41 protein-coding genes (2 of these 41 cut by a window edge) are annotated in these 57671 nt (G+C 49.0%); 28 read left to right on the plus strand and 13 right to left on the minus strand.

The genetic code is table 11. The features are described 5' to 3' along the window. From DS731_RS05025 to DS731_RS05070, 10 genes are all read left to right on the plus strand, one after another. Positions 1-1158, plus strand: partial view of a type I secretion system permease/ATPase gene (locus DS731_RS05025; RefSeq protein WP_232373481.1) — the 3' portion only. 1008 nt of this gene lie to the left of the window's left edge; 1158 of the gene's 2166 nt are visible here — the last part of the coding sequence; the start codon falls outside the window, past its left edge; it ends in the stop codon at positions 1156-1158. Between the two features lie 9 nt (positions 1159-1167). Then, the gene (locus tag DS731_RS05030; RefSeq protein WP_119500296.1) at positions 1168-2499 is read left to right on the plus strand and encodes an HlyD family type I secretion periplasmic adaptor subunit; all 1332 of its coding nucleotides are present in this window, start codon (positions 1168-1170) and stop codon (positions 2497-2499) included. 2 nt (positions 2500-2501) lie between these two features. After that, positions 2502-3092, plus strand: coding sequence for a response regulator transcription factor (locus tag DS731_RS05035; protein WP_119500297.1), 591 nt, complete (start codon positions 2502-2504; stop codon positions 3090-3092). Positions 3093-3119: 27 nt separating this feature from the next. Continuing rightward, the gene (locus tag DS731_RS05040) at positions 3120-4781 is read left to right on the plus strand and encodes a sensor histidine kinase (protein ID WP_119500298.1); all 1662 of its coding nucleotides are present in this window, start codon (positions 3120-3122) and stop codon (positions 4779-4781) included. A gap of 3 nt (positions 4782-4784) precedes the next feature. Next, entirely contained in the window at positions 4785-6332 is a 1548-nt protein-coding gene (locus tag DS731_RS05045) for a response regulator (RefSeq protein ID WP_119500299.1), read from the plus strand. Between the two features lie 12 nt (positions 6333-6344). Further along, positions 6345-7589, plus strand: a complete 1245-nt coding sequence (locus DS731_RS05050; RefSeq protein ID WP_119500300.1) for a sensor histidine kinase — start codon at positions 6345-6347, stop codon at positions 7587-7589. Between the two features lie 11 nt (positions 7590-7600). Continuing rightward, positions 7601-9535, plus strand: coding sequence for a bifunctional diguanylate cyclase/phosphodiesterase (locus DS731_RS05055; protein WP_119500301.1), 1935 nt, complete (start codon positions 7601-7603; stop codon positions 9533-9535). A gap of 55 nt (positions 9536-9590) precedes the next feature. Next, complete coding sequence (locus DS731_RS05060) at positions 9591-10319, plus strand: transglutaminase-like cysteine peptidase (RefSeq protein ID WP_232373482.1); 729 nt, start codon at positions 9591-9593, stop codon at positions 10317-10319. Positions 10320-10432: 113 nt separating this feature from the next. Continuing rightward, positions 10433-11656: an exonuclease subunit SbcD gene (gene sbcD, locus DS731_RS05065; RefSeq protein WP_119500302.1), complete on the plus strand. Its 1224-nt coding sequence runs from the start codon at positions 10433-10435 to the stop codon at positions 11654-11656. Next, on the plus strand, positions 11653-15345 hold the full coding sequence (locus tag DS731_RS05070; RefSeq protein ID WP_119500303.1) for an AAA family ATPase: 3693 nt from the start codon (positions 11653-11655) through the stop codon (positions 15343-15345). The genes sbcD and DS731_RS05070 overlap by 4 nt, the downstream gene beginning before the upstream one ends. A 22-nt stretch (positions 15346-15367) precedes the next feature. Here DS731_RS05070 and DS731_RS05075 read toward each other — a convergent pair whose 3' ends face one another. Beyond that, positions 15368-16429, minus strand: coding sequence for an ROK family protein (locus DS731_RS05075; RefSeq protein WP_161599100.1), 1062 nt, complete (start codon positions 16427-16429; stop codon positions 15368-15370). Positions 16430-17401: 972 nt separating this feature from the next. Here DS731_RS05075 and DS731_RS05080 point away from each other — a divergent pair. From DS731_RS05080 to DS731_RS05100, 5 genes are all read left to right on the plus strand, one after another. Continuing rightward, positions 17402-20416: a TonB-dependent receptor gene (locus DS731_RS05080; RefSeq protein ID WP_232373483.1), complete on the plus strand. Its 3015-nt coding sequence runs from the start codon at positions 17402-17404 to the stop codon at positions 20414-20416. Positions 20417-20589: 173 nt separating this feature from the next. Further along, positions 20590-21309 (plus strand): SapC family protein, encoded by a 720-nt coding sequence (locus tag DS731_RS05085; protein WP_119500306.1) that lies wholly within the window; start codon positions 20590-20592, stop codon positions 21307-21309. Positions 21310-21384: 75 nt separating this feature from the next. Continuing rightward, a complete protein-coding gene (locus DS731_RS05090; protein ID WP_119500307.1) occupies positions 21385-22419 on the plus strand; it encodes a cupin-like domain-containing protein in 1035 nt (344 codons plus the stop codon). A gap of 9 nt (positions 22420-22428) precedes the next feature. After that, positions 22429-23925 carry a tryptophan halogenase family protein gene (locus DS731_RS05095; protein ID WP_119500308.1) on the plus strand — a complete coding sequence of 499 codons (1497 nt, stop codon included), beginning with the start codon at positions 22429-22431 and terminating at the stop codon, positions 23923-23925. A gap of 18 nt (positions 23926-23943) precedes the next feature. Further along, positions 23944-25506 (plus strand): tryptophan halogenase family protein, encoded by a 1563-nt coding sequence (locus DS731_RS05100; RefSeq protein WP_119500309.1) that lies wholly within the window; start codon positions 23944-23946, stop codon positions 25504-25506. Here the strand turns inward: DS731_RS05100 and DS731_RS05105 are convergent. Genes DS731_RS05105 through zntR form a run of 3 tightly spaced genes read right to left on the minus strand, consistent with a single transcriptional unit; the run spans position 25496 to position 27557 of the window. Beyond that, on the minus strand, positions 25496-25855 hold the full coding sequence (locus tag DS731_RS05105; RefSeq protein ID WP_119500310.1) for a DUF3703 domain-containing protein: 360 nt from the start codon (positions 25853-25855) through the stop codon (positions 25496-25498). The two genes, DS731_RS05100 and DS731_RS05105, sit on opposite strands and share 11 nt — an antisense overlap. 23 nt (positions 25856-25878) lie before the next feature. Further along, positions 25879-27135, minus strand: a complete 1257-nt coding sequence (locus tag DS731_RS05110) for an SO_0444 family Cu/Zn efflux transporter (protein ID WP_119500311.1) — start codon at positions 27133-27135, stop codon at positions 25879-25881. Then, positions 27132-27557, minus strand: a complete 426-nt coding sequence (gene zntR, locus DS731_RS05115) for a Zn(2+)-responsive transcriptional regulator (RefSeq protein ID WP_202980706.1) — start codon at positions 27555-27557, stop codon at positions 27132-27134. The genes DS731_RS05110 and zntR overlap by 4 nt, the downstream gene beginning before the upstream one ends. A 278-nt stretch (positions 27558-27835) precedes the next feature. On the opposite strand from zntR, the gene DS731_RS05120 reads away from it, so the two are divergent. The 3 genes from DS731_RS05120 to DS731_RS05130 are packed head-to-tail and all read left to right on the plus strand — an operon-like array spanning position 27836 to position 30173. After that, positions 27836-28132 (plus strand): PepSY domain-containing protein, encoded by a 297-nt coding sequence (locus tag DS731_RS05120; RefSeq protein ID WP_119500312.1) that lies wholly within the window; start codon positions 27836-27838, stop codon positions 28130-28132. A 42-nt stretch (positions 28133-28174) separates the two neighbouring features. Then, positions 28175-28855, plus strand: coding sequence for a response regulator transcription factor (locus tag DS731_RS05125; protein WP_119503310.1), 681 nt, complete (start codon positions 28175-28177; stop codon positions 28853-28855). After that, a complete protein-coding gene (locus tag DS731_RS05130; protein ID WP_161599101.1) occupies positions 28833-30173 on the plus strand; it encodes a sensor histidine kinase in 1341 nt (446 codons plus the stop codon). Before DS731_RS05125 ends, DS731_RS05130 begins: the two co-directional genes overlap by 23 nt. Before the next feature lie 19 nt (positions 30174-30192). Here the strand turns inward: DS731_RS05130 and DS731_RS05135 are convergent, their stop codons facing one another. Both DS731_RS05135 and DS731_RS05140 read right to left on the minus strand, forming a co-directional pair. Beyond that, positions 30193-31050 carry a patatin-like phospholipase family protein gene (locus DS731_RS05135; RefSeq protein WP_119500314.1) on the minus strand — a complete coding sequence of 286 codons (858 nt, stop codon included), beginning with the start codon at positions 31048-31050 and terminating at the stop codon, positions 30193-30195. Between the two features lie 101 nt (positions 31051-31151). Further along, positions 31152-32744: an ABC-F family ATPase gene (locus DS731_RS05140; protein ID WP_119503311.1), complete on the minus strand. Its 1593-nt coding sequence runs from the start codon at positions 32742-32744 to the stop codon at positions 31152-31154. 385 nt (positions 32745-33129) lie between these two features. Here DS731_RS05140 and DS731_RS05145 point away from each other — a divergent pair, with 385 nt between their 5' ends. Continuing rightward, positions 33130-35796 (plus strand): glycoside hydrolase family 16 protein, encoded by a 2667-nt coding sequence (locus tag DS731_RS05145; RefSeq protein WP_119500315.1) that lies wholly within the window; start codon positions 33130-33132, stop codon positions 35794-35796. A gap of 63 nt (positions 35797-35859) precedes the next feature. Beyond that, a complete protein-coding gene (locus DS731_RS05150) occupies positions 35860-38802 on the plus strand; it encodes a TonB-dependent receptor (protein WP_119500316.1) in 2943 nt (980 codons plus the stop codon). A gap of 75 nt (positions 38803-38877) precedes the next feature. Here the strand turns inward: DS731_RS05150 and DS731_RS05155 are convergent, their stop codons facing one another. Beyond that, positions 38878-39384 carry a M48 metallopeptidase family protein gene (locus DS731_RS05155; RefSeq protein WP_119503312.1) on the minus strand — a complete coding sequence of 169 codons (507 nt, stop codon included), beginning with the start codon at positions 39382-39384 and terminating at the stop codon, positions 38878-38880. Positions 39385-39569: 185 nt separating this feature from the next. On the opposite strand from DS731_RS05155, the gene DS731_RS05160 reads away from it, so the two are divergent. After that, on the plus strand, positions 39570-41939 hold the full coding sequence (locus DS731_RS05160; protein ID WP_181013651.1) for a fatty acid cis/trans isomerase: 2370 nt from the start codon (positions 39570-39572) through the stop codon (positions 41937-41939). A 16-nt stretch (positions 41940-41955) separates the two neighbouring features. Here the strand turns inward: DS731_RS05160 and DS731_RS05165 are convergent, their stop codons facing one another. From DS731_RS05165 to DS731_RS22210, 3 genes are read right to left on the minus strand one after another with little or no spacing between them, the layout of a single operon-like run. Next, a complete protein-coding gene (locus DS731_RS05165) occupies positions 41956-42363 on the minus strand; it encodes a diacylglycerol kinase (RefSeq protein ID WP_119500318.1) in 408 nt (135 codons plus the stop codon). Then, entirely contained in the window at positions 42354-43322 is a 969-nt protein-coding gene (locus tag DS731_RS22205; RefSeq protein WP_232373484.1) for a phosphoethanolamine transferase, read from the minus strand. The genes DS731_RS05165 and DS731_RS22205 overlap by 10 nt, the downstream gene beginning before the upstream one ends. Beyond that, positions 43304-43861 (minus strand): phosphoethanolamine transferase domain-containing protein, encoded by a 558-nt coding sequence (locus DS731_RS22210; RefSeq protein ID WP_232373485.1) that lies wholly within the window; start codon positions 43859-43861, stop codon positions 43304-43306. Before DS731_RS22210 ends, DS731_RS22205 begins: the two co-directional genes overlap by 19 nt. A 290-nt stretch (positions 43862-44151) precedes the next feature. Here DS731_RS22210 and DS731_RS05175 point away from each other — a divergent pair, with 290 nt between their 5' ends. Together DS731_RS05175 and DS731_RS05180 are read left to right on the plus strand one after the other, a co-directional pair. Next, on the plus strand, positions 44152-44829 hold the full coding sequence (locus DS731_RS05175) for a response regulator transcription factor (protein ID WP_119500319.1): 678 nt from the start codon (positions 44152-44154) through the stop codon (positions 44827-44829). After that, positions 44826-46241, plus strand: a complete 1416-nt coding sequence (locus DS731_RS05180) for a sensor histidine kinase (RefSeq protein ID WP_119500320.1) — start codon at positions 44826-44828, stop codon at positions 46239-46241. The genes DS731_RS05175 and DS731_RS05180 overlap by 4 nt, the downstream gene beginning before the upstream one ends. A gap of 87 nt (positions 46242-46328) precedes the next feature. On the opposite strand, the gene DS731_RS05185 is transcribed toward DS731_RS05180, so the two are convergent. Beyond that, the gene (locus DS731_RS05185; RefSeq protein WP_119500321.1) at positions 46329-48833 is read right to left on the minus strand and encodes a glycoside hydrolase family 3 protein; all 2505 of its coding nucleotides are present in this window, start codon (positions 48831-48833) and stop codon (positions 46329-46331) included. A gap of 151 nt (positions 48834-48984) precedes the next feature. Between DS731_RS05185 and DS731_RS05190 the strand changes: the two genes are divergently transcribed. The 3 genes from DS731_RS05190 to DS731_RS05200 are packed head-to-tail and all read left to right on the plus strand — an operon-like array spanning position 48985 to position 52917. After that, positions 48985-50316, plus strand: coding sequence for a GH1 family beta-glucosidase (locus DS731_RS05190; RefSeq protein ID WP_119500322.1), 1332 nt, complete (start codon positions 48985-48987; stop codon positions 50314-50316). 41 nt (positions 50317-50357) lie between these two features. Beyond that, complete coding sequence (locus tag DS731_RS05195) at positions 50358-51368, plus strand: LacI family DNA-binding transcriptional regulator (protein WP_119500323.1); 1011 nt, start codon at positions 50358-50360, stop codon at positions 51366-51368. Continuing rightward, positions 51361-52917 carry a sugar porter family MFS transporter gene (locus DS731_RS05200; protein ID WP_119500324.1) on the plus strand — a complete coding sequence of 519 codons (1557 nt, stop codon included), beginning with the start codon at positions 51361-51363 and terminating at the stop codon, positions 52915-52917. Before DS731_RS05195 ends, DS731_RS05200 begins: the two co-directional genes overlap by 8 nt. Positions 52918-53524: 607 nt before the next feature. Here DS731_RS05200 and DS731_RS05205 read toward each other — a convergent pair. Continuing rightward, positions 53525-53863, minus strand: coding sequence for a helix-turn-helix transcriptional regulator (locus DS731_RS05205; RefSeq protein WP_119500325.1), 339 nt, complete (start codon positions 53861-53863; stop codon positions 53525-53527). Between the two features lie 257 nt (positions 53864-54120). Between DS731_RS05205 and DS731_RS05210 the strand changes: the two genes are divergently transcribed. Both DS731_RS05210 and DS731_RS05215 read left to right on the plus strand, forming a co-directional pair. Continuing rightward, positions 54121-55794, plus strand: coding sequence for an RHS repeat domain-containing protein (locus tag DS731_RS05210; protein WP_150154237.1), 1674 nt, complete (start codon positions 54121-54123; stop codon positions 55792-55794). 19 nt (positions 55795-55813) lie between these two features. Further along, positions 55814-56287, plus strand: coding sequence for a hypothetical protein (locus DS731_RS05215; protein ID WP_119500327.1), 474 nt, complete (start codon positions 55814-55816; stop codon positions 56285-56287). A 432-nt stretch (positions 56288-56719) separates the two neighbouring features. Here DS731_RS05215 and DS731_RS05220 read toward each other — a convergent pair whose 3' ends face one another. Then, positions 56720-57671: the 3' end of a TonB-dependent receptor domain-containing protein gene (locus DS731_RS05220; protein ID WP_119500328.1), read on the minus strand. Its footprint extends 1820 nt past the window's final position; 952 of the gene's 2772 nt are visible here — the last part of the coding sequence; the start codon falls outside the window, past its right edge; the stop codon is at positions 56720-56722.

Genomic DNA, 57671 nt, shown 5'->3' on the forward strand with positions numbered 1-57671 from the left:
CTTGCCAGCAGTGCAAGTGAAGCTGGCTCAGCCAGAAACGGGCTGGTGACTGAATCAGTCAACATGTTCGATGACGTTAAGTTTTTTAATGCCGGTCATCATGTGCAGCATGAATGGGAACAGCATTCCATTTATCTGGCAAAACTTAATGCCAAATTACGTATCGCAGGAACATCGGTTAGCAGTGCTGCTCTATGGATCCAGCAGACTGTGGGCGTGTCTATGATTGTCGTCGGTGTCTTTCTGATCGTGGACGGTGAACTTACCCAGGGTGGACTGATTGCGGCGTATTTGTTGTCGTCCCGGGCCATGGGACCGCTGTCACAGGCTGCCAGTTTGCTGTCGCAATACCATCATGCCAAAACTGCCTATGAAACCCTGTCTGATCTGATGGCCAAAGAAGACGAGTCAAAAGCCGAACAAAAGTGGACGCAGCATACCCGTATCAATGGCAGGTTACACTTCGATAAAGTGTCATTTGCTTATCCTGAGCAGCCATCACATGTGATTAGCAGAATGTCCCTGACCATTGAGGCAGGAGAGCGGGTAGCTATTCTTGGCAATAATGGTTCCGGCAAAACTACCCTGCATAAATTATTGCTGCATGCCTATGCGCCGACCAGTGGCCTTATCACTCTGGATAATATTGATTTACAGCAATACGAGCCGAGCACGCTGCGTAATCAGATTGGTTATGTTCCTCAGGATATCAACCTGTTTACCGGCAGCCTGCGTGACAATATTACGGTGTTTCAGGAAGACTACGACGAAGACTTTATCTGGGAAATACTCAATGCCTGTGGTTTAACCGACTTTGTTAACCATCATCCCGACGGCCTGAATCTCAGTGTGGGAGAAGGCGGAAAATTACTGTCCGGAGGCAAACGTCAGTCTGTCGCTCTGGCACGGGCACTTATCCGTCGTCCGTCACTATTTTTGATGGATGAACCGACTTCGGCCATGGATGCCACTGCCGAACAACGTATAAAGGAACTGCTGGACAGAGAAACGAAAGGGAAAACCTTAATTCTGAATACCCACCGGCACTCTCTTCTCTCACTGGTCGACCGCATTATTGTTATCGATCAGGGGCACATCATTGTTGACGGTCCCCGTCAGGAAGTCATTAAACGTCTCGCTGCTGCGGTTAAAGGCTAAGGATTCATTATGCTTATGTCATGGGCCCGCGAATGGCTGGCACCACCTCCGGAAAATGACTGGGTTTTGGAAGCCGAGTGGGCGCGTATTCAGCAGCGGCCACTGCGAGCCAAAGCGCTGCTTTATGTGGTTGTACTCACAATCACGGCATTAATTGTGTGGGCATGTTTTGCTCCCATCGCAGAAGTAGCGAGGGGTGAAGGCAAGGTTGTGCCATCCAGCCAGCTACAAATTTTGCAGTCCTATGACGGCGGTATTGTTCAGGACATTCAGGTAAGGGAAGGGCAGAAAGTCAACGCTGGTGACATTATTCTGAAAGTGGATCCTACCCGTTACTTGTCTTCACTGCAGGAAAACAATTCAAAAAGAAACGCTGTGGCCGCAAAAGTTCACAGGCTGACTGCACAGACACGGGCGCAGCCATTGAGTTTCCCGGAAGAGCTCAAACAGGCCGCGCCTGAAATTGTGGCCAATGAAACCGCATTATATTTTTCCAGTGTGAAAGAGCTTGAAGAAACCTTGTCGAGGTTTGAAAGCCGGATTGCCCAGCGCCGGCAGGATTTGCAATCTTACCGCGCCGAATTGCAGCAATATCAGGACACTTTGTCTATTGCTCAGCGGGAGCTTACCGTCACCCGTCCGCTGATGGCTTCGGGCGCTGTTTCTGAAATCGATATTCTGCGGCTGGAAAAGCAGGTTATTGAAAATCAGGGGGCCATTCAACGCACACGGGCTGCAATAACCCGCAGTCAGGCAACCATTGATGAAGAGCAGAACAATCTGAAAGAAGCCAGCCTGAAAATGCAGAACCGGTGGAATGAAGAGCTCAATGAAGCGGTTGCCACCATGCAATCCTTGCAGGAGTCTCAAACCGGCCTGGAGGATGTGGTGAAACAATCTGAAATCCGCGCGCCGGTCGCCGGTACCGTTCAGCGACTGCTGGTAAATACTGTGGGTGGTGTGGTGACGCCGGGCAGTGCCGTTGTGGAAATTATTCCTGCCGATGACCGGTTAATCGTTGAAGCAAAAATCCCGCCCAAAGATATCGCGTTTCTGAAATTAGGACAGCCCGCCATTTTAAAATTCAGTGCTTATGATTTTGCTATTTACGGCGGTATGGAAGCCAGCGTTGAGCACATCAGTGCTGATACCGTGACTGACGATCAGGACCGAACTTACTACCTCGTCAGGCTTTCCACCGAAGACAAAAACGCCCTCAATATGGATATCCTGCCGGGCATGATGGTGCAGGTAGATATCATCACCGGTAATCGTACCGTCATGCAGTACCTGCTAAACCCGCTTATCAGGGCCTCTTCATCAGCATTAGGAGAACGTTAGGAATGAAATTTTTCGTGTTAGGAGAGTCGCTTAAGGAGTATGCACCGCTATCTGATGCAATAGCGTGGCACGAAGTTTCATTTTCCCTTGCTGCTGACGGGGGAATCTGCTGGGTCGACACCCGTGAAACTGACTGGTTACGCTTTGTGCGGGAAAGCAGTGTGCTGGGTGTGCATCCTGTGGTGATAAGTCACGCACCCGACATTAAAGAAATGCAGAGAAGCTTGGTCGTCGGCGGACGGGGCTATTGCAACGGAACCGAATTGATACGCCATTGCAATGAAATTGCCAGTGCTGTCATGGCCGGCGGCATGTGGATCCCCGGCGGACTCGTCACGGCGATGGTTCACCGCCTCAGTGAACATCCGGATTATGAGTTTAAAGAAGCGCAGACCGAAGTGCTCACCGAACGGGAAAAGGAAGTTTTGCGGCTTTTACTGGACGGTGATTCTAATCAGGATATGGCGGATAAGCTAAATATTACTGTCAGAACGGTAAAAGAGCACATGTCGTCTATTCTTAAGAAATACAGAGTGAAAGACAGGGTGGCCTTGCTGCTTAAGATTGGCCAATTCAAACGAACTGCCCTTTAACAGCGCTGAGAATCCGGAGAGGTAGGGGTGAATTTAATTCTTCAAAAAAACGTGCTCACTTTTTTGAGTGTGCTTTTCAGTATTCTTTGCACCTTTGGCGGTTACAAGGTGTACATGCAACTGTCAGAGCAGGAGCGCGCGGCATCTTTCGATGGACCGGTTAAAGAGTTCAATGAACATTTTAATGAGAATCTGGAGGACATGGAGTATACCCTGCATTCTGTGAATCAGCTGTTTGACTCTTCCTCAAATGTAGATGAAATTGAATTTGACTCTTTCAGCGGTCTGATTCTGGAATACAACCTGTCCATCGCAGGTATCGGCGTTTTCAATTTTGACTCCCGTGAAATGGGAGCTAAAACCACGTTGCCGGAGCCTCAGTACTGGCTGGCATCTGATTCATATCCCCAATTTACCAAACGGGAAGTAACGCTGGCGATGAAGCGGAACGTTGATTTACGGGAAGCGTCAAAACTGGACAATTTCGCCTCCGACCTTTTCAGTGTTAATGATAGTCAGCAGCAATACGTATTACTTACCCGCATTATGCCAGAACACAATTTATTGCTGGCTATGGTGATTGATCTACACCGCGCTGCCAAGCTTTCTATAAGTAATAGGATTGTCAGTAATTTCATTGTTTACCGCGAGGGAGAAAACAGAAAAGAGCTGGCTTTTTCTGATGTGAAATATTCTGCGACGCTGGCAAAACCTTTTAACGGCGAAATCTTCCTGTTTAACCGTGTCTGGCCCATGGTGATTTATCCGCCGGCAAATTTATTCAACCAATATTACGTAGCTATCCCTGTCATAGCGTTCCTGTTCAGTTTGATGGTGCTGTATCTGGTTTACTTTGCGTTCAAATTACACAAGCTCAGTGATGACCGGCAACTGGCCCTGCAGGACTTGAAGTTCGCCCAGAGTAAGATGGTTGAGGCCGAGAAAATTGGTGCGATGGGGGGACTGGTTGCCGGTATCGCCCATGAAGTGAATACGCCCCTGGGAATCAGTATTACCAGTTGTTCCCACGTGAACGATTTGATGCGGGATCTAAAAGAAGATTTCGATCGCGGTGAACTGGATCAGGAGAAGTTTGAAGATTTTCTGTCCTCCGGCAAGGAAATGCTGGGTATGGCGCTGGAAAATATGGGCCGGGCATCTAAGCTGATTGCATCATTTAAGAAAATTGACGTCATTAATGCAGACGATTCCACCAAAACAGAGCTGGTTGACGTGGCCGAAATCGTTGAAAACTTTGTTGAGCATTATCAGCAAAATGCCATGTCAACGAAGATTAAATTTGATGTGGAAATTGGCAAGCGGGCACAAATTCATACCTACCCTACTGTTATTACTCAGGTGCTCGCCAGCCTTGCATCGAACTCAGAGGTTCATGCGTTTGCGAAGAAGAATGAAGACTGTGTTATTTCAATCCGGGTGTCTTCCTTCGGTAACTCCGTATTACTGAAGTTTGCAGATAACGGTAGCGGCGTGAAAAAGAAAAATCTCGCACAAATTTTCGACCCCTTTTATACCACTAACCGTGGTGCCGGTAATGCCGGTCTCGGCTTAAGCGTGGTGTACAACCTGGTGAAAAGTAAGCTGAAAGGTGAACTGAACCATGGTGCAGTACCCGGAGGTGGTCTGTGGATATCACTACGAATTAAAGACTTAGAAGAGAAGGAGTAAACTATGGGGAATCCATTATTTGCCAAGCAGAAAGCTGCACCAGCTGAGTCTGTGGATGACGCGACAGAGCAGAAAGATACCTCACCGTTGAAAGTGTTGATTATCGATGATGAAACCGAAGTTCACCGGGTAACCGACCTGACGTTAAAGCGTTTCCGTTTTGACGGCAAGAAAATTCAGTTTTTGCATGCGTATTCCGGAAAAGAAGCGAAGGAGATTTTCGAAAAAGAGACCGACATCGCGCTGGCCCTTGTGGACGTAGTTATGGAAACGGATCATGCCGGCCTTGATGTGGTGCATTATGTGCGTAAAGAGCTGAACAACACAGCCTGCCGGCTGGTATTACGCACCGGTCAGCCCGGTCAGGCACCTGAGCATGAAGTCATTGAGCGCTATGATATTAATGACTACAAAGAAAAAACGGAATTAACCAGCCAGAAGCTGAAAACCCTGATGTACACAGGGCTGCGCTCATACCGCGATATCTCTACCATTGAGAGCCACCGGAAAGGTCTGCGTCAGGTCATTGAAAGTACCACTAAAATGTTGCAGACCCATGCGCTGAACGAGTTCGCCTCAGCGGTGCTGAAGGAAATCATGAACCTGCTGCAACTGGACTCCAGTGCCATTTATTGCTCTACCTTCCCGCAAAGCGCCGAAGCCACTAAAGGCCGCACGGTATTGGCAGCTACCGGAAGTTTGGCTGACATTAAGGAAAGTCACCAACCTGAAGTGCCTGACGAAGTGGAAAGTTGCTTTAAAGAGGTTTTGGCATCTAAACAGTCTCAGCATTTCCCTTCTGGTTACGTGTTCTATAACTGCACCGACCTGGGTTATGAAAATCTGCTGTTTATCGACACCAAAGGTACGCTTTCTGATGCACAGAAAGAGTTTCTGGAAATTTACTGCATAAACGTATCACTGGTTTACGAAAACCTGATGATTACAGAAGAAATTTCAGAGACACAAAAAGACATTATCCACATGTTGGGGAATGCTGTTGAATTGCGCACCAAGGAAGTTGGAGCGCATGTTAAACGTGTGGCGGAAATCAGCTACAAACTCGCGGTTATGGCAGGTTTGAGTGATGATGAAGCTGAGAATATCCGCCGTTTTGCACCGGTTCACAATCTGGGCAAGGTCGCCATACCCGATTCTATTTTACATAAGCCCGGAGAACTCACCCCGGAGGAGTGGGACATCATGAAGTCTCACCCCAAAGTCGGTGCGGATATGCTGAGCCTTTCTAACAAACCCATGATTAAGAATGCGGCGAAGATTTGCTATGCACATCACGAGCAGTGGAACGGTGGCGGTTACCCTGAGGGCCTTAAGGGTGAAGACATCCCTGTAGCTGCGAGGATCACAGCGCTGGCTGATGCCTTTGATTCCATGGGCTCAAAACGCAGCTATAAAGAGGCGTGGCCGAAAGAAAACATTATTTCAGAGATAGAAGCACAAAAAGGTGAACAGTTTGATCCCCAACTGGCGGAAATCTTACTGGCCAATTTTGATGACTTCTGGGCTCTGCGTGCCCGCTATCCGGATTAAAAGGAGAGTATCGTGTCCAAATCTGTAACCGAATCGATGGCGGCGTTACTCAGCCCTGATTTGCTGCGGGCACTCCCGGTACAGTCTCAGTTTCCGCTGCTGGATCAGGCCGTTTATATTGGTGCTGATTGTTATCATGTATCAAGCTGGCATGTGAGTGACGAGGCAAGTATTGCCGTGGACTGCATGGGGTGTATTCCCGGCCGTCAACTGGAAAACAGCGTGTTAAGTTCCCTGCTGGCCTGTAAGGGGAAAAATCGCTGGGCAGAACGCAGTGTCGTTGATGCCAGTTTCTCTGACTGGATGGCACAGGCAGGCATGGCGGACAAAGTTTGCTCTGTGTATGTGATTGCCGATGAACAGCATGTGGGGGGATTCATTGTTTTGGTAACGCAAACGCCGGTAGATGAAAACGATGCAGGTCTGACTAAATTGCTGGACGAATTCACACCGCTACTCATAGAAAGTGAGTATCTGAAGGAAAAGAAGGAAGCGGCCATCGAAATGGAGAAACTGTGCAACTTAGGTGGCATGGTCGCAACGGTGGCTCACGAGGTAAATAACCCTCTCGGTGTAGCGATCACATCTTTGTCGCACCTTAAAGAAAGTGTTGATGATCTTGATAAAAGTTTCAAAGACGGAACCCTGACAGAAGAGTATTTCTCAGACTTTATAGACGACAGTAACGAAGTAAGCGATTTGCTCTCGTTCAACTTAGGGCGTGCTGCCAAACTCATCCGTGACTTTAAAACCAATGCGGTAAACCAAAGCGCTGATGTGCTGATGGCGTTCCCGCTGAAGGGCACCATCGAAAGTGTGCTGAGCAGCGTAAAACCGCAGTTGAAAGCGAAGCAAATTGAAATTGTGCTGGATTGTCAGGTGCCCGACACCTTTATTATGAAGGGATTTCCGGGAGCCCTGTCTCAGGTGCTGACAAACTTACTGTTCAATGCGTCTATTCACGCTTTCGATAAATCCATTACGTCTCCTAAAATTCAAATCAGGGCAGAATCAGCGGATGGCAAGGCAACGATTACCTTTAATGATAATGGTAAAGGGATCCCTGAAGAGTTTCGTGAAGTGATGTTTGAGCCCTATTTTACCACCCGCCGTGAAGAAGGTGGCAGCGGTTTAGGCCTACATATCGTGAAGAACCTGACAGAAAACAAGATGCAGGGACAACTGACACTGCAAAGTGAAGTGGGCAAGGGGACTGAGTTTGTTATGGTCCTTCCCGTTGAGATAGATGCTGAATAGAGTAGTTGTGAATGACCCTGAATAAGCAGCTGTGGATTGCCATTCTCACCATTATTGCCATTAACAGTGTGGTGAGCTTTCTGGTGCTATTTTTCTCTACGCAGAAAAATACTGAGGAACAGTTGTATCTGAAGAACATTGATGATGCGAATTCACTGGCACTGGTGCTGACGCAGGCGGAGAAATCACCGGCCGGCATTCGCCTCATGTTGTCTGCAAAATTCGATTCAGGGCATTATTCACTCATCCGGCTTGAAGGCACGGACGGGAATGTTATCGACGAGATCTACTTTGAGGGGGAAGCGTCAACCGCGCCGGACTGGTTTCAGTCCATGGCGGAACTGACCGTGCCGCCCGGCATTTCCCAGGTGAGTGACGGTTGGGATCAGTTTGGTACCCTTTATGTTGAAAGTCAGACTGCCTTTGCCATGGATACATTGTGGTCGAAGTTTAAAAGCTTTGTGATGAGTATCGTGATCCTCACTGTAGGGATCGGGATAATCGGCTCCCTCATTTTACGTGTCATCCTGAAACCGTTGGGGACTATTGTCGACCAGGCCAACAGTTTTTCAGAGAGGAAATTTATAAAAATTGCGCTGCCCTGGACCGCCGACTTTGCCCGGGTGGTAAATGCCATGAACTCGCTGGCCGACCGCTTTAAAGCAAACCTCGTAGAGAACAACCGCCGGCTTGAACTTGCCAGGGAACGGGAGCAGCATGACCCGGTGACGAATATTCCTAATATCAATGCCTTCTTTACACTACTGGAATCTCAACTGAGATTTCGTGATAAAGATGGTCAGAACGTGCTGCTCATGCACAGCCTGATGAAAGACAAAGGCGATATTCAGGCGTTTGCGCCGGAGATATTTAATCAGTTCGTAAAAGAGTTTGCTGACAGGCTGGACGGCTTCTACCGTGAACACAGTGAGCTTTACACCGACTTCCGCATGGCCCGAATCAATGAAACAGATATTTGTGTATTGCTGACAGAGTGCCGTGATCTGGAAGGGATTCAGGAAGTGTTTATGGAAGACAATCCGCTGGAGCACAGTCCGGATTTTGCCGATCTGAATATTCACTGCGTCACCGCCGGCGTTTACATACGGGCCGATGAAGCGAGTTACGAACTGCTCGACCGGGTCGACGGATTACTGGAAGAAGTGCAGGAAAGTGAAACCGTGTTCGGTTTTAATCTGCAGCCTTTACCGGAAACGCACTATCGCTGTGACAGTAAAGAAAAATGGCAAAAAGATTTCGATATCGCCAGTCAGTCTGCCGAACTGATGACGGTGAGCGTTCATACCCATAGCGGTAAGACCATGCATTATCAGGCTTTCATGCTGTACAAAGACGGCGATGAAATGCGAGGATTCGGACGTTTTACTGAAGCGGCCCGCCGCTTTGGTACGGTAGATAAAATCGATCTTCTGGCTCTGAAGAAAGCGCTGGCATGGCTGAAAGATAATCCCGAAAAATGCTGCGCGGTGCTGCTTTATCAGGAAACAATCCTGGATACGTTTAACAGATCACAACTGGAAGATTTATTAAAAGCGAATCAGGATGTGATCACCCGGTTATCGCTGGAGTTGCGGGAGCACACAGCTGCAAACCATCCTAAATCCTTCCGTCAGTTCTGTGAGCTGGCTGATTATTTCAAAGTGGATACCGGGCTCAAAAGAGTGGGAGAAAGCTTTTCGAAGGTGGCCGATGTGCATGAATTTGGCCTTAAATACCTGAAGATTGACAGTACTTACGTGTATGACGTGGTGAACAACCGCTCAAATCAGGTCTACCTGAATGGTCTTGCCGATCTTGCCCACTCCCTGGGAATGGCGGTGATTGCCGATGGCGTAGTATCTGAAAAAGACGAGGAAGTTCTGCTGTCTATCGGTTTCGACGGTGTGGCGCGGCTAAACATTGACGATCAGGTTGCAGTAAAGTGACAAACTCGCCGTACGTGGTACAGTACATGCTCAGTCTTTATCAGGGTAAGTAGTTGTGCTCCTGTTGAAACAGCCATTCTTTCAGGGTAACCCCATATCATTCAGTCAGCGTCGGCTGTGCATTATGGTGATTGCCTGTTTCCTGCTGACAAACGCATTTGTTACCCGCGCATTTGTCGATATTAACTTTGGCAAATTCTGGCAGGCCGTCGCCAGACATGGCGGTAAAGTCGATGCGGGCCGTCAGGCGGGTCTGGAAGGCATGTTCAATGAAGCGCAGAATCTGCCGGAGTCGAAGCAGCTTCTTCTGGTTAATGCTTACTTTCGCGATAACGTAACCTACAAAACCGATGATATCGTCTGGAAGCAAAGCGATTACTGGGCATCACCGGCAGAGTTTCTGGCTAAAGAACTGGGCGATTGTGAAGATTACGCTATCGCTAAATATATCTTCCTGCTCAAACTGGGGGTCGCCGAAGAAAAGCTGCGTCTTATCTATGTAAAAGCTAAAGTGGGGGGGCGCCGCAGCACTGTGACACAGGCGCACATGGTTCTGGGTTATTATGAAACTCCCACCAGTCAGCCTATGATCCTCGACAGTTTAATTTCAGAAGTGCTGCCCGCACGGCAGCGAACAGATCTCATTCCGGTGTTCAGTTTTAACAGTATGGGGATCTGGTCTCCGGGCCAGAAAAAATCATCCGGTTCTCCCTCGGCCAGATTATCCCGGTGGCGTAACGTGCTGGACAAAATCAGCTCTGAAGGCATCACGGTAACATCCTGATCCCGCTTTAGCCTGTACGAATCATCGCCGGTGCCGCGGCGGATTGTTGACTCGCCGCGCCGGTGTGGTCAACATAAGGCATGACGTGTCTCTGACTTTATATTGTTGTTCTTATGAAAATCCTCCATTCCTCAGACTGGCATCTCGGTCAGAGCTTTTTTACCCAAAACCGTAAAGACGAACACCAACAGTTTCTCGACTGGCTTTTGCAGGTTGTGGAAGTGCAACAAATCGATGCCATCATCGTTGCCGGCGATGTGTTTGATACCGGTACGCCACCCAGTTATGCCAGAGAAATGTATAACCGGTTTGTGGTGGCCTTGCAGGCTCACCGCTGTACCCTGATTGTGCTGGGCGGAAACCATGACTCTGTGTCAGTGCTGAATGAAACACGGGGGCTGCTGTCTTGTCTGAATACCCATGTTATTGCCTCGGTGCTGGAAAACCCCGCGGATCAGGTGGTAGAACTTAAAGATAAAAACGGCGAAACCGGCGCATTTGTTTGTGCGATCCCGTTCATTCGCCCCAGAGACGTGCTGGTCAGTGCTGCGGGTCAGTCCACAGATGAGAAGAAACAGCACCTGGGTGATGCAATCAAAGCCCACTACCGGAGTGTGTACGATGTCGCGGCTGAGCGCCGCGAAGCTTCAGGAAAAGCCGTTCCTGTTATTGCTACAGGCCATCTTACTGCGCTTGGCGTGTCTGCCTCGTCCAGTGTGCGGGATATCTACATCGGTACGCTGGAAGGCTTCGCCGCCGATGGTTTTCCGCCGGCAGATTATATTGCGCTGGGACACATTCACCGGCCACAGAAAGTGGCTAAATCAGAGCATATCCGCTACAGCGGCTCTCCTGTTGCTCTCAGTTTTGATGAGCTGGGTACACAAAAGCAGGTGGTGCTGGTGAGTTTTGAGGGCAGCACAACCCCTGTTATCGAAGTCCTTCCTGTACCGGTTTTCCAGCCTATGGCAGTTATCCGTGGCGATCTGGATACCATTGAGCAGTCACTGAAAGCGTTCACTGATACGGCAGCAACCACCTGGCTGTGTATCGAAGTCACCACGCAGGGGTATTTGTCTGATTTGCACCAGCGTATTCAGGCAATGACAGAAGATAAGCCGGTAGAGGTGCTGCAACTCAGGCGGGTTCATGAAAGGGCTGCAGCGTCGTTGACGGCAGAATATGAACAGGATTTGTCAGAACTGTCGCCGGAAGAGGTCTTTGAGCGGCGCTTGCTGTTAATGGATGACGCCACAGAGGCAGAGGTGAAAGCAGAGTTGCGTACACAGTTTCGTGAAGTAGTATCGGGCCTTGATGCCGGGGAAGCAGCACAATGAAAATTTTGACCCTGCGGCTTAAAAACCTCAATGCGCTCAAAGGTGAGTGGAAGCTGGATTTCACCGGCGCCCCGTTTACGGATAACGGCCTCTTTGCCATCACCGGTGCTACCGGAGCAGGCAAAACCACCTTACTGGATGCAATCTGTCTGGCGCTTTATCATCAGACGCCCAGGCTTGGGCAACTGTCTGCGTCATCCAATGAAATCATGACCCGTGGTACCGGTGACTGTCTGGCTGAAGTTGAGTTTTCTGTTAAGGGCACGGCCTACCGTGCTTTCTGGAGTATGCGGCGGGCACGGGGTAACGCAGACGGAAACCTGCAACCGGCGGAAGTGGAACTGGCCGAAGTAAAAAGCGGGAAGGTACTGGCAACACAAATCCGTCCGAAAGCGGAGGAGATAGAGCGGATCACCGGTTTAAACTTTGCCCGTTTTACTAAATCCATGATGTTGTCGCAGGGGGACTTTGCAGCCTTCCTGAATGCGCAGGAAAACGAAAGAGCGGAGCTGCTTGAAGAGCTGACCGGCACCGAAATCTACGGTGAGATTTCCCGCCGCGTTCATGAAAAATATAAAGAAGCTGAACAGGAACTGGCATTGCTGCGGGGAAACCGCAATAACATTTCTGTGCTGAGTGAAGAAGAAAGAGCATCGCTGGTTTTGGCACTGGCGCAGGCCGACAATACGCTGAAGGAAGCCCGCGAAGCGTGTGAACACTGGCAGAGCGGGCTGAACTGGCAGGCCGGTTTTGCACAGCGCTTGTCACAGAAGCAGCAGGCAGAAGCTGCGCTGGCTAAAGCAAAAGATGATCTCACTGCATTTGCACCGGAGGCAGAAAAACTGCGGCAGGGTGAACTGGCAGAGCAAATTAAACCTGAATATGAGCAACTGCGTGCGGCAGAATCTGAAGTGCAGACATTGCAGCAGCGCAATGAACTGCTGAAAGAGCAGCAACAGCAAAGTGCACAGCACGCAGAAAGCAGCCTTAAAGAGAAAGACCAGTGCACCGCAGCCCTGGAAATCGCGGAGCAGGAAGGAAGTGCCCGCATTGCACTTATTCATAACCGCGTGATCCCGCTGGATAACAATATTGCCAGGCTGACTCAGGAAAAGCGTGAACTTGAATCCGCGCTGGAGCAGCAAAAAGCAATCACTGACAAACTTGCCGCAGATATTGCAGGATATGAGCAGGCGGTAGTAAGCATGCATGAGCAACTGACTGCGCATAAAAACTACCTGGACGCACATCGGGCCGACAGTGTTTTGCTGACGAAGCTGTCAGGCTGGCGCGGACAAATCAATCAGCTTGGCGGGCTCACCGCCATTGTGGCGACTTCAGAAGAACAAGCCGTAAAGGCCCGTGAGCAGGTTGACGGGCAGACACATCAGGTTGCACAGGCGGAAAAAGCCCGCAATGAGGCTATCAATCTTTATAACGACAAGCAGTCTGCTGTGACAAAACAACAGCAGATAGTTAATTCGCTGGCCGCTGAACAAAGCGGGCAGCAGATCGAACAGGAGTTACTGGCCATAGAACAGTGCTGGGCGCCGCTTAACCGGGCGATGTCGTTACAACAGCAATACCTGAAGTTATGCGGGAAACAATCTGAGCACAAAGCTGAACAGGCGAGGCTGCAAAGTGACTACGATGAAGCGGTAAAGCAATGTGGCCTCATGCGCGAAGAATTTGTTGCCCTCAGGCAGTCTTTAAAGGATGTCACGTTACTGCTGAAACAAGAGGAGCAACTGGCAGAGTTCCGGATGCAACTGACTGACGGCGAGGCGTGTCCGCTATGCGGCTCATTGTCTCATCCTGCCTCCGGGGAGGTCGCACTGGACGTGTCTGCTACTTTAACCCGCAAGCATGAACTGGAAGCACGCCTTAAAGAGGCGGAGAGTCGTGGCATTGCGCAAAACGAGCTTTGCGAGAGATTAAGGCTCGGACTGGAACAGAACACGCAGGCGCTGGAAAAAGCTATACAAGATTCAGATGACATTGCCGCACAGTGGGAAACCATATCACAGGAAGCCGGTGTTTCAGTTTCTCTGAATGATGAAACCGGACTGACTCAATATGAGCAGCAGCAAAAAAATCGGGGGGCAGTGCTGCGGGAACAGCGAAGCAGAGCAAATCTTGAGAAGGAAAAGCTTGCTGCACTCACCACAGAACTCAACGAGCTGCAACGGCAGGTAAGTCATGGTGAAAATCAGGTAGCACTCGCCGCTGAACGGTTGGCCCAATATCAGAAGCAGGCTGGTGACACACAAAGTGCACTTAAAAGCGCACAACAACAATGTGCTGCGCTGCACAATGCCATAGCGAAAGAAACCGCTGACGCCGGACATCCGTTACCGTCATCGGGTTTTGAAGCCTGGCTGGAAAGTCTGGAGGAGAAAGCGCAGCAATGGGCAGATACCAAAGAGCAGGTGACTGCCCTTGAGCAGCAGGCATCTCAGCAGGCGGTGTATCGTGAAAATGCACAGCAAAACTGGCAGGCAGCAAAAGCGCAGGCCGGTAAGCTGAGTACTGCATTTAACGCTTTATGTGACACCCTTACTCAGCATCAAACCGAACGCCATGCTCTGGCCGGTACAACTCCGTCGCAAACAGCCATCACGGAAGCGGAACAGCGCATCGCGCAGGCAAAGCAGGTAGCACAGCAGGCACAGGAGCGGGCAACGGCCGCAAAGGAGCGCCATACCGGCATCACATCTTCATTAAACGCTGCTGTTGAAGCGCTGGGAGCCGCGCAGCAAAAGACGGAAGAGTTATCTGAACGCTGGCAAATGCAGCGCAACCGGGCCGGTTTTGACAGCGATACAGATTTTCAAAATGCGTTACTTACACCCGGAGTACGTGATCAGCTCAGCCGTGAGAAGCAAACCCTGGAAGCTGCAACTCAACGTCATTCGGCGTTATTTGAAAGCGCCTGTACCCAGTACAACAGCTGGCTCAATGATGAACAGGCAGCACTGTGGCAACAGGCTGACGGCGATGAGTTGCAGAGTAAATATCAGCAGGCCAATGAAGAACGGGATCGCATTCTCACCCGACGGGGAGAACTGGCTGCCAGATGTCAGGCTGATGATGAGCAGCGTGAGAAATTGCACAGTTTGTCAGAAGGTATAGCGGAAAAAGAACAGGCGTTTGAGATCACATCTGCCCTGCACGGACTAATCGGTTCCGCCACCGGTGATAAATTCCGTAAATTTGCACAAGGCCTGACGCTGGATAATCTCATTGTACTGGCGAACCGTCAGTTACAACGTCTGCATGGCCGCTACAGGTTGCAGCGAAAGCAGGCGGACGGTCTGGCTATTCTGGTAGTGGATACCTGGCAGGGCGATATCGCCAGAGACACCCGGACTTTATCCGGTGGCGAGAGCTTTCTGGTCAGTTTGTCGCTGGCACTGGCGCTGTCTGATCTTGTCAGTCATAAAACCAGCATTGATTCGCTGTTTCTGGACGAAGGGTTTGGTACGCTGGATGCTCAAACACTTGATATTGCACTGGATGCGCTGGATAACTTAAACGCCTCCGGCAAAATGATTGGCGTGATCAGCCATATCGAAGCGATGAAAGAACGGATCCCGGTACAGATCAGGGTGAATAAGCGAAGTGGCCTCGGGATCAGCGAGCTGGATAAAAGCTTCCGCTTCTCCCCTGAAGCGCCTCTTGCCGGATAGTAAAATCCGGTCTGAGACTGTGCTATTCAGGATGCTGTATCAGCCCCAGTGAAGCCAGTGCCAGTTCATGGGCGCCGGCTGATGCACCGCAGAGCGGGGCGGTATCCGGCATTGCGCTGGCAATGACCCTGGTCGGCATCAGTGTTCTTTGTGGAATTGTGTCTTTCAGTGTTTTCATAAAGGCATCGTGACGGGAAAGCGGACCACCAATCACTATGAGATCCGGATTAACCAGAATACCCGCGTTAGAAATCACGTGGATAATTTTATCCATAGCCGGATGATCGTACAAAGAACGGTTTTCCAGTAAGGCCTTACCCAGCTGGTTCTCTACCACGTAATCCTGGAGGTTCTTCGAACCGTCCACTTTAAAATAGCCTACTTCGCCGGCAATACCTGAACTACCGCGGATAAGGTGCCCGTTGATATAAATGCCGGCACCGATCCCCCGGCCAAAATAAAAGAACATGAAGTTCTTCTCGCCAATAGCATTACCCTGCGAACGTTCCGCCATGGTTGCCCAGTTCACGTCGTTATCAATGGTAATGGGGCAATGGAACATACTGGCAAACAGGGAGGGAAAATTAATATCGTGGGCGAGGGGGAAAGGGGCACCGTGCAGAGGCAATACCTGGCCCGTTTCTGAATTCACCGGGTCGGCAATAGAAATGCCGATGGCGAGGACTGCGCTTTTCGTTCGTGCCACCATGTCTTCAGCCATGGTGGTCAGCTTCTGGAAAAAGGCTTCGCTGCTGTCTATGCGTGTGGACGGCACGTGTGCGGCTTCTACATCGTAGTCGGGGATGGCGTGGCCATTAAGCGCGGCTAATTTGAACTGTTCTTCTGCAACAATATTTTCAGCCAGGTCGGTCAGGCGCATCTGAATGTGCTGACTGTCCAGGGCAACAGACAAGGTAACACCCCGGTTAGCATTAATCTCATAAAGAATACCTGCACGGCCCTGTTTATTCTGGGTTTTCTTTTTCGTTTCATTGACCAGAGACTGGCCCTGCAAACGTCCTGCAGCCTCTGAAATAGTGGGGCGGGAAATGCCAGTAAGCTGAGAGATGGCTGCTCTGCTCATGGGGCCATTTTCGCGAAGACAGCGAAAAAACTGTCTGTCTGTGTCCAGTGCCAGGCCTTGCTGTTGGAGACGCTGACTCGATTGCTTGTGTACGGGCATAGTATTTTTGTTATGGAACAGCTCGCGCTGTTTTATCCTGTTGTTGAATAATTGTTAACGGTAAAGGGACTTAAAAAGTCGTTTTCGTGACACACATTGTTAAAACCAGATCGCTGTTAAAGAGTCTTCTGCACTAAAAAAGTTCAGGGTTTACCGTTGTTTGTTTTTTGTTCTTTTTTGCAATAATTCGGGCTTTACGGAACTTTCTGGTTTCTTTACATTTGTGTGACAGCAAAGTCAGTTTTATTATTGTTTTTTGCTTTGCACCATTCCCTTTTCAGGGGCCTCTATCATCTTCAGGTTATATTCTCTATAACTAATGCTTATATTTTTCCTTTATTTTTCATAGCGAATTTTCAGCCTTTCCAAACAGTGACTTATCATAAAAATTTAATATGACCAATCCTTGCACTCCGGACAGTTGTCACCTTTACTTAACCTGTATTTGTAAATAAAAAGTGCCTGACAGGCCATTTATTCTAATCAGATACAGATAGTAAAATCTGCATTTACCCGCTCATTTAAGACTAAAGAATACTTCAATTTCAAGAAAAAGGTTAATTTTGTTAGGCAGCCTAACAAAATACTTGCAATTGCTTCACAAGGCGGGATATAACTACACCGTTACAATTCGTTAACGTTAAATGGCGACTTGTAACGCGTTACATTGTGAGAATGGGATCACAACGTAACGGTTTGCACAGCGAGTGCGTGATGGGGTTGAGTGAACTGATTGACCAGTGTTTTATGCGCGGTAGTCATCCTCCTCATAAGGGACACGCACTTTAATTCACGTGTGAAAACTCAACTGGAAACCAAACTATGTTTAATAAAACAAAGCTATCTTGCGCAGTGTCAGGGGCACTCTGCGTAATGGTCGCATCACCTGTATTTGCTCAGGACGCACCAGAACAAGTAGAACAGATTGAAGTACGCGGTGTTCGCGGAAGTTTGTCTCAATCTATGAACGTAAAACGTCAGTCTACCGGTGTTGTTGACGCCATCTCTGCTGAAGACATGGGTAAATTCCCGGACACCAACCTGGCAGAATCTCTGCAGCGTATCACTGGTGTTTCTATCAACCGTGTAAACGGTGAAGGTTCAGAAGTTACCGTTCGTGGTTTCGGTGGTAACTTCAACCTGATCACATTAAACGGCCGTCAGATGCCTGCTGCTAACGTAGCATCTATCACCGGTAACCCGCTTGACCAGGGTGCTTCCGGTACAACCCGTTCTTTTGACTTCTCTAACCTGGCATCTGAAGGTGTAAGTGGCATTGAAGTTTATAAGACTGGCCGTGCAGCCGTACCATCAGGTGGTATCGGTGCAACAATTAACATCAATACGTTAAAGCCACTGTCTCAAGGTGAAAACCGTGCCTCTATCGGCGCGAAAGCCATGAAAGACTACAGCGGTGACGGTGTGACACCAGAATTAAGTGGTGTTGCGAACTGGTCAAACGATGACAACACATTTGGTGTAGCTGTGTTCGGTTCTTATCAGGAGCGTGACTCCGGTAGCCGCCACATGAGTGTTGAGAACTACCAGCTGTACAACTGGGATTCAACGTCTCCGGGTACTTTCGGTCTGGTAGACGGCGCTAACGTGACTAACGCACCTGCGGAAGGTCAGTTGGTTGCCATGCCTTCTAACTTAGGTTTAGGTTTGAACGAAGATAACCGTGAACGTCTGAACGGTATGGTTACTTTACAGTTCGCACCTTCAGAGACCTTAACGCTGACTGCTGACGCAACTTATGCCAGCAACGAAATTAACTCTACCTCTGTTGTTGACGGCATCTGGTTTGCCCGTCAGTTCACAGATATGGAATTCGATGGAAACCCGGTTGTTGCCACGCCAATTCGTTTCACTGAAGACATCGATGGTGGTAAAGACTTCTTCTTCCAGAACCTGGTGATGGCCGCTAAAGATGAACTGACATCTTTCGGTTTCAACGCTGACTGGTGGGCAAACGATTCACTGAACCTGCGTTTCGACGCTAACATGGCGAATGCAAAATCTGGCGGTAACGGTCCTTATGGTAAAAACGTAATCCGTTTCAACGTTGCTGGTGCAACTGCCGGCTGGCAAACCATGGACTTCGGTCTGGATATGCCTCAGGCAAGCATTGTTGTTGACGATTCTGTTAAAGGTAACAACAACGGTATTTTCGACCTGGCCGATGTTGGTCCTCAGGTTACCCGTGCCATTTCTTCTGATCAGGAATCTGACGTTAAGCAGTTCCGTTTCGACGGTACCTGGGACGAAGGTTCTGACGTAAAAGTTGACTTCGGTATCGGCTACATGGCGACCGAAATGAATCAGCTTCGTTATGAAACTGAAGCGCAGCTTGGTGGCTGGGGTGTTGCTGATGTAGGTAATATTCCTGAAGGTCTGCTGGAAGTGACTTGTACAGCATGTGCATTTGAAGATCACAACATGAGTGGTGTTGCCGGTGCGGACTCAATTGCTCAGCCTGCAGGTTCAACCACTATTCCTCTGGGTAGCGTATCTTTCCGCGGCAACGCAGTAGACCTGCTGAACGCTGTTGCGCCGGCTTATGGCTTCACCCCGGGTGATCTGCCTTCTGTTGGTGCTCAGAACAACACCGTTAAAGAAGATATCCTGTCTCTGTACGCGATGGCGACAATGGATGGCGAAATCGGTGGTTTCGAAGCTAACTTAGTGGTTGGTGCCCGTTATGAGAAGACAGACGTTGAGTCTATCTCTCTGCAATCTGTACCAGAGCAAATCATCTGGTTGTCAGATAACGACTTCACAATCAGCTATGGCGATCAGACTGAAGCGCTGTCTCAGGATCACTCTTATGAAGCGTTCCTGCCTAACATCGACTTCTCGGTTAACCTGACTGACGATTTGAAAGCCCGTGCTTCTTACAGCATGACGCTGGCTCGCCCTGCGTATAACCAGATGTACACTGCTACCAGCATTGGTGCGCCTGGTCGTCCTACTTACTTAGGCGGTGTGGCATCAGGTAGCCGCGGTAACGCTGCGCTGGATCCACTGGAGTCCAACAACTTCGACCTGTCACTTGAATACTACTATGGTGATTCAAGCATGGTGTCAGTAGGTTACTACCGTAAAGACGTAGACAACTTCGTTGGTACACAGCAGGTTTCTCAAACTCTGTTCGGTCTGCTTGATGCGACTTCAGGTGCAGCCGGTACTGTTTCAGGTGAAGCTATTGCAGAGCTTGAAGCACGTGGTATCGAAGTAACAGAACGTAACTTCTTCACCATGTCTGCGTTGCTTGCAAACCCTGACGTGTTCCCTGGTGGCGCTGATGAGTTCGAAGAAGGTCAGGCATTTGCTGATGACGTATTCGCTAACAACAATGTTGAGCCAATGGCAGGCGACCCTGAAATGGCCTTCGAAGTTACTCAGCCTGTAAACAACCAGAGTGCACGTATCTCCGGTTACGAGTTTGCATGGCAGCACTTCTTCGGTGACAGCGGTTTCGGTTACCAGGCTAACTTCACCATCGTTGACGGTGATATCGGTTACGATGTAGGTGCAGATCCGGCAATCGACCAGTTCGCACTGGAAGGCTTAAGTGACTCAGCTAACTTAGTACTGATTTACGAAAAAGACGGCCTGTCTACCCGTGTTGCTTACAACTGGCGTGATTCCTTCCTGGCGGAAGTAAACCGTGGCGTATCTTCTGTTCGTAACCCATTGTTCATCGATGAGTACAAGCAGGTAGACGTTAACGTAAGTTACGACTTCAGCGAAGACCTGACAGTAAGCATGGACGTAATCAACCTGTTCGAAGAAGGTTCACGTCAATACGGCCGTAGCTACAACAACACGTTCTTCATCCAGGAACTGGACAGACGTATTGTACTGAGTGCCCGCTACAGCTTCTGATAGCTGTCAGCATCCGGTCACAATCCTCCCGGATTGTGACCTTTGATTCTCAGGCCGGTGTGCCCTCGCATGCCGGCCTTAATCCTTACAAACATGACATTGCGCCTGACGGGGTAGCGCGATAACATCCTGCGTATACCTTTCGCTCAACCCGCAGTAACGGGGACCAATCTATGTCTAAACCAGCTGTTCTGAATAACGTCGATCATAAGGATCTGAAAGTTAATACCCGTCCGGGGGCTTTTTCCGGCCATCAGGTAAACCGTACCCGCGTATTCGCGTCTGAAATCAGTGAGCTGCACAAAGAGTTTCCGCTGGTATTTTATAAAGATGCCGACAGTGGCGAGTTGCAGATCCACAGTATTCTGGGGCTCAGCAAGGACGAAAACCTGTTCCTGAGTGAAGACGGATGGACAACCCGTTATATTCCTGCCGTGCTGGGGCGCGGCCCATTCAGTATTGCCTATCGCGAATCTGATGATGCTGCACCGGAGCCATTTATTTGTATTGATATGGACGATCCCCGAGTTGGCGAAGAAGGTGAAGTGGTCTTCCTGCCAATGGGTGGCGAATCCGGTTATCTGAATTATGTAAAAAAGGCATTGCAGACTATTGAAGCCGGTGCCCAATACAACAAAACTCTGTTCACGCTGGTGGAAGAGATGGATCTTCTGGAGCCGGTGAACATCGAGATTAAGCTCAGCAATGTAGAGCAGGTGAATTTCTCCAACTACTATTCTGTCAATCAGGAAAAGCTTTCTCAGCTTGACGGTGACAGTCTGGCAAAGTTAAGTCAGTACGGTATGCTTGGGCCGCTTTACTTTATTTTATCTTCACTGGGTAATTTTCAGCGTTTAATTGATCTGAAGAACGCAAAATCTGCGCTGATTTAGGTACAGTGCTGGTCCGGATTGTCAGTACCGGCTGGTACTGACATTTAAGCCGCTTTTTATTAACGGACAAAAACCATGGTTACACCTTCCCGACAAACCGTAACAGTGTGGGAAGGCATCACACCAGATGCCATCCCGTTTGATGATCTCTTCGCTCTTAACCAGCCGGTTATTCTTAAGGGGCTGGTAAACGACTGGCCAATGGTTAAAGCAGGGCGGACATCCTCCCTGGATACCATGCAGATGCTGGAAGATAACTACAGCAACAAACCCATGCTGGTGTATCGCGCACCATCAGAAATTCAGTCCCGCTTCGGATACAACGATACCTGTACCGGATTTAATTTCTCTGCAGAACGGTCAACGATCCCCGATGTGTTCAACACAATCCGTAATGAGCTCAGTGAACAGGAACATGAATACCTGTACGTTAACTCTCTGGTGCTGAAAGAAGGATTCCCTGCACTGGCAGACAGTCATTCTCTGGCGTTTACCCATCCTGAATTTGAGCAAAATCCGGTAGTCGCGAAAATCTGGCTGGGAACAGAATCTGTAGCCGCTGCACATTTTGATCAACCTAAAAATCTGGCCTGCTGCGTTGTGGGCAAACGCCGGTTCATGTTGTTTCCGCCGGAACAGGTGGAGAACCTTTATCCCGGGCCGCTGCATCCTACGCCGGGCGGTCAGGTTGTTACGCTGGCGAATCTCGCTGACCCTGACTTTGATAAGTTCCCCCGCCTTAAAGAGGCAATGGACAATGCGTGGATTGCTGACCTGGAACCCGGTGACGGCCTTTATTACCCCAGTATGTGGTGGCATGAAGTTACGGCATACGACCGCTTTAACGTAATGGTTAATTTCTGGTGGATGACCACTGAGCGTCATAAAGGCAATCCCATGGATGTGCTGTTACACGGCATGATGAGTTTGCGGGAAAAACCAGAACAGGAAAAACAAGCGTGGAAGGCGTTGTTTGATTATTACGTGTTTGGTGATGCGCAGCGTGTTCGTGAACATCTTCCGCCGGAGAGCCGCGGTGCGCTGGGGGAAATGGACGACATTAACGCCAGGCGTTTGCGTTCCATGTTAATCAGTAACCTGAACCGGTAAGGAGCAGGCGTGAGCGAAAATAAAAAAACAAAAGTTGTCATTGCCGGTGGTGGTACAGCCGGCTGGCTGACTGCATTCAGTTTGGCTACCAGGCTGGGAAATTTACTCGACATTACGCTGGTTGAATCCGACCAGATTGGCACCGTGGGTGTGGGCGAAGCCACTATTCCTACCATGCGCAGTTTCCATCAGTTGATGGGCATAAACGAACAGGAATTTATGTCTGCCACCCAGGCCACATTCAAACTGGGCATTCAGTTTGAAAATTGGGGGTGTAAAGATGAAAACTATCTGCATTCCTTTGGCGAAATTGGTCAGCGCGCCTGGATGGCAGAGTTTCACGCTTTCTGGATGGCGGCAAAAGAAAATGGCTACAGTGCCGGACTGGACGACTTCTGTCTTGAGCTGAAAGCCGCCAGAGAAGGTAAGTTTGCCTTGGCGGCGGGTAAGAAACCACTGAATTATGCCTTTCATCTGGATGCCACGGCCTATGCCGCCTGGCTGCGTAAAAAGAGTGAAGCCGCCGGTGTAAAGCGCATTGAAGGCAAAATTGCTACAGTGGATCTCCACAGTGAAACTGGCAACATTACGGCATTAAAGCTGGAGAAGGGCAAGGTCATAGCCGGTGATGTGTTTATTGACTGCACTGGCTTTCGCGGACTGCTTATTGGTGAACACCTGGGTGTTGAGTACGAAGACTGGAGTCATTATCTCGCAGCCGACAGCGCCATTGCTGTGCAAACTGAGTCCGTTGAACCACCTTTACCTTACACCCGTGCTATTGCTCACGATGCCGGCTGGCAGTGGCGTATACCGCTGCAAACCCGCACCGGTAACGGCATTGTCTATTCCAGTCGTTTTCTCAGCGATGAAGAGGCTGAAAAGACACTGCTGGCAAACCTTGACGGCAAGCCCCTGACTCAACCACGGAAACTGAAGTTTAAAACCGGAAGGCGGGTAAAGGCGTGGCATAAGAACTGTGTCGCCATCGGTTTATCCGGCGGCTTTCTGGAGCCGCTTGAATCAACCAGTATTCACCTGGTCACCACGGCACTTATCCGTCTTATGAAGTTATTTCCGTTTTCGGATAATTTTGGAATATTAGCCGAAAGGTTTAACGAGGAAACGGCGGTTGAACTTGAAACTATCCGGGACTTTATTATCCTTCATTATCATCAGACTACACGTGATGACAGTCCGTTCTGGAACCACTACAGGACAATGGATGTGCCCGGTTCGCTGAAACACAGACTGTCGATTTTTCGTGAAAATGGTTATGTGTGGCCTGACGATGTATCGCTGTTCAGAGTGGACTCATGGGTACAGGTTATGATGGGGCAGGGACTGATGCCCGGAAGCTATCATCAGGCCGGTAAATTGCTCCCGCCTGAAGGACTGAAACAACAGTTAACAGCGTTAAAGAATCAAATTGATAACCAGTTGGCGCAATTGCCGCCACACGCACAATTCATAGAGAAATATTGCCCGGCAGGGAAGGTGGGTTAATTTTCAGGAGACTGGAAAATGACGAACCGTGTTGTAATTGTAGGTGGTGGTGCCGCCGGATGGCTGACAGCAGGCATCCTGGCCGCAAAAAATGGCGAAAAATCCGGATGCACACATCCGGTTCGCATTGAACTGGTTGAATCTCCCAACGTTAAAAACCTCATGGTAGGCGAGGGCACCTGGCCTACCATGCGGGATACTCTCCGCCAGATTGGCATTTCTGAAAAAGACTTCATGCAGTTCTGCAATGCCGGGTTTAAACAGGCTTCTAAGTTTGTGGGCTGGCAATATGGTAACGGAGAGCATTACTATCATCCGTTCACTGCGCCGGCTGGGTACGGCGCGGTGAATCTGTCGCAATATTTTCTTAAGAATCGTCCAGGTTCTGATTTTGAAACACTGGTCTGTGCCCAGGGGGCTGTATGTGAGCAGTCACTAGCGCCAAAGACGCTTGCAACGCCGGAATTTGCCTTTGCTCTGAATTACGGTTATCACCTCAACGCCGGTAAATTTACTGAAATGCTGCGTTTGCACTGCACGCAGAAATTAGGTGTGGTGCATACCACCGGACATGTCGAACAGGTTAATGGTGCGCCGGACGGTGATATTGCTTCAGTAACATTGTCGGATGGCCGTGTCATTGAAGGTGATTTGTTTATTGATTGCAGTGGTTTTAAAGCACTATTGCTGAACGGGTTTTATAATGTTCCTATGGTGTGCAGGCGTGATCAGTTGTTTAATGATGCTGCGCTGGCACTTCAGGTGCCTTATCGTGACGAAAATGCGCCGGTAGCTTCAGCAACCGTAGCAACGGCACAAAAGCACGGTTGGATTTGGGATATTGCCTTGTCCGGCCGCCGGGGTATTGGCCATGTATTTTCCCGCCAGTACTGCTCGGCTGATCAGGCTCAGGATGCACTGATGCAGTATGTGAAAAATGACCCGCATCTGGATGCATCAAAAGCAGAGCCCCGGTTAATCACCTTTGAACCCGGTCACCGTTCTGTGTTCTGGCACCGCAACTGTGTAGCCATTGGCGTGTCAGCCGGATTCGTGGAGCCTCTTGAAGCAACGGCGCTGGTGCTGGTGGAAAAATCCGTTGAATGGATAAGCCACCAGTTTCCCCGTTGCCGCAATGCCATGACGGTACTGGCTAAACGGTATAATGAAATCACCCACAGCCGGTGGGAAGAGATCATCGACTTTATCAAGCTGCATTACGTGTTGTCGTCCCGGGATGACAGTGAATACTGGCGTGCTCACCGCGATGCAGCCTCAGTGCCGCAAAGCCTGAAAGACTCTCTGGCATTGTGGCAAACCCAGCCGCCCTGGCTTTACGAGAGCGATCGCCGTCTGGAGCTGTTTTCCTCAGCCAGTAAGCAATACGTGCTGATGGGCATGCAATCTACATTCGGTGAGGCGTGTACAGGCCTGTCGCAACATGAAATGCGGGTGGCGGATAAGGCTTTAAATGATGTGCGACGCTCGACAGAGCAATTGCTGAATGGCTTACCTACCAACCGCGAGTTTTTGTCACGGCTGGCAGGCGCAGTTAAAAAGGACTGCAGGGCTAGCGCTTAGCCCCCGCTATTTTTTCAGCCAGAGCCTTAGAAACAGGCATAGGTTTAAACGCACTGACGTTTCCACCGCCGGTGTTTCCCGCCGGGACCAGACCTGCAAAGGTCTTCGTGGCGGCGCCGGTGATACGTATGATCTGAGCAATCACTTCGCGGATGTCGGTTCGCTGCCAGGCCCACAGCAACATCAGAATATGAACACGGGTATGCCAGTACGTTGAAAGCTGCCCCAGCACATGTGCATTTTCCAGATGCTTAAATGCACTTTGCCACTGCCCGTTAATTTGTAAAGACCGGGCCATGACCAGTTCGCGGCGAACAGGCATGGCGATGTTTTTTGTAAAATTTCCCATGTGATGGCTTCCTGTTCAGTTTTTTAATGACAGCTGCTTTGCATATTATTGCCGGAAAACCACTTGTCCTTCGCTGCCTGCCAGCTGTTACGTACCATCAGTGCGCCGAGCACTACCGCACACAATGCGTAAAAGGCATTTACTGTTTCGCCGTGATGGTGGGCTCCCTCACCGGTGGGGATAAAAGATTGCCAGTTAAATGCCTCCACCGCCGCATTCAGCAGGTAACCCAAACCGATGCTGGCTGTGAGAATGCAGAACAAATAGATGATAAGAGAGCGGCGGCCGAGTTCGCGGCCAATCATGCCCATGGTAGAAATATTGGTTGCCGGACCTGCAAGCAAAAACACCAGGATCGCACCGGGTGACAGGCCTGCAGACAGGAACCCAACGGCAAGAGGTGTTGATGCCGTTGCACAGATATACATAGGGATCCCGATCAGCGCCATGACCAGCATAGCCAGAAAACCATCGCCCCATTGGGTCAGAAAAGATACCGGTACCCAGGTCTGAATGGCTGCAGCCAGCGTAAGGCCAATGAGTAACCACATGGTGATATCTTCCAGTAGTTTACCTGTAGCGAACTGCCAGATTTGAACGACTTTATTCTCTTTTTCTGATTCGACCTGAGTTGAGCTGCAACAGGAAGACGTTTCTGCAGGTGCCGGTGTAGTGACTTTCGTGTCACAGCAACTATTTTGCGCTGCAGGCTTTTCACTGCTGCAACAGGATTTAACCGGCGCAACCACTTCCGCTTTTGAGGCACAACAAGACGATACCGGTTCCTGCACCGGTGCTTTACTGCTGCAGCAACTATCCTGCTCAACCTTTCCCGGGGTAGCAGATGAAGAAGAAATGTCCTGTTCGTCTTTCACAAACCACTTCACCATTAAACCGGTATAAATGGCGCTGAAGATGGCTGCAACAGGGCGAACCACAGCGAACACGGGGCCGAGCAGGGCGTAGGAAACCGATATTGAATCTACTCCTGTTTCCGGTGTGGAAACGAGAAAGGATGCGGTGGCCGGCTTCGAAGCACCGCTTCTTCTTAATCCCAGTGCGGCGGGAATGACTCCGCATGAGCACAGTGGTAATGGTGCACCGATGAAGGCAGATTTTATCACCGCCCCCACGCTGTTCTTACCCATATGTTTCTGCAACAAGCTCACGGGGACGAGCTCGTGCATTATGCCGGCAACCAGTAAGCCCATGAGTAACCACGGCGCTGATTCCATAAACAGACCAAAGAAATTGGTGAGTAATAGCGTGATATCGTTCATAGCGGTTTTTCTGAGTCCAGTAGTTGTAGAATCGTGCAATGCTGAGCACTTTCAGGTCCGCCATCGCACAAATTATTCATTTGAAGCAGAGACTGACGGATTCGCTCAAGTTCATTAATTTTAGCAGTCACTTGCTGCAGCTTTTGTTCGGTGACTTTCTTTACCTCGCCACAGGTGTGGGTATCAGGATGCAGTTTCAGCTCCATGAGTTCGCTGATTTCATTCAGCGTGAAACCCACCGTTTTGGTACGCTGAATAAACAAAAGCTTTTCCACGTCGTCTGCAGAATACAGGCGATAACCTGCATCAGAGCGTTCGGAAGGCGTTAGCAAACCCTTGCTCTCGTAAAAGCGAATGGTGTCGTTACTCAGGTCAGTCAGGCGGGCCAGTTCGCCTATTTTCAGCAAGTCTGATTTTTTCATAGTGCTTACTATAAACCCTGGAGTTAACTCCAGAGTCAAATGTTTTTACATAAATATAGAAGCCGGATCAGCGTAGACGGGGATTTATAGATAACGGGAGGAAATTACACGATTTACCGGCTGGCAATTTTACTTGCTTCGTTTAGTTTATCCGGACAGCGAATCCGTCTGTGATTCAATCTATACAAAACTGTATAGATCCGGCAATGATGTCGCAATATGCAGTGTGGCAGTCTGTTAACTCCGGCACACCTTGTGTCATTAACAGGAGATATCCCATGCAAAACGCAATTAAACATTTCATTATTCCGGCAACATTGATTTTAGCCAGCGCCGGTGCCAGCGCTGACAACGATGATATCCGCGCTTTCCATGAAGCAAAGATCACTCTGCAACAGGCCATTGAAGCGGCCGTAAAACATCATGGTGGCCAACCTTTTGAAGCATCTATTGATGACGACAGTTTCAGCCCTGCCTATGAAGTGTCTGTGGTTAAACGTAGCCGGGTATTTGATATCAGAGTGGATGCACTCAGTGGTGAAGTTACAGGTATCAGAGAGGACTATGACGATTAAGGCATGGCAAAACCATTTTTACAAACCCGCTAAGGAGGGCTGATGCGCGTCTTACTTGCTGAAGACGATAAGGATACCGCCGCATTTATTGTGAGAGGTTTGCAGGAACATGGTCATGTGACTGACCATGTCACCTGCGGGCCCGATGCTCTGTTGTCAGGTATTGAACAGGAATACGATGTTATGGTATTCGACCGGATGATGCCCGGACTTGACGGGCTGTCTCTGTTAAAAAGTTTACGGGTAGCGGGAAATACCACGCCTGCCATATTTCTGACTGCGGTCAGCGGCATCCATGATCGTGTAGAGGGGCTGGCTGTGGCGGAAGATTATCTGGTAAAACCTTTTGCATTTGCTGAGTTATATGCCCGCCTTTGCAGTCTGACGCGCAGGCCCGTACTTAAAACTGAATCAACCGCACTGATGTGTGGTGATTTAGCAATGAATTTACTGACAAGAACCATTACCCGCGGGAAAAGAGCGCTGCAGCTTCAGCCCACAGAATTCAGGTTGCTGGAGTATTTCCTTCGTAATCAGGGGCAGGTTATTACCAGAACCATGTTGCTGGAATCCGTGTGGGATTTACACTTCGATCCAAAAACAAATGTTGTGGAAACTCATATCAGCCGGCTACGTGCCAAGTTAAACGATGGCAACGAGCCCTGCTTGCTGCGGACAGTCAGAGGTGCGGGGTATATTCTTGATAAACCGTCTGCTTCATAACAAAGGGTTCCGCCTTCTTATCATCACCACGGCGTGCTTCAGTCTTGCCTGTATCTTGTTGGGATTATTTATTTCTGTGCGGATGCAAAACACCCTGGAATCCCAAATCCGGACCCATATTTTGCAGGAAGCGCGCAGTTTACTTGTTGATTACGAACAGGACGGGCTACCGGAATTGCTGCATGATGTAAGGGAAAGGTTTGAGCTGCGGGATATCGATAATTTGCTCCACGCGCTCAGAAGCCCTGACGGGAAAGTGCTGTTTGACAAAGATATTGTACATGAAAGGAGTAGTGAGGACTGGTATCACACCAGCCGTAATCCGGCGGTGCTTGTTAACGTCACCCGGTTAGAAAATGGTTATGCTCTGTTTGTCGGTGAACGGTTAACTGCCATCGACGATCTGAAGGTTTTGTTGCGAAACAATGTGTTGTTATTTCTCGGCTGTACGGTGCTTCTGAGCCTGGTAACAGGATTGCTTGTTACCCGTAATTTTATGGCCAGAGTTGATGAGGTCACCACGGCGACCCGCCTGGTTGGCCGGCATTCATTGTCAAACCGGCTTCCGGTTTCACCGGCGAATGATGATTTTGACCGGCTGGCGGTGGCAATAAACGGAATGCTGGAAAGAATTGAAACGCTGGTGCATGAGATTCGTCACGTAACCAACAGTGTTGCACATGATTTACGTACGCCCTTATCGCGGGTAAGACAAGAACTTGAACTGCTGTCCGCCACAAGTGATAAAGACGCTGCCAGAATAGAACGTACTGTCTCTATGCTCGACGGTACGTTGAGTACGTTTACTGCCATGCTGCAACTGGCTGAGCTTGAATCGGATCCCGTTCCGCGACAACTTCAGACAGTTTCTTTGAGCAATCTTGTGACTAATATTGTGGACTTGTACAGGCCTGATGCTGAGGAAAAGGGACAGACACTGCTGTTACAGGAAGGCCAGATCCCTGATATGCGTGGTGACCCGTCACTATTAAATCAGCTTATTGTTAATTTAGTCGAAAATGCCATTAGCTACAGTGGTGAAAACAGTACAGTCAGGATTGAACTGAGCAAAGATAATCATGACAACATTATTTTGAAAGTCAGTGATAATGGTCCCGGCGTATCTGTTAATGATGCAGAAAAATTGCTTCAGCCATTTTTCAGGGCTGACAGGAGCAGAACCACATCAGGCACAGGACTGGGCCTGAGTATTGTTAAGGCGATTGCCTCCTTGCACAACGGCGAAGTAAAACTTAACACCGCCGGGCAGGGGCTTGGAGTGGAAGTAACATTCAGGCGGCAATTTAATAGCGGGTGAGTTTCCCTTCCATGTTCCATCAGGATATTTGTACATACTGCTTCTTTAATTTTTCCGGCAGGTAAGCCATTGTCGTGTTGTAGCCGGTTTCGAATAGCGCTTCTTTGTCAGCGCCGTTGGCATCAAAGTCCACGGCGGAGACCTCTCCGGTATCAATCAAAATAGTGCGCTGCCAGAATTCAGCGTGTACGTACTCCCTTGCCAGTGCCGACATAAAAGTACGGATTAACAGCATGACATAAGTGGGCAGGGCGAAACGGGCTTTCTTCTTGCCCAGGTTCTCTTTTTTCTGACGGCTTTGCAAGCGGAAGCAGACCGAAGGGGTTCCGTCCTGCTGCCAGTCACGAAACAGTGCGTCCTCAGACAGTACCGCGCCGTCCACCAGTAATTTATCTTCGAATTGTTTGAAGGCAAAAATGAGGGGGATCGACATGGAAGCCCTTACTGCAGCGGAGACTTTCACATCCGGTGTTTCTGTCGCATTAAACAGCGCCGGACCGCCGCCGTTCACATCTGTGGCCAGAATATGTAAAGGATAGTTGATGGTTGAAAAGGTGACGCCGTCGAGCTGCTCATCCAGCCATTGTTCGAAAATATCTCCCGATGCCAGGCCGCCTTCACGTAACAGTCGCCACAAAGAAAAATCAGCAAACTGACGGAAGTCAGTATTCAGTGCCAGATGCTTCATTTCGGTTACTGTGAAGCCCCGTGCGTACATTGCCGCAATGATAGAGCCGCCGGATACGCCCACAATAGTGTTGTGTTTTACGTTAAGGTCGTCGAGTGCCTGTAATATACCTATGTGAGCAGGCAGCCGTGTACCGCCGCCGGATAAAATGGGAACGATTTGCTTGGGGAATATTCTGGATACAGACATACACCATCACCTTTTTCACCTTATACAAAGCATAGTTCAAGGTTGAAAAAGGCGACAGTTTCCGCTGTGTGATAAGCGCTTTTCAGTTATTAAATTTAATACTAAACGGCAGCGCTGTGAGCGAGGAACTCTTCGTAGGTACCTTCGAAATGATTGATTTTCTGATCTTTAATTTCGATAACCTGGGTGGCCAGTGAAGAGACAAATTCACGGTCGTGGCTGACAAAAATTACAGTGCCGTCGTAGTTTGCCAGAGCATTATTCAGTGCCTCAATAGATTCCATATCAAGGTGGTTAGTAGGCTCGTCCATTACCAGTACATTGATATCCTGCAGCATTAACTTGCCAAACAACAGACGGTTTTTCTCACCACCGGAGCAAACACTCACTTTCTTATTGAAATCATCAGAGGTAAACAGCAAACGACCCAGCATGGCTTTAACCTGCAGATCATCATGCTTTGGTCCGCGCCACTGGCTCATCCATTCAAATAAAGTCAGATCGTTGGCAAAGTCACGGTTGCTGTCCTGAGGAACGTAACCTACTTCAGCGTTTTCTGCCCACTTTACCATGCCCTCATTGGCGTCCAGTTCGTTGATCAGACATTTCAGCAGGGTGGTTTTGCCGGCACCGTTTTCACCGATAATGGCCAGGCGGGCTCCCGCTTCTAAAAGCAAATTACCGTTACTGAAAAGTGGCAATTCAGGGAAGCCGTGCCCCAGGTCTTCAAGAGTAATCGCCAGACGGTGCAGCTTCTTGTGCTGTTTAAAAATGATGTATGGCTTACGGCGGCTGGACGCTTTAATCTCGTTCAGCTCAATTTTCTCAAGACGCTTTGCCCGTGAAGTTGCCTGCTTGGCTTTTGAGGCGTTAGCTGAGAAGCGGGCTACGAAACTTTGCAGCTCTTCAATCTCTGCCTTTTTCTTATCATTTTCATGATGGAGCTGTTCCAGCGCAGCGGCAGCGGCTTCTGAGAAATCGTCATAGTTACCGGGATAAATACGTAATTCACCGTAATCAATATCGGCCATGTGAGTACAGACGGAATTTAAGAAGTGACGATCGTGAGAAATAATGATCATCGTAGACTTACGCTTGTTGAGCTCTTCAGCCAGCCAGTTGATGGTGTAGATATCGAGGTTGTTAGTCGGTTCGTCCAGTAGCAGAATATCCGGATCGGCAAATAACGCCTGTGCCAGTAAAACACGAACTTTTTTACCCGGCGCGACTTCCTTCATCAGACCAAAGTGATAGTCTTCCTCAATGCCGGCAGCAATTAAGATATCTCCAGCACGGGCTTCGGCGGTATAACCATCCATTTCAGCAAAACGGGTTTCCAGATCGGCAACACGCATACCGTCTTCTTCACTCATGTCTGCTTTGCTGTAAATCTCGTCACGTTCCTGCTTCACTTCCCACAGTTCGTTATCTCCCATGATCACAGCATCAACCACCGACATTTCTTCGAAGGCGAATTGATCCTGATTCAGGATCCCTAGCTTAGTGCCCGGGGCGAGTGATACATTCCCGGCGGAAGGGGTAAGCTTGCCGCTTAAAATTTTCATGAAGGTTGACTTACCACAGCCATTCGCGCCAATCAGGCCGTAGCGATTGCCGTTACCGAACTTAGCGGAGATATTTTCGAACAAAGGCGCAGAGCCAAACTGCATGGTGATATTGGCGGTGGTGATCACAACAAATTCCCGGAAAACAAAAAAGAGGTACACGTGAGTGCATTCAAGGCCGCGCAATATAAAGAATCCTGCCGGCTGTGTCGAGGTTAAACTGGCTAAAAGTCGCGCAATAGCGCACCGGTGGGTCAATCTGTCACGAAGGTGACTGAAATGTTAAAAAAATGAGAATGCCATTGACCTTTATTTGACCGTGTCGTAATGTAATGAAAGCGCTTTCATAATCAGCGGGAATGGAATTCAATCGCGCTCAACTGAACAGTGCTTTCTTTTTGAGAAGATTTGTAAGCGCTTACAAAATTAATTCGACCGCACAGACGGGACGAAAACTAAAGACAAATTTCCGGCAACGCCTGCTTGCCGGAAGTTGAAAACAGGGCTGAACACAATGACTAAAACATTTTTACAATTGTCGCGGCTGGCGGCCGCAATATCGGTCACAACCCTTGTGGGATGTGGCGGTGGCGCCACCACAAATACGGACGTGAATATTGTTGAGCCAACGGTACCAGTAACAGACTGGGAGTTGGTATGGAGTGATGATTTTGACGGGTCTTCTATTGACGGAAATAACTGGACTCATGAAGTCAATTGCGCCGGTGGTGGCAACAACGAATCCCAGTGCTACACCGACAGTCCTGAAAATGCATTTGTCTCTGACGGCACGCTAAAAATTGTCGCGTTACCCGCCGCAGAAGGGGCGGAGAAGCCTTACACATCAGCCCGACTCGTTACACAGTACAAAGCAGACTTTAAATATGGCCGTTTTGAAATGCGCGCAAAGCTGCCCTCTGGTCAGGGAAGCTGGCCGGCATTCTGGATGATGCCTACCGATTCTGTTTATGGTGGCTGGCCGCGAAGTGGTGAAATCGACATCATGGAAGCGGTTAATCTGAAAGCCATGGACGCCGACGGTAACCCGGAAGCAAACATTCACGGTACCCTGCATTACGGCAGTGAGTGGCCGAATAACAAATACAGTGGTAAGGCCTATAAGTTACCGGACGGCGCTAATCCAGCTGACGATTTCCATACTTATGCGGTGGAATGGCAGGAAGGCGAAATTCGCTGGTATATGGATGATTACCTGTACGCCACACAGCGAAAGTCAACGGTGCGTTACAACAGCAAAGGCGAAGCGACCGGTCTGGCGCATCGTGGCTGGTATACCGAATACTTCGATCAAACCAGCGGCGAATTACAGAACTACTACACCAATGCACCCTTCGATCAGGAGTTCTTCATGATCCTGAATCTGGCGGTGGGCGGCGACTGGCCATCTAACGTGAATGAGCTGGGTATCGACCCGGAAGCCTTCACGGAAGGACAAACGTACGAAATCGATTATGTGCATGTTTATCAATGTTCAACTAATCCGGATACCGGTAAAGGCTGTGAAACTGTGCGCCCCGGCTATGACTCTACAGATGATGCTCTGGTAGAAGGTGAAGCGCCCATTCCTTCACCACCTTCCAGCGGTGTGGCACAGAACCTGACCATCTTTGGTGGTACCGATAATCCGAACTGGCCAGCATGGGACTGCTGTGGTGGCTCAACGCCTGCCATCGTCGACGATGCCGAAAAAGGTGACGTTTACGAATTCTCTATTGGCGCAACACCAACTGTAATGGGGTTCGTCAGTCGCAGTACCTTTATTACCGATCCAAACGGTCAGGCAACCCCTTTTGACGGTGCGCCTATGGTGGAAACCGGCAGTGTAAAGTTTGATTTGAAAGTCACGTCGCTGCCTTCTGAAGCCAGTGCTGCCTGGCTGTTCAAAATTGAAAGCTCAGAAGGGTCAACCGCTGTAGAGTTTCCACTGGCAACCGGCTACACGGGCCCGAATGAATCTGCCGGCGATATGCCGGAAGAGGGCGTGTGGGAAACTTATGAATTTCCGCTTTCCATGCTCGATGAAGCTGGCCTGGATGTGAGCGCCATTGACGTCATTATGGTGTTCCCTGCCTGGGGCGCGGGTGACGGAGCAACTTACCGCCTGACCAACGTGGAAATTTCTGCAGAATCCAGCTACCCGGAACTGGTGATTTTTGAAGATGCTACAAACCCTAACTGGCCTATGTGGGACTGCTGCGGCGGCTCAACCCCTACAGAAGAAATGGATGACGATGCCCACGGCCTGACCGCTGAATTCCGTATCGGTGCCGAACCTACTGTAATGGGCTTTATTACCCGTCCCGCTGACGGTGGCGGTGACACCCCGTTCGACGCCACTGCACTGGCAGACGGCGGCCTGCTGCAGTTCGATATGCGTGTTGTGAGCTTGCCAAACGATGCCTCTGCAGCCTGGTTATTTAAGGTGGAATCTAACGGTGCTTCTACGGCCATTGAATTACCCATCACAGAAAGTGTGGAAGGGGAAGCGCCGGTTGAAGGCGAGTGGCAAACCTACACCTTCCCCATTGCTGACCTGCAGGCCGGTGGTCTGGATATCAGTGCCATTGACGTGATCATGGTGTTCCCGGCCTGGGGCGCCGGTGAAGGTGCGGCATATCGTATCGACAATATGAAACTCTATCACCCGGGTGCCGGTGCGGCAGCAGGTTTAACCCTTTTTGCTGATACCGCCGCTGACATGTGGAGCGTGTGGGATTGCTGTGGCGGTTCTACTCCGACAATAGAAGCCGATGATGATGCCCACGGTGACGTAGCCGAATTCCGTATCGGCGGTACCCCGACGGTAATGGGCTTCCTGGCAGATGATGAGGTGTCTTTCGATGCTACAGCACTTCTTACCACAGGCGCTGTCCGCTTTGAAATGAAAGTGACTTCCATGCCTGCTGACAGCACAGCGCCCTGGCTGTTTAAGATTGAATCTACCGGTGCTGCCACTGCCGTTGAGTTGCCGCTGTCGGAAAGCCTTGAAGGCGTCGATCCGGTAGCCGGCGAATGGCAAACCTATACCTTCCCGCTGCAAACGCTGTCTGATCTTGGTCTCGATGTGTCAGACATCAACGTGGTGATGGTGTTCCCGGCATGGGGACAGGGTGACGGCGCGGTTTACCGCATCGATAACGCAGAAATTGCAGCGCAATAACAAAGCCTCCGGCTAAGCCATACCGGCTCGCCGGAACAATTGATTATGATGAGTAGGTCAACTATGAAAAACAATACATTTAAAAAGACCCGGGTCGCCACATCAATGGCTTTGTTACTGGGTACAACAAGCATGTTCAGCGCGCAGGCACAGGAAGTTGAAGCCGCTGCTGACGAAAGCATGGAAGTCATTCAGGTTAAGGGGATCCGCGGCTCACTGATGCGCTCTCAGGATCTGAAGCGCAATTCCAGCGGTGTCGTCGATGCCATTTCCGCCGAAGAACTGGGTAAATTTCCGGATACCAACCTTGCGGAAGCGTTACAGCGTATTACCGGTGTCACCATCAGCCGTGCAAACGGTGAAGGTAGTCAGATCACCGTACGGGGTTTTGGCCCTGAATTTAACCTGATTACCCTGAATGGCCGTCAGATGCCGGGCACCGGCTTCACTCGCTCTTACGACTTACAGAACCTGTCTTCTGAAGGAGTAAAAACCCTGGAGCTGCAGAAAACTGCACGGGCGGAAAACCCCAGTGGTGGTCTTGGCGCAACGGTAAATATTCTGACTATGCGCCCAATGGATAATCCGGGTCAGCAATTCTCAGTGTCTGCTAAAGGCATTATGGACACCTCTAACGAGGAAGGCAGTGATATTACGCCTGAAGTGGCCGGCGTGTTCACAAACACCTTTGCTGACGATATGTTCGGTATCGGCATTTCGGTATCTCACCAGGAACGTGATTTCCGTCAGCAATCAGCCAGCATTCAGGGGTGGGTGCTTGTGCCCGACGAGGATTTACCCGAACTGGACCCATCCATGGTAGTGGATAACCGTTCTGTCATTACCGATGCGGCATTCTTTCCTAAAGATCTGAACTTTGGCTTTGCCGATGTTCAGCGTGAACGTACCAATGCACAGGTCACGTTCCAGTTCCGCCCTACCGATAATTTCACGGCAACGGTGGATTACACCGCATCAGACGCCGTCACCGGCACTAACAGCTTTGGTTGGGGGATTTGGAACAACTTCGGGCCGAATATTAATTCCTATGAACTGGACGAAAATGGCACTGCATTGTATGCCGATATTGCCGGTGATGACGGTTCTGCTACAGCCAGCCGTAACACCACCGAGGTGAATGCCCGCTCTCTGGGTGTAAATCTTGAGTGGCAAATCACTGATGATTGGGAAGTATCAGTGGATTATCACGACTCCTACAATCAGATTGATAATGGCAAGGACAAAGGGTTAGGCGGCAGTGGCCAGGTCATTCTTGGCTCCGATCAGCTGATTTCCAAAGTGTACGATTATCGGGAAGGTGATATTCCCAGCTATTACATCAATTGGAATAACGGCACCAACGAGCTGATGCCCGGTGAAATTGATTCTAACTTCAGTCAGTTTACCCGTAATCAGGGCCGTTCGGACATTGAACAGCTACAAATCGACAGTACCTGGTATAACTCGGTTTTTGACAGCATTCCACTGGTGAAGGTCGACTTTGGTTATGCCCGTACCGAACAGTCGTTGGGGGCAACGGACGCATGGGGTGGATTACGTGGCGGCCCCGGCTTCAGTCCGTCCTATACTGAAATTTTCCCGGATAGCATGTTTACCCGCCATGATACCGGTGATTTCCTGGATGCATTCAGTGGCGGCGGTGATGCGCTGAATCCTAATTATTTTTACACCTACAGCTTTGACGAAGCGATCACCCGGCAGTTGGCTTACCTTACGGCAGACGTGACCGGTGACAGCAACGTTTACTCCATCGATCCGTTCTTTAATGCGCCAACGGTGAACTTTGTCGAAGAGATCACCGATTCTGTTTACGTACAGACAGAGTGGGATTTTGATATTGGTGAATTCTATGTGCAGGTAAATGCCGGTGTGCGCTACGAAGAAACTGAAGTGCCCAGTTCCGCGCAGGTGCGGGTGCCGACGCAGGTAAACTGGGTCGCACCTTCTGAGTGGATCACTGAATATCAGTCGGAACTTATCCTGCAGGATTTCACCGGTGAATACGACATTCTGCTGCCCATGTTCGACATTAAAGTGGACGTAACAGAAGATGTCGTCGCCCGTTTCTCATGGGGTAAATCGATAACCCGTGCGCCTATTGGCTTGCTGCAAGGAGGCCGTGCATTTAGTGGCAGCCCCAAAATTGGTGCCCGTACCGCGTCTGAAGGTAACACCGGCCTGAAACCTTACGAGTCGCAAAACCTCGATTTGTCAGTGGAATGGTATTACAGCGAAGACAGCTATGCCTCCGTCGGCCTGTTCCGCAAGAAGGTGAGTGAGTATATCGAGACCACCGGGGGCGATCAGACCTTCGAAGGGCTGCGTGATATTTACCAGGGACCGCGGTGGAACGAAGCCGTTGCGGCTCTTGAAGCTGATGGTGTGCAGGCCACAGACAGTGCCATTTTCCAGTATTTTCAGGATAACGGCTACGCTAACGCAGAAGGTGTTGTTGAGCCAAACGCTGATGATCCACTGATCACCTGGCGTGTTACCAAGCCGCGTAACCTGCCGGATTCCCGCACTGTGGATGGTATTGAACTGGCCGTTCAGCATACTTTCGGTGAAACCGGCTTTGGGGTTGGAGTGAACGGTACGCTGGTTGACGGTGATGTGAAGTATGACCCCTATATTCTCGAAAGCGGTCAGAACCCGCTGGTGGGTATCGGTGATTCTGCCAACTTCCAGATGTTCTACGAAAAAGAAGCGTTGTCGGTAAAAGTGACTTATGCATGGCGTGCAGGCTATCTGCAGGGCATGGGACAGGCACAGGGTTCATCTGATGTACCACCAACACAGGCAGACTCTTTCGGTCAGTGGGACTTCAGCATCAACTACGATTTCAACGAACATTTCACCGTGTTTGTTGAAGGCGTAAATGTAAATAACGAGACTGAACGTGGCTACGGCCGTTTTGAGGAACAATTCCTTTACGCCCATCAATATGGTCCGCGTTATACCCTCGGTGCCCGGTATACGTTCTGATAAAAACAACAGGACCACATTTGTTCAGGCCGCATTGCATTTTGCTTTGCGGCCTTTTTTATATGCAAAGCCTTTTCAGAATACTTCTCCGTTAGCGTCCATTTCGGTGAGATAAACCCTTACATCAAACTCTAACTGGTGGTAGTCCGGCTGCATATGGCGGCAAAGCTGGTAGAAGGCTTTGTTATGATCTTTTTCTTTAAGGTGAGCCAGTTCGTGCACCACTATCATATTCAAAAAGGGCTCAGGCGTATTTTTGAATAAATCGCTGACCCGCAGTTCGTTTTTACTTTTCAGCTTCCCGCCCTGATTTCTCGCTACATAGGAGTGCAACCCCAGCGCGTGATTCACGATATGAATTCTACCGTCGTAAACGACTTTGCTTAATGGCTGGGTTTTCTTCATGTAACGGTTTTTGATGTCCATGGCGTACTCACGCAAATCACGGTCATTGTTAATGTTGTGCACGGACGGGTAACGGGAGCGGAGCCAGTCGCCCAACTGATTGTTGTCGATGAGGTGGCGGATCTGATCCTGAAGATGTTGAGGGTAATGAGATAAATAGGTCAGTGGCCGGGACATGATGAATGCATAAATAATAGTGTGGCGGTCAGTATACAACATGATTAACCGCACACCATGCATCCGGCTTTGATTATGCGGATCTGCGGCTGAATATTAAACCTTTGACAGGATTTTACTATGGATAGATGGAGCAGGAGTGAATGGATGGTAGACTGTGCGCCGGGCATTACGGGAAGCGACGTATGAATTGGTTTAGTAAGGGGAAGGCGGCATTGATGCTGGCTGTTTTAATCGCCGGAGTGGCAATCTGGCAATGGTCTGCAGCAGAAGCGCCACTATTTGATAACCCTGATACGGTTGCGGCGACGGAACCCTTACCGGCACAATTCTTTGAGCATGAGGTCAGCCCGGTTTTGACGAAGCGTTGCGTGGTATGTCACGCCTGCTACGACGCACCTTGTCAGCTTAAAATGACAGCGCCGGAAGGTATTGCCCGCGGAGCGAATAAAGAGAAGGTTTACGAAGGTACCCGCTTAACTGCTGCACAGCCAAACCGGTTATTTATCGATGCGCATTCTGAAGACGCCTGGCGCAAGCGTGGCTTCTTTTCTGTTTTACCTGATGAAGACAGCGACGTTGTACAGGAAACGCAAACCTCTGTGCTGGCGCAGATGCTGTTATTAAAGCGGGCCAATCCGCAACCTGATACCACCCACCTTGGAGACGGTTTCGATATCAGCTTAAACAGAGAGCAGCAATGTCCGACACTTGATGAAATGGGGCGTTATATTGCAGACCAGCCGCTTGGGGGCATGCCTTACGCGTTACCGGGCCTGAATGCTGAAGAAGAACTGACACTGCTAAGATGGCTGCAGCACAATGCACCCTTATCTGAATCTCCTTCGTTAGACGAAAAGACTGTCGCTAAAGTATCGGAGCTGGAAACGTGGCTGAATGCAGACAACAACAAAGCGAAATTGTCTGCGCGATATATTTATGAGCATCTGTTCACCACCCATTTGTACTTTGACGGCCTGAGTCCCGAAGGCGAAACACCACAGTTTTTTGATCTTGTGCGGTCAGCCACGCCGCCGGGTAAACCGCTTTCGGTCATCGCAACCCGCCGGCCCTTCGACGACCCCGGTGTTGAGCGGGTGTGGTACAGGCTCCAGCCTGTGTTCTCAACCATTGTCAGCAAAACCCATCAGCCGTATGTGATTGATGACGATTTACGGGCTAAATGGCAGGCCTGGTTTGTGGATGCAGAATTTGATGTGCCGGCATTACCCTCTTATAAACCGGATGTAGCGGCAAACCCTCTCACATCCTTCACTTTGTTACCGGTGAAAAGCCGGTACCGTTTCATGCTGGAGCGGGCACAAAATACCATCATGGGGTATATCAAAGGGCCCGTTTGCCGTGGTCAGGTAGCGCTGAATGTCATCAATGATCGTTTCTGGGTGTTCTTTGTCGATCCGGAAGTGGCGGCTTCAGAGGAGCTTAATGAATTTTATGCCTCTCAACGGGAGAATCTGCATCTGCCGGCGGAAAAAGACAGTACTGCATTAGCAGTAAGCTGGGTGAAATACGCCCGTCGCCAGGGCGAATACATGCGTGCCAGAACAGCATTTCTTAATGAAGCGTTTAAGCAGGGTGAACACCTGAGTTTACAAAGTGTCTGGGCCGGCGACGGCAAAAATACTAACGCCAGTCTGACCGTATTTCGTCATTTCGACAACGCCACCGTGGTGAAAGGTATGGTGGGTAAACCGCCGAAGACTGCATGGGTGATTGATTACGCACTGCTTGAGCGTATCCACTATTTGCTGGTGGCCGGATTTGATGTGTATGGCAACTACGGCCATCAGTTGATGACAAGGCTCTACATGGATTTCCTGCGAATGGAAGGGGAATCGAATTTCCTGACATTACTGCCGCCTGAAACCCGCCGTACCCAGTTAGCTGACTGGTATCAGCATGCCGGACCGGAACTGACAGATTACATTGAGGGTGATATCAACAGCTTTGAGCAGGACACCGGGATTGAATATGACACCGGCAAACCCAAAGGGGAGTTGTACCGCCTTCTGGCCTCTTATCTCAAGGGTGTTCAGCCGGAGAATACAGGATTACACAGTGATGTACTTAACGAAGAACAGCTTGCCGCGCTGGCTACCATAGACGAATTACCTGCTCAGCAAGCCACAATTATGCCGGAAATCACGATGATTATGGTGCGAAGTGACGAAAAACCGGAAGACTTCGACGTGTTCACTGTGCTGAGAAACAGCGCACACTTTAACGTAAGCAGCCTGTTTGAAGAAGATAAGAACCGTGACCACGCCAACGATTCACTGACACTGGTTCAGGGCTTTCTGGGCAGTTATCCTGATGTATTCTGGCAGGTTAATGCCTCAGATATTCCGCAGGTCGTAAAACAGTTGAGTAAAGTGAAAAACGAAAGTGACTATCAGCGTCTGTTAGATAAGGTGGGGGTACGCCGTACCAACCCTGAGTTCTGGTCATTCAGTGATGAGCTTATCAGATGGTCAGAAGCCCGTTATCCCGTTGACGGCGGTTTGCTGGATTACAACCGGTTAGAGGACCGGTAGGGGCATTGGCTGAATATTATATCCAGCCAATAAGCGTTACTCCCCATGCAACAGCAGCCATCGCAATTGCAACCATGACGGCTGCTGAAGCGAGATCTTTGGCGAGTCCGGACATTGGGTGTAACTCCAGTCCGATACGGTCAATGGTGACCTCAATGGCGGTATTAATAATCTCCGCAAACATGACGAACAGGACTGAAATCAGTAATAACCCTTTTTGCTGAATCGGAATATCCCATGCTACCAATACAATAAGCGCGCCGGCCAGAAGCAGTAGCTCTTGTCTGAATGCCGCTTCATTCGTGGCTAGCCATTTGAGCGCTCGCCAGGAGTGACCGGCAGCAAGTATGATGCGTCGCATCCCGCCGGGCTTTTTCGTGTTATTGAAGTAAACAACATTGCTGGTAGATTTATTTACTGGCATGTGGCGAATATATCCTGTTCAGATTGATAGGTAGTGCTGACAACGCCGGTTAAGCCCAGAAGCGTGTCATATAAATTATCCTGAGAATAAGGGCGATCTTTCAGTGATTTTGCGCAACTTAACTTAGCCGTCATATCATCGCCGTTTCGCCAGTAAAGCATAGGGACGTGGGTTTGTTCTTCCGGCGCTAAACTGTAAGGAAAACCGTGAAGGTATAAGCCTTTTTCTCCCAATGATTCACCATGATCAGACAGGTAAAGCAACTGTGCGTTTTCCACGGCTTTAAGCTGCCCGATGATGTGACTTAAAACAAAGTCGGTATACAAAATGGTGTTGTCGTAGGTATTCGATAACTGCGTCATGTCGCAATTTTGAATATCGCTCCTCGCACAGTCAGGCGCGAAGCCGCTGAAGTCCCCGGGATACCGGCGATAGTAAGTCGGTCCGTGGGACCCTATCATATGCAAGACTATCAAACGCTTCTTCTGTGTGTTTTGTTTAAGCGTTGCCTCCAGCTGGTTAAGCAATATTGCATCCAGACAATAATCGCCGTCGCAGAAACGTTCATCCCGCGCCGGGTCGTAAGGGATTGTTTCAATGCGGCTGCAAACCCCTTTGCAGGTGCTGTTATTATCAATCCATGTCACTGAATAACCGGCTCGATGAATGATATCCAGAACATTGTCCTGGCTATGAGCTATACGGCTGTCATAGTTGTCCCGGCTTAAACGGGAAAACATACAGGGTACGCTTACGGCAGTTGCTGTTCCGCAGGAAGTAACCTGAGTAAAACTGACCACCTTCTCATCTGATAACAGTGGGTTAGTATTTTTACTGTAGCCATTCAGACTAAAACGGTCAGCTCTGGCTGTTTCGCCCACCACCATGACGATAGTGTCGGGTAAGTCCCCGGTGTTTTCAGCAAGGGTGGGCTTACTGTCTAAAATACGATAGGGCAAAGGGGGGATAAATAATTATCGCGCAGGTATTTGTAGCCAGCATCGTAGAAAGCGAGGGGCGTAATTTGTTTGATGATGTTCCGGTTGTTTCTGCCTACTGCCGCATAATCTTTATAAAAAAGAGCTGCGATCAGCGCAATCGCCACAATGGCAATGCCGTTAATCATCAGAATATGTTTAATACTTTTACTGAACGCCGTTTTGATTTCCATATTACACAGTGCGAATACAGGCAAAATGCCCAGTACGCAGAAGAACAAAACAAAGCTCGCGTTGAGATAAGAAAATGCTTCTCCTGAGTTCGTTTCTATCAGGTTTTGAATCATGCTTTTATCGAACAGCAGGCCGTATGCTGTCATGCCGTAAAATATCAGTGATGCAATAATGATGTGTAACGCGGAAATCATCCGCGGAAAAATTAACCCCCCGCTCAGAGTGGTAAAAAGTATCAGCAGGCTGAACAGCAATACAGGAACCGTGGCCAGAAAGGCATAATCTTTTATGCTGTCAGGCGATACGGCTTGCCATACCGTGCTCAAAAAAGGAGCATTAAAAAGCAGGGAAATAAGCAAGCAGGAAGACACAAGCGTTTGTGCCGGGGTCAGCTTAAATTTTAGTAAAGCGAAAATACGCATCCTGTGGGGGCCGGGTTAATCTTATTTCGCTGCATCTTAGGGCTGGATCCTTAAGAATGACTTAAGACAGACTGATTGTTCTGGGGCCGTTATACAAATAAATATGTGCATAAAAAGCAAAGAGTTACATCTTCAGCTAATCTTAAGTTTTCTGGTATACACTTCGACGATTTAGTTTTTAAAAGAGGTTGGCGATGAGAGTATTGCTAATTGAAGATTCCGATGCGCTCAGACGTAATATTACCATCGGACTTAAAAAGTTAGGCTATGCCGTGGACAACGCTGCTACCGGAACGGATGGCCTGAACATGGCGCTTCTGGGCGAATATGACATCGTGATCCTTGATCTCATGTTGCCTCACCTCGACGGTATGGAAATTCTGACGGTATTAAGAAAGAAAAACATCGATACCCGGGTAATTATCCTGTCGGCCCGCTCCGGGCCTGACGATAAAGTTAACGGTATCATTGCCGGTGCTGATGATTATCTGGCAAAGCCGTTTTCCTTCGATGAATTATGTGCCCGTATGGTGAACCTGATGCGTCGGGGAAAGCTGGTTCACAGTGATGACAAAGTGGTGGTGGGAGACTTTACGTTAGATCTGCAAAGTAAGCTTTTACTGCTGAATCAAACGCCGGTAGATCTGACCCCCAACGAATACCGGATTGTGGAGTGCTTGTTTCACAATAAAAACCGCATAGTGACATCAGAGCGCCTGAGTGAGTCTATTGCCGGGAGTTATGACATGGTGTCTAAAAATGCCATTGAAGCCCATTTGTCTGCGGTAAGAAAGAAAGTGCGTAAACTGGGCGGCGAATTGCCGGTTAAAAATAAGCGGGGATTCGGCTATATGGTCGCTGAGGAACTATGATCTCTATTCGCAAAACACTCACCCGACGCTTATCTGTTGCTATTTCATTGCTGATAGTCACTGCCTTGTTGATTACAGATATTGCTGTAGATGGTTGGGTAGAACGACAGTTCAATCATGCGGTACATGACAAAATTGGCCTGTTAGAAACGCTGGTCGATGAAGACACGACCGGCGTCGAATTTGAGTTCGCCGGTGAATACTATCCGGAATTTACCGGCACCAATGATCCTGAGTATTTTCAATTATGGTACGACGGAGAAACTTTCGAGAAGTCAGCCACACTGCACATGCACAGTATGAATGCCTTGCCATTTAAGGCGGTTCAGGAAGGCGAAACAGTACTGGAAGATATTGTTTTACCTGATGGCAGGAACGGGCGTATAGCTTACACCCGGTTCATTCCTCAAATCGATACCGAAAACAGAGAGGCCTATTTCGCCACAAAACAAAAAGGCGAGCGCAAACCGATGACACTGGCCTACGCGGTTTCGATTGAGCAATTACAGTATTCACTTTGGCTCATCGACGCCGCTTTCATTCTGGCACTTATCATTGTTCCATTAACGGTGCGCTTTACCGTGAAAAACACGGTGGCATATGCATTAACCCCATTGGACGACTTTATTGGACAAATCCGCAATACGCGCTTAATCGATAACCCTCAACCGATGCAAATGAAAGTGCCGGTTGAAGAATTACTCCCGGTGGTTGAGAGCCTTAATTACTTTATTGCAGAAAACAGTCGCCATTATCAACGGGAAAGAAGACTTACGTCTGATATTGCCCATGAGTTGAAAACCCCGGTGACTGAACTTATCACCATGGCTGAAATTGCGACCCGCTTTCCCGATGATGAAGAGTTAGAAGCTCACTTTAAACCCGATGTCTTAACGATTGGTTTAAGGATGAAAAGTATCATCTCAGGGTTAATGATTTTACACAAATACTCTAATCAGAAACTGGCTTGCGCAGACATTATCGATGTTTGCGATCTGCTTACAAAAGTGATTGATTCTGAGGGAAGTGGAAGGGTGCATCTGGTCTTTGATGAAGCTACAGATACAACTGTGAAAAGCAATTTATTTGCGCTGGAGTCCGTATGTACTAATCTGATTGCCAACGCATTACAGTACAGCCCGACTGACTCGCAAGTGACTTGTAATATTGAAAAGCTTACCGGTGATACTCTGGATGTTGTGGTAAGCAATACCATGCAAAAACCGGTGAGCGACGAAGAGTTGCAATTGATGTTCGAGCCTTTATGGCAACACGATCCCGCCCGTACTTCGACAGAAAACTTCGGCCTCGGACTGGCTATCGTCAAAACGCTTCTGAAAGCGGTGGATGCCGGCATTCGGGTGAGTGCTGATGGGGGCGATATCGCCTTTCGGGTTAGTTTGCCGGTGTAGTGTCAAAGCCCGTCATACCAACTCGTTATAACGGGCTGTTAACTAGTCATCCTACATGTTCAAGAGCGACAGTTTTGGGGTGCTAAATTACTCACATGCAAGCACATCTACGTTTTCAGGGGCTTGCTGAATAAACACATCGGCAAGGCTTAACGTTCCGCTACCTGATGTGCGCAGGGCGAAGGCAGTTGTCAGTGTGTTTACGTCAGGTGAGGCGAAACATTTAAGGGGTAATGCCAGAGACTGCCAGCTGTTACCCTCAAAGTCCGACAGCGCCGGTGCGATATTGACGCCGGACGGGCAGGCTTCATCGCCGTCTTGCTGTTCAGAACACAAGGTAACGAGAACATCATCTGAAAAAGGTTGCGAGACATTGACACTGAAAACCAGCGCACGGTTTTCTGCATGCGCATTCGATGCAACTAATTCAGCTTTTTCAGTGCGCGTGAAAGCAACACCGGCCGGCGTCTTTCCATTGAAGGTGACGGTGATCGCATCTTCCTGTACCACTTTGTCGCTGGTGCGGTAAGTAATGCTGCCGAAGGATTCAGCGCTTGCGGCAACAGTTTTGCGTTCATTGTTTGAGGTAAGCTGTAACGACCATGGCGCGCGGACGCCGCCCTGTAAAATGGCAACAGACTCTGCAGATTGTTGCTTAAGGCTTTCATCTTGTTCGTTCAGGTTGTCCGGCAGAACATTCTTGTCGCTGAAGGTTAAACCAAATCCATAGGGCAGGAGAGGGGCGTAATCATCATCTCCCACATTGGCTATCTGCAGGGGGGATGCCGGCCATGAGAAGGGCAGTTTACCTTTAAAATCAGCATCGCCGAATAATACCTCTGCCACAGCCGCACCTTCGGATCCCGGAAGCCAGGCGGCAACGAACGCATCCGAGGCATTCAGTTCAGCATTCACCCACATCGGCCTGCCAGAAATGAATACCGAAACCACAGGGATTCCGTCTTCTTTCAGTTTCTTCAGTAAGGCCAAATCTTTCTGATTACCTGGCTGGTAGGCGAGTGTTTCTCTGTCGCCTACACCTTCTGCATAGGGCTCTTCACCAAATACGACAATGGCCACATCGGGTTTGCTGCTATAGCTGCCATCAACCGATAAAGTGGCATTACCGCCAGCTTGCTTTGCGTACTGTGAAATACCATCAAATACCGACGTGCCACCAGGGAAATCGTCATTGGTATTGTTCGTCCCCTGCCAGGTAATTGTCCAGCCGCCGGATTGTTTGCCAATGTTGTCAGCCGCATCACCGGCCACCAGAATGTTCGCGCTTGCAGACAGCGGTAACAGGCTTTGTTTGTTTTTCAGTAAAACCAGAGATTCCTTAACGGCCTGACGGGCGACTTTTCTGTGTTCTTCACTGCCAATCAGAGACTGTTTACCGGAAAGCGGGCGCTGGGCAGGGCTGGCTTTATCAAAAAGTCCTGCCCGCATTTTTACCCGCAGAATGCGTCTTACCGCATCGTCTAAACGGGCGCTGCTGATGGTGCCGTCTTTCACCTGCGCCACTGTATTGTGGTAAAGCGCTTTCCAGTCGGAAGGTACCATATAAATATCGAGGCCAGCGTTAATCGCCTGAGCGCAATTGTCGTTAGTGCAGCCTTTAATCTGACCATGCCCGTTCCAGTCGCCCACCACAAAGCCGTCGAACCCCATGCGGTTTTTCAGCACGTCTGTCAGTAAGTATTCATGACCATGTAGTTTTTTGCCGTGCCAGCTGTTAAATGACGCCATCACCGATTGTGCGCCCGCAGTAAGGCCACCCACATAGCCCTGAGCGTGAATATCAAACAGGTCTTGTTCTGTTGCGATGTTGTCGCCCTGGTCGTCGCCTTTCACTGTGCCGCCATCACCAACGAAGTGTTTTACGGTACTGATCACCCGCTCGTCACCCAGGAAATCACCGGCATCAGCATGGCCTTGCAGGCCTTTAACCACAGAAGCAGCATAGGCTTTTACAATTTCAGGATCTTCTGAGTAGCTTTCATAAGTGCGGCCCCAGCGGTCATCACGCACAACGGCAACTGTTGGTGCAAATACCCAGTCGATCCCGGTGGCCATGACTTCCTGCGCCGTGATGTTAGCTATCTGTTCCATTAACTCAGGATTGTTGGCCGCGCCAAGGCCAATGTTGTGGGGAAACAGCGTGGCACCAATCACATTGTTGTGACCGTGTACCGCATCTGTTCCCCACATGGTTGGAATCGTTGAGCCGTCTTTACTGTCGTCAACAGAAGCCTGATACATGGCTTCTGCCAAATCTATCCATTCCTGCGGCGTTGCATGTTTATTACTGCCGGGAAATGAGCCTCCGCCGTTAAGATAAGAGCCAAAGCCGTATTGACGCATATCTTCCGGGGTAATACTGCCGATTTCAGGCTGGATCACCTGCGCGACTTTTTGCTCAACAGTCATTGACGCTAACAAAGCAGACACTCTGTCTTCCGTCGCCTGGTCCGGTTTAACGGCCATATCCAGATGAGGCCAAACTGACGGGCTGTCTGCGTTATCTGTGGAAGAAACACAGGCTGTCAGCAGAACGGAGGCAACGACCGTTGAGAGCAAAGTCTTTCGCATAATGTAAGAACCTTCATAGTTAGATTTGAAAGCGCTTACATTTTGTTATAATGTTATTTGAAAGCGCTTACATTTTTTCAAGATAATTACACGAAGCGTTAACAAGTTCAATCCTGAATAACGAAAACTGGTTTGCCTGCCGGGAACAGACATGAAAAAAATAGAGTTACCTGATGACAGCCCGATGCGGCATTGCGATTTCCTGTTTGGCGTTGCTACGTCCAGCTATCAGATTGAAGGTAGCAGGCATCAGCGGGATGATTGCATATGGGATCTTTTTTGCAGAAAGCCCGGTGCCATCAGCGATGGATCTGACGGCGATATTGCCTGCAGGCATATTGAAAAGTGGCGGGAAGATGCTGAACTCATTGCATCCCTCGGCGTGGATGCCTACCGGTTGTCTGTGTGCTGGCCCAGAGTTATCAATGATGAGGGAACAGTGAATGAGGAGGGGCTGGCTTTTTACATTGAATTGGTCACCTGGCTGCACAACAGAGGGATTAAAGTCTTTGTTACCCTTTATCACTGGGATCTTCCGCAATGCCTTGAGGACAAAGGCGGGTGGTTAAATCGCGATACTGTCCGGGCGTTTGCCCGGTATGTTGACGTTGTTGCCAGCGCTCTGGGCGATAAGGTCTATGCCTGGGCTACCATCAATGAGCCTTTTTGTTCAGCTTATCTGGGATACGAAACCGGTGTGCATGCGCCGGGTATTACCGGTGTTAAAAATGGCAGACAGGCAGCACACCATATATTAATGGCCCATGGTATAGGCATGAAAACCTTGCGAGCCCGCTGTCCCGACGGCATTCATGGCATTGTGTTGAATTTTTCTACCTGTATTGCTGCGTCAGCGTCTGCTGATGACATAAGAGCTGCCATTCAGGCTGATGCCTATCACAACCAGTGGTATTTGCAGCCGGTGTTAACCGGTGAATACCCGGATATACTGCTGTCACTGGCACCGGAAGAACGGCCTGAAATCCTGCCGGACGACATGGCATTAATCCGCCAACCGCTGGATTACCTGGGCGTCAATTATTATTCGCCGACAGTATACCGGGATAATGGCAAAGGTAGCTTTATTGCGCAGCCACCCTGTGATGTACCGGTTACGGATATGGGATGGGAAATCCGGCCGGAAGCGTTCACTGAATTGCTGGTGTCGCTGCATCAGCGTTATCAACTGCCGCCGGTTTATATCACCGAAAACGGAGCCGCGATGCATGATATCCTGGTTAACGATCAGGTGCACGACGACGACCGCGTCGCCTATTTTCACACTCACTTAAATGCGGTGGATGAAGCTATGCGTCAGGGCGTGGATATACGCGGCTATTTTGCCTGGTCACTGATGGACAATTTTGAATGGGCATTTGGCTACAGTAAGCGATTCGGACTGGTCTACACAGACTATGAATCCGGACAACGCATCATCAAGCAAAGCGGATTTGCCTATAAAGAGTTGATAACCCGCAAATAACCGGTAAATTGGTGACATGATGAAGGCGCAGTATTTTTATTATGGCAACCATTTACGAAGTTTCTAAAGCAGCAGGTGTTTCGCTGGCTACAGTGTCCCGGGTGATGAACGGCAATGCCAAAGTCAGTGACCGGACGCGACAAAAAGTCGTGGATGCCATGGAGGCGTTAGGTTACAAGCCTAATGCTATCGCCCAGTCTTTAGCTTCAAACCGCACAAACAGTGTGGGTTTACTGGTGTCTGAACTGCACGGCTCCTATTTTGGTGATCTGATGAGCACCATAGAGCTGATCCTTAAAAAACACGGCAAGCACGTTATTATTACCGCGGGCCACGTAGATGAAAGCCGTGAAACAGACGCCATCGATTTTCTGACCAGCCGGCGTTGTGACGCATTGATTGTCCATGCTGAAGCTGTGACTGATGACTATCTGATTTCCTTAAGCAAAACATCTGTACCGGTGGCGGTGGTGAACCGTAAAGTTAACGGTCTGGAAGATAAGTGTTTTGTCGCTGATAACGTGGATGGCGGTTATCTGGCAACAAAAGCGGTACTGGACAAAGGTCACCGGAATATCGGCTACATCAGCGGACCGCTTTTCAAAACAGATGCCTCAGACCGGTTAACCGGACATAAAAAGGCGTTAGCAGAAGCGGGTATCAGTTTTGAGTCTTCACTGATGTTTGAGGGAGACTATCATGAGTCGTCAGGTCAGGAAGGGTTTGCCAGCCTGCTGGCTCAGCATCCTGATATGACTGCACTGGTGTGCGCCAACGATGAGATGGCCTCAGGGGCAATGACCGCCGCCAGAGAAGCGGGTTTTGCTTTACCTGAACAGTTGTCGGTAGTGGGGTTTGATAACGCCATTTTCTGTCGCTATCTGTATCCCAAACTGACTACGGTAAGCAACCCGGTACGTGCCATGGGCGAAATGGCAGCGCACTGGGTGCTGGAACATGTTTACGACATCAAATGTCCTCAACCTGTCACGCATATTTTTGAGCCTGAACTAATCTTACGGGATTCGCTGGGACCGGCACCCCATGCTTAACAGGCTTTCTCCTTCGCTGCGTTACACACTCATTGTAGCGCTCGGCGGGTTCATTTTTGGCTTCGATGCCAGCGTGATTTCCGGCGCTATCGGTTTCATTGATTTAGCCTTCGGGTTGTCAGACTGGCAGCAGGGGTTTGTTGTCAGCTCCCCCACACTGGGCGCATTGATAGCCATGTGCTGTGCCGGTGCGGTCAGTGACGCTATTGGCAGGCGAAAAACCCTTATCATCATTGCTGCGCTGTATCTTGTTTCCGCCCTGGCTTCAGCCCTGTCGGTGAATTACTGGATGCTGGTAAGCGCCAGGTTTCTTGGCGGCATGGCATTTTGTTCACTGTTAATTGCCCCGGTGTATATCGCTGAAATCAGCGCACCGGAAAATCGCGGCAAAATGGTGTCAGTAAACCAGCTCAATATTGTCACGGGTCTGGCGCTTTCGTACTTCAGCAATTACGCCTTCCTTCAGCTCAGTGGCAGTGATGCGCAATGGGTCAGTGATCTTGGGATCAGTGACAACTGCTGGCGTTATATGTTGGGACTGGAAATGATACCGGCGGCCATATGGTTAGTGCTGTTGTTTAAAGTGCCCCGCAGTCCGCGCTGGCTCATGCTTAAAAATCGTCAGGCAGAAGCAGAACAGGTTGTCAGAAAACTGTTCAGTCATGAGCAGGCTGAAAGACAGCTCGCGGCTATGAGCCAGTTATCAGAAAACAAACACTGGCGATGGCGGCAGCGGCTTGGATTTCTGGTTGCACCCCGTATGCGCTTTCCTCTCATTGTCGGATTAATACTGGGTGTGTCACAACAAATCACCGGCATTAACGTGATTTTTTTCTACGCCCCGACCATTTTCGAGCATAGCGGAGTCGGCACCGATGCGGCTTTTATGCAGGCAATCTGGATAGGGTTAATCAATATTGTTTTTACCATTATTGCTATGGTGACCATTGACCGTTGGGGCAGAAAACCCTTGCTTGTAACCGGACTCTGCGGAGTGATGCTGAGCATGGCAATCTGTAGCTGGGGCTTTAAGCAAGCCACTTATGAACTGAATTCTGTGGAAGTGGCTGAAATTTCACTTGGCGATCCGGCTCTGGCCTCACAACTTGTGCCACTCACCGGCAAGGCATTTTCATCAGACGTGTCATTTAAGCAGTCTTTAATAAATGCACTGGGACAGGAACAATACAGTCAGCATCAGCGGGTTCTGTTAAGTAAGGGCATCAATATGAATGCACCAGTGGTTCTCTTTGGATTACTGGCGTTTGTGGCATCCTATGCCATGTCTTTAGGGCCTGTCATGTGGGCCATGCTGGCAGAAATATTTCCTAATCAGAGCAGGGCCCTCGCCATCTCCGTGGTGGGCGTAGTTAACTCTCTCTCCAGCTTCCTGGTACAGTTTCTGTTTCCCTGGGAGCTGATGAATCTCGGTGCCGCCGTCACTTTTGCCTCCTACGGTATATTCGCGCTCATCAGTCTGGTGCTGGTGGTTAAACTGTTTCCGGAAACCAAAGGACGTTCGCTGGAGCAAATCTCTGAGGGATTGTAGAGAAACCTCATGTGTGTGCAGGCCGGCATTAAGGACAGTTGCGAAAGCAAACTGAGATGGTAATTTTGCTCAAGAACCCGGTGAAATGGCAGAACTTATGTTGCCATTATCTGGTTAATTTTGATTGTTTCTCTGCATCACACCCTAAAAGAAAATTACTCTATGAATCTGGCAAACCGGTATCTGAATTATGCATTCACTGGCATGACGTCAGTAATAATTGTACTCACGTTTTTCAAACCTCTCTGGTTTGTAGAGTACGAGGCATTCAGGATAGTTATCCTGATTGGAGGCGGCTTCCTGCCGGTATTGTATTGCCGGAAGTTGCTAAGGTTTAAGTCAAGTCGTCAAACTTAGCTCTGGTCTTTATCTTGCGGGAGGTGAAAGGTATGTGTAGCTTGTGCGTGCTGCTGGCTAAGGTTTAAACAACTGAAATACACTGGGGTGCAGGGTGAATTCAGGTTTATAGGCGGCCTTCACTACTTCAAGGTAATTTTTTCAGCAGTTGAAAAGCAAATCATTAGCATCAGGTGCGACACGGTTTGCTACGGCAGGCCGGTGTTCTTCGGTTAGCCAAATTCAATCAAATGCTTCTTTATAACCCTGTTTAGAAGTCATCTATCACTTCTGTGCTCGTTTTTCTGGCACTTTTAGGCAGCAGTGACAGCTTTTCTTCAATTTGCCTGACTTGCATAGTAAGTCGGCCAGGCTCTGCCTCAAACAGTGTTACACCGACGATTCTGGCTACCTCAAAAGTTGCTCCTATTTCGCATTTCGGATCTGCTTTTTCTATGCGGGAAAGCATGCCTCTGGAAATACCTGCGCGGTCTGCAACCTCCTGCGCACTCATCTTTTTCTCGAGTCTGGAGGCACGAATGAGCTTCGCCAACAATGTTAGCGCTTCTTCTGTGTTACGGGAGTAACTTCTGACAGTAGATTTTGGCATTTGCGTCACATATGAAACGTTGATGGGATTAATGTTCTATATGAAGCTCATTAAGGCTTAATTTGTCAAATTATCATTTGAGTGAGTTATAGAGTATATGGTGAATCTCTCAATTCATTATTGATACTGTCCACTTCCCCTTTAATGTTACAGCCAGTCAGTTGGGGAATGGCGTTCAGGAGGATGCATACTATCTGCCTGAAACCGGCTTAGCCGACCACATTCGCGCTAAAAAGGGTAATAGCTGGTTGCATCACATGAACTACTCGGCTGGTTACGATAATTTCGGCAATCTTATTGAAAGTATGAACGTCATTACCGGTATGACGATGAATTATGAATACGATTCACTCCACAGGCTCGAAGGTAATACGATTTCGGGTTGGGGTAGTAGTGAAAGGATCAGTTACAGTTATGACGCTGTGGGTAATCTGCTCTCGAAATCTGATTATGCAGGTACATACCGTTATGGAAATGCAAACCGGAGTGCTGGCGGTAATGCCGGCAGCAATGCTGTTCGCCAAATAGTGAAAGGAAATAGTACAGTTAATTTCCTCTACGACAATATGGGGAACATGACATCAGGGGATGGGGTGTCACTAGTTTATAATGCATACAGACAACCAGTACGCATTGTGAGAAACGGGACGACCTTTGATTTTACTTACGATGCAAATTTAGAAAGGGTCAAAGAAGTACGCAATGGCATTACTACTTATGAGATAGATAAGGTATTTGAGAAAAGTTCTGACGGTAGCTGGTCGTTGTATATCGCAGATATTGCGGTATTAAAATATAGCAATAGTGACGGGCATTCTATTTTCTACCGCCATAAAGACAGACTTGGCTCGGCCCTTACGTTTACCGATGAAAACGGCAATGTAAGCGGGCGCAGAGCATTTGATCCATTTGGTAAGCCACGTGCAGAAAATGGCAGTAGCCTTTCCGTTCCCCGATTAACATTTTTAAATGATTCCGGTCAGGGCGGCCGCAGAGGCTTTACCGATCACCGTCACCTTGATGAAGCTCAGCTTATTCATATGAACGGGCGGGTGTACGATTATAACCTTGGGCGGTTTATGTCGGTGGATCCTTTGATACACGAAGGGTCACAAGGTATTAACCCCTACAGCTACATCATGAACAACCCGTTGGCGGGAACAGATCCGACAGGTTATAAGCCGGAAGAGAAAACGGTCACTGTTACCAAGGCTGGCAGCCGCATCAAACGCAAAGTAAAAGTGAGCGCAGAGTCTAATGGAGATGGTACTGCGACACTTTCATTCAGCGGTACTAATGGCGCAGCCGTCAACGCTGTAAAGAACTCAGTGGTAAACACGCTGTCTGGAGCTAGTTTTGAGGTTGCGGAAATTGGCTCACAAGGAGAAATAGCACGCAACGATCTATCATCTAATAAAAACCAGCAAGTGAATCTTACCGGAGAAGAATCCGTTTCTTTGGATGGTGGAGGTAAACTTGTTGAGGATGAGACTCTTCCCGATTACCCTAACTTACCTAAAGAAGAAGAGTTTTGGGAAGTCGTGAATTCTGCCAGAAAAAATCTTAATGATACGGTTAAATTTATGAGGGAAAAAAATCCGGGGGCAGAATATGGAATAGCTATTTATAGAAATGAAGACGGCACCTATAGACATGGTAGAGCAAATACGGCGGTTCCTCATGGATATGATCACGGACTGTCAAAATCGATACACTTGGTAGAACCACCGTTGCCAATAAAAGGAAACAACGCAGTATTAATCATGCTCTCCGCTAGAAAAAACGCTACTAGGCAAACTATTCTAGGTAGAAGTTATTTTTATAACCACTTATCAAGAGAAACTGAAACTCCAGTCTTTGTAAAAGGGAGTTATTTTACAAATGCTGCATATTTAACATTCGGAAAAGATCCGATGTTGAAAATACAATAGCATGAGGTTTTAAATTTTTATGATTAAAAGTCTTTTTTTACTTATCTTCGCGTTTTGGTCTTTCCATTCATTTGGTAAGTGTGCAGAAAGCCCGAGCTTTATAGATTCGGCAATTACCTTTGAGAAGAGTTTTAAAAATGTGAAATCTGTTAAATTCAAATATGACGATGGAAGAAACATAGATGGAAAGGCTGAATTTGTAGAAGTGACTTCGACAACTTTCTTCGTAAGATACGAATTGGAGTTTGGCATGAAAGGAGCCTATCTTTTCGCCGTAGATTTAAACGAAAAAAAAGTTTTTTTCGCAAGTTTCATGGATGGAGCTGCTATCCCATTGAGTCTAGTTGAGGGCGAGCTTGATAGCGACCATTGTGCTATAAAGTTTGCTGACTCTGATGCCTCATATACTTTAACCTATGGGGTTAAACCGACTATAACATTCGAAATGAAAAACCAGAACTCTGAGAAAGTTAAAATTTTTTTTGACTACTGAAAGACAGAATTGAACAATCAATTTTTGAGTTGATATTCGTATCCCCGCCCACCCAGCGGGGCTTTTGTCGCCAAAGTGGTGGCAAGCATTATTGGAATCATTTCAGCTTGAAACCAAGTCCCGCGTCGGCGGGGTTTGCTATCAATTATATTAATTTAGGCCGCGATGCTAGTTGCGAGGCTTTCCCACAAAAATCATGGCTTTCGCCAAACGAAAAGACTTTCGGATCACCGAGTCAACATGCGTCCTTGCAGACAATAACGTGCATAATAGAAGACGTTAATCTGTTACTGTACATGAATAGCCAGTGTGTAGTGGCATAGTGAATTTGGCCACTAAATTAGAGCTTTAATAATAACTGCATAGCAAAATCAAGTGGCAATATGGCAACAAAAAGCAGTGCGCCAGGCGCACTGCTTCTCCATTCACTTTTTATAGTTCAAAAGACAGTCTCACATACGCCTGACGGCCTAATGGATCAGCGGCGGTAGACAGATACTTGGTGAAAAAGGCTGCCGGTGGTTCGCGATCGAACAGGTTCACGGCACCCATAGCAATCTGATATTGTTCGTTGCCGCCAAAGCGGAATGCGTACTGTGCATCAATCACCGTGGATGAACTGATCTGTCCCCATGGCGTAGTGTAATTCATCGGCAGGAACACGTCATCTTCCACACCATCAATAAAGCGCATGGTGACGTTTGCGGAGTGGGCGTTGTGTAACCAGGATACCTGCATAGTGTCGCGATATTCCGGTGCAACAGAGCCAGGGTTGTTATCGTTTCTGCGTCCCACTACGTCATACACGGGTTGGTCCGGGCCCACCTGCACGGTGTACTCGTTAATCCAGGTCAGCGAGTTACTGATGCTGAGAATGTGACCATCGATGATTTCTGTACGGTAATCCAGACGCCAGTCAATGCCGTTTGTTTCGGTTTTACCCGCATTGAAATATCCCACATTTACCGCCAGTAACCGGCCATCAGCATCCCGAATCAAATCAGGCCCGTTTGGATCCCGCTCTATCACCTGAGTTGCTGTTTCTGCCGTTACCTGATTCTCAAACTCAAAGCTCCAGTAATCTATCGATGTGGTTAATTCATCTGTTACTGTCCAGGTCATGCCGATATTAACGTTAGTTGATTCTTCCGGCTCAAGGTCGGGATTGGCAATTGTATTGATTACACGGAAAGTTCCGTTGTCATTCGGGTCCAGCGGATCAATAGTCTGGCTGACGCCGGAAGATGACTGATTCCCCACTGAGTGCGCCAGAGACGGTGCTCTGAAAGCGGTACTGGCAGAGAGTCTGAAGGTGAGGTCGTCGGTCGCACGCCAGTTAAGACCTAATTTCGGATCAGTAGTGGTGAAGCGCCCGTAGTCTTCA

Source organism: Alteromonas sp. RKMC-009, from assembly GCF_003584565.2.
Classification (GTDB): domain Bacteria; phylum Pseudomonadota; class Gammaproteobacteria; order Enterobacterales; family Alteromonadaceae; genus Alteromonas.

Excerpts from the sequence above, each read along its gene's own strand:
- DS731_RS05030 (WP_119500296.1), top strand. The coding sequence starts at position 1,168 with ATGCTTATGTCATGGGCCCGCGAATGGCTGGCACCACCTCCGGAAAAT.
- DS731_RS05035 (WP_119500297.1), top strand. The coding sequence starts at position 2,502 with ATGAAATTTTTCGTGTTAGGAGAGTCGCTTAAGGAGTATGCACCGCTA.
- DS731_RS05045 (WP_119500299.1), top strand. The coding sequence starts at position 4,785 with ATGGGGAATCCATTATTTGCCAAGCAGAAAGCTGCACCAGCTGAGTCT.
- DS731_RS05055 (WP_119500301.1), top strand. The coding sequence starts at position 7,601 with ATGACCCTGAATAAGCAGCTGTGGATTGCCATTCTCACCATTATTGCC.
- sbcD (WP_119500302.1), top strand. The coding sequence starts at position 10,433 with ATGAAAATCCTCCATTCCTCAGACTGGCATCTCGGTCAGAGCTTTTTT.
- DS731_RS05070 (WP_119500303.1), top strand. The coding sequence starts at position 11,653 with ATGAAAATTTTGACCCTGCGGCTTAAAAACCTCAATGCGCTCAAAGGT.
- DS731_RS05075 (WP_161599100.1), bottom strand. The coding sequence starts at position 16,429 with ATGAGCAGAGCAGCCATCTCTCAGCTTACTGGCATTTCCCGCCCCACT.
- DS731_RS05080 (WP_232373483.1), top strand. The coding sequence starts at position 17,402 with ATGGTCGCATCACCTGTATTTGCTCAGGACGCACCAGAACAAGTAGAA.
- DS731_RS05085 (WP_119500306.1), top strand. The coding sequence starts at position 20,590 with ATGTCTAAACCAGCTGTTCTGAATAACGTCGATCATAAGGATCTGAAA.
- DS731_RS05090 (WP_119500307.1), top strand. The coding sequence starts at position 21,385 with ATGGTTACACCTTCCCGACAAACCGTAACAGTGTGGGAAGGCATCACA.
- DS731_RS05100 (WP_119500309.1), top strand. The coding sequence starts at position 23,944 with ATGACGAACCGTGTTGTAATTGTAGGTGGTGGTGCCGCCGGATGGCTG.
- DS731_RS05105 (WP_119500310.1), bottom strand. The coding sequence starts at position 25,855 with ATGGGAAATTTTACAAAAAACATCGCCATGCCTGTTCGCCGCGAACTG.
- DS731_RS05110 (WP_119500311.1), bottom strand. The coding sequence starts at position 27,135 with ATGAACGATATCACGCTATTACTCACCAATTTCTTTGGTCTGTTTATG.
- zntR (WP_202980706.1), bottom strand. The coding sequence starts at position 27,557 with ATGAAAAAATCAGACTTGCTGAAAATAGGCGAACTGGCCCGCCTGACT.
- DS731_RS05120 (WP_119500312.1), top strand. The coding sequence starts at position 27,836 with ATGCAAAACGCAATTAAACATTTCATTATTCCGGCAACATTGATTTTA.
- DS731_RS05125 (WP_119503310.1), top strand. The coding sequence starts at position 28,175 with ATGCGCGTCTTACTTGCTGAAGACGATAAGGATACCGCCGCATTTATT.
- DS731_RS05135 (WP_119500314.1), bottom strand. The coding sequence starts at position 31,050 with ATGTCTGTATCCAGAATATTCCCCAAGCAAATCGTTCCCATTTTATCC.
- DS731_RS05145 (WP_119500315.1), top strand. The coding sequence starts at position 33,130 with ATGACTAAAACATTTTTACAATTGTCGCGGCTGGCGGCCGCAATATCG.
- DS731_RS05150 (WP_119500316.1), top strand. The coding sequence starts at position 35,860 with ATGAAAAACAATACATTTAAAAAGACCCGGGTCGCCACATCAATGGCT.
- DS731_RS05155 (WP_119503312.1), bottom strand. The coding sequence starts at position 39,384 with ATGTCCCGGCCACTGACCTATTTATCTCATTACCCTCAACATCTTCAG.
- DS731_RS05160 (WP_181013651.1), top strand. The coding sequence starts at position 39,570 with ATGAATTGGTTTAGTAAGGGGAAGGCGGCATTGATGCTGGCTGTTTTA.
- DS731_RS05165 (WP_119500318.1), bottom strand. The coding sequence starts at position 42,363 with ATGCCAGTAAATAAATCTACCAGCAATGTTGTTTACTTCAATAACACG.
- DS731_RS05175 (WP_119500319.1), top strand. The coding sequence starts at position 44,152 with ATGAGAGTATTGCTAATTGAAGATTCCGATGCGCTCAGACGTAATATT.
- DS731_RS05180 (WP_119500320.1), top strand. The coding sequence starts at position 44,826 with ATGATCTCTATTCGCAAAACACTCACCCGACGCTTATCTGTTGCTATT.
- DS731_RS05185 (WP_119500321.1), bottom strand. The coding sequence starts at position 48,833 with ATGCGAAAGACTTTGCTCTCAACGGTCGTTGCCTCCGTTCTGCTGACA.
- DS731_RS05190 (WP_119500322.1), top strand. The coding sequence starts at position 48,985 with ATGAAAAAAATAGAGTTACCTGATGACAGCCCGATGCGGCATTGCGAT.
- DS731_RS05195 (WP_119500323.1), top strand. The coding sequence starts at position 50,358 with ATGGCAACCATTTACGAAGTTTCTAAAGCAGCAGGTGTTTCGCTGGCT.
- DS731_RS05200 (WP_119500324.1), top strand. The coding sequence starts at position 51,361 with ATGCTTAACAGGCTTTCTCCTTCGCTGCGTTACACACTCATTGTAGCG.
- DS731_RS05205 (WP_119500325.1), bottom strand. The coding sequence starts at position 53,863 with ATGCCAAAATCTACTGTCAGAAGTTACTCCCGTAACACAGAAGAAGCG.
- DS731_RS05210 (WP_150154237.1), top strand. The coding sequence starts at position 54,121 with ATGAACTACTCGGCTGGTTACGATAATTTCGGCAATCTTATTGAAAGT.
- DS731_RS05215 (WP_119500327.1), top strand. The coding sequence starts at position 55,814 with ATGATTAAAAGTCTTTTTTTACTTATCTTCGCGTTTTGGTCTTTCCAT.